This is a genomic window from Streptomyces sp. NPDC046261 (genome assembly GCF_040646235.1).
Classification (GTDB): Bacteria; Actinomycetota; Actinomycetes; order Streptomycetales; family Streptomycetaceae; genus Streptomyces.
This window is the reverse complement of record NZ_JBEYZU010000002.1, coordinates 382,041-439,711: the sequence shown is the minus strand read 5'-3', so window position 1 is coordinate 439,711 and position 57,671 is coordinate 382,041. Positions and strand designations below refer to the sequence as shown.

Annotated in this window: 28 protein-coding genes, 1 tRNA gene and 2 pseudogenes (2 of these 31 cut by a window edge); 7 read left to right on the top strand and 24 right to left on the bottom strand. The window is 72.4% G+C overall.

Features of this window, described 5'->3' with window-relative positions:
- A protein-coding gene (locus ABZ956_RS06130) for a DUF4177 domain-containing protein (protein ID WP_071963877.1) crosses the window boundary here: on the bottom strand, positions 1-127 show its 5' portion. It extends 32 nt beyond the left edge of the window; only the first 127 of its 159 coding nucleotides appear in the window; the start codon lies at positions 125-127; its stop codon lies beyond the left edge, outside the window.
- 71 nt (positions 128-198) lie between these two features.
- Here ABZ956_RS06130 and ABZ956_RS06125 point away from each other — a divergent pair, with 71 nt between their 5' ends.
- Both ABZ956_RS06125 and ABZ956_RS06120 read left to right on the top strand, forming a co-directional pair.
- On the top strand, positions 199-1,191 hold the full coding sequence (locus tag ABZ956_RS06125; RefSeq protein WP_361887636.1) for an ArsA-related P-loop ATPase: 993 nt from the start codon (positions 199-201) through the stop codon (positions 1,189-1,191).
- Positions 1,188-2,636: an ArsA-related P-loop ATPase gene (locus tag ABZ956_RS06120; RefSeq protein WP_361887633.1), complete on the top strand. Its 1,449-nt coding sequence runs from the start codon at positions 1,188-1,190 to the stop codon at positions 2,634-2,636. Before ABZ956_RS06125 ends, ABZ956_RS06120 begins: the two co-directional genes overlap by 4 nt.
- 183 nt (positions 2,637-2,819) lie before the next feature.
- On the opposite strand, the gene ABZ956_RS06115 is transcribed toward ABZ956_RS06120, so the two are convergent.
- Positions 2,820-3,155 carry a WhiB family transcriptional regulator gene (locus ABZ956_RS06115; RefSeq protein ID WP_177338024.1) on the bottom strand — a complete coding sequence of 112 codons (336 nt, stop codon included), beginning with the start codon at positions 3,153-3,155 and terminating at the stop codon, positions 2,820-2,822.
- A 385-nt stretch (positions 3,156-3,540) separates the two neighbouring features.
- Between ABZ956_RS06115 and ABZ956_RS06110 the strand changes: the two genes are divergently transcribed.
- On the top strand, positions 3,541-5,805 hold the full coding sequence (locus ABZ956_RS06110) for a transglycosylase domain-containing protein (RefSeq protein ID WP_361887631.1): 2,265 nt from the start codon (positions 3,541-3,543) through the stop codon (positions 5,803-5,805).
- 116 nt (positions 5,806-5,921) lie between these two features.
- On the opposite strand, the gene ABZ956_RS06105 is transcribed toward ABZ956_RS06110, so the two are convergent.
- Positions 5,922-6,386 (bottom strand): GatB/YqeY domain-containing protein, encoded by a 465-nt coding sequence (locus tag ABZ956_RS06105; RefSeq protein WP_361887628.1) that lies wholly within the window; start codon positions 6,384-6,386, stop codon positions 5,922-5,924.
- A gap of 152 nt (positions 6,387-6,538) precedes the next feature.
- Between ABZ956_RS06105 and ABZ956_RS06100 the strand changes: the two genes are divergently transcribed.
- Positions 6,539-7,465 carry a metallophosphoesterase gene (locus ABZ956_RS06100; RefSeq protein ID WP_361887625.1) on the top strand — a complete coding sequence of 309 codons (927 nt, stop codon included), beginning with the start codon at positions 6,539-6,541 and terminating at the stop codon, positions 7,463-7,465.
- 136 nt (positions 7,466-7,601) lie between these two features.
- Positions 7,602-7,675, top strand: a tRNA-Pro gene (locus ABZ956_RS06095).
- A 142-nt stretch (positions 7,676-7,817) separates the two neighbouring features.
- Here the strand turns inward: ABZ956_RS06095 and ABZ956_RS06090 are convergent.
- Together ABZ956_RS06090 and ABZ956_RS06085 are read right to left on the bottom strand one after the other, a co-directional pair.
- Positions 7,818-8,130 (bottom strand): annotated as a pseudogene (locus tag ABZ956_RS06090) (hypothetical protein); the annotation flags it as partial.
- A gap of 348 nt (positions 8,131-8,478) precedes the next feature.
- Complete coding sequence (locus tag ABZ956_RS06085; RefSeq protein WP_361887622.1) at positions 8,479-8,691, bottom strand: hypothetical protein; 213 nt, start codon at positions 8,689-8,691, stop codon at positions 8,479-8,481.
- 282 nt (positions 8,692-8,973) lie between these two features.
- Here ABZ956_RS06085 and ABZ956_RS06080 point away from each other — a divergent pair, with 282 nt between their 5' ends.
- Complete coding sequence (locus ABZ956_RS06080; protein WP_361887619.1) at positions 8,974-9,996, top strand: LuxR C-terminal-related transcriptional regulator; 1,023 nt, start codon at positions 8,974-8,976, stop codon at positions 9,994-9,996.
- A 106-nt stretch (positions 9,997-10,102) separates the two neighbouring features.
- Here the strand turns inward: ABZ956_RS06080 and ABZ956_RS06075 are convergent.
- The 14 genes and pseudogenes from ABZ956_RS06075 to sbnA form a co-directional block, all read right to left on the bottom strand.
- Positions 10,103-11,053, bottom strand: a pseudogene (locus tag ABZ956_RS06075) (hydroxyacid dehydrogenase); the annotation flags it as partial.
- Positions 11,054-11,101: 48 nt separating this feature from the next.
- The gene (locus ABZ956_RS06070) at positions 11,102-13,048 is read right to left on the bottom strand and encodes an ABC transporter permease (RefSeq protein WP_361887616.1); all 1,947 of its coding nucleotides are present in this window, start codon (positions 13,046-13,048) and stop codon (positions 11,102-11,104) included.
- Between the two features lie 23 nt (positions 13,049-13,071).
- Positions 13,072-13,845 (bottom strand): ABC transporter ATP-binding protein, encoded by a 774-nt coding sequence (locus tag ABZ956_RS06065; RefSeq protein WP_361887613.1) that lies wholly within the window; start codon positions 13,843-13,845, stop codon positions 13,072-13,074.
- Between the two features lie 65 nt (positions 13,846-13,910).
- Positions 13,911-23,066 (bottom strand): amino acid adenylation domain-containing protein, encoded by a 9,156-nt coding sequence (locus ABZ956_RS06060; RefSeq protein ID WP_361887610.1) that lies wholly within the window; start codon positions 23,064-23,066, stop codon positions 13,911-13,913.
- On the bottom strand, positions 23,059-23,301 hold the full coding sequence (locus ABZ956_RS06055) for an MbtH family protein (RefSeq protein ID WP_361887607.1): 243 nt from the start codon (positions 23,299-23,301) through the stop codon (positions 23,059-23,061). Before ABZ956_RS06055 ends, ABZ956_RS06060 begins: the two co-directional genes overlap by 8 nt.
- Positions 23,302-23,330: 29 nt before the next feature.
- Positions 23,331-24,095: an alpha/beta fold hydrolase gene (locus ABZ956_RS06050; RefSeq protein ID WP_361887604.1), complete on the bottom strand. Its 765-nt coding sequence runs from the start codon at positions 24,093-24,095 to the stop codon at positions 23,331-23,333.
- 221 nt (positions 24,096-24,316) lie between these two features.
- Positions 24,317-35,008 (bottom strand): amino acid adenylation domain-containing protein, encoded by a 10,692-nt coding sequence (locus tag ABZ956_RS06045; RefSeq protein WP_361887601.1) that lies wholly within the window; start codon positions 35,006-35,008, stop codon positions 24,317-24,319.
- Entirely contained in the window at positions 35,005-40,035 is a 5,031-nt protein-coding gene (locus ABZ956_RS06040; RefSeq protein ID WP_361887598.1) for an amino acid adenylation domain-containing protein, read from the bottom strand. Before ABZ956_RS06040 ends, ABZ956_RS06045 begins: the two co-directional genes overlap by 4 nt.
- 57 nt (positions 40,036-40,092) lie before the next feature.
- Positions 40,093-40,308: an MbtH family NRPS accessory protein gene (locus ABZ956_RS06035; RefSeq protein ID WP_361887595.1), complete on the bottom strand. Its 216-nt coding sequence runs from the start codon at positions 40,306-40,308 to the stop codon at positions 40,093-40,095.
- 66 nt (positions 40,309-40,374) lie between these two features.
- Positions 40,375-41,325 (bottom strand): TauD/TfdA family dioxygenase, encoded by a 951-nt coding sequence (locus ABZ956_RS06030; RefSeq protein ID WP_361887592.1) that lies wholly within the window; start codon positions 41,323-41,325, stop codon positions 40,375-40,377.
- Between the two features lie 83 nt (positions 41,326-41,408).
- Complete coding sequence (locus ABZ956_RS06025; RefSeq protein ID WP_361887589.1) at positions 41,409-42,668, bottom strand: MFS transporter; 1,260 nt, start codon at positions 42,666-42,668, stop codon at positions 41,409-41,411.
- Positions 42,665-43,621 carry an ornithine carbamoyltransferase gene (locus ABZ956_RS06020; RefSeq protein WP_361887586.1) on the bottom strand — a complete coding sequence of 319 codons (957 nt, stop codon included), beginning with the start codon at positions 43,619-43,621 and terminating at the stop codon, positions 42,665-42,667. The genes ABZ956_RS06025 and ABZ956_RS06020 overlap by 4 nt, the downstream gene beginning before the upstream one ends.
- Positions 43,558-44,433, bottom strand: a complete 876-nt coding sequence (locus tag ABZ956_RS06015; RefSeq protein ID WP_361887583.1) for a hypothetical protein — start codon at positions 44,431-44,433, stop codon at positions 43,558-43,560. The genes ABZ956_RS06020 and ABZ956_RS06015 overlap by 64 nt, the downstream gene beginning before the upstream one ends.
- Before the next feature lie 30 nt (positions 44,434-44,463).
- A complete protein-coding gene (sbnA, locus tag ABZ956_RS06010; RefSeq protein WP_361887580.1) occupies positions 44,464-45,486 on the bottom strand; it encodes a 2,3-diaminopropionate biosynthesis protein SbnA in 1,023 nt (340 codons plus the stop codon).
- 140 nt (positions 45,487-45,626) lie between these two features.
- Between sbnA and sbnB the strand changes: the two genes are divergently transcribed.
- A complete protein-coding gene (sbnB, locus tag ABZ956_RS06005) occupies positions 45,627-46,625 on the top strand; it encodes a 2,3-diaminopropionate biosynthesis protein SbnB (RefSeq protein WP_361887577.1) in 999 nt (332 codons plus the stop codon).
- A gap of 70 nt (positions 46,626-46,695) precedes the next feature.
- On the opposite strand, the gene ABZ956_RS06000 is transcribed toward sbnB, so the two are convergent.
- From ABZ956_RS06000 to ABZ956_RS05980, 5 genes are all read right to left on the bottom strand, one after another.
- Positions 46,696-47,352 (bottom strand): hypothetical protein, encoded by a 657-nt coding sequence (locus tag ABZ956_RS06000; protein ID WP_361887574.1) that lies wholly within the window; start codon positions 47,350-47,352, stop codon positions 46,696-46,698.
- A 100-nt stretch (positions 47,353-47,452) separates the two neighbouring features.
- Positions 47,453-49,321 (bottom strand): BTAD domain-containing putative transcriptional regulator, encoded by a 1,869-nt coding sequence (locus tag ABZ956_RS05995; RefSeq protein ID WP_361887571.1) that lies wholly within the window; start codon positions 49,319-49,321, stop codon positions 47,453-47,455.
- 121 nt (positions 49,322-49,442) lie between these two features.
- A complete protein-coding gene (locus tag ABZ956_RS05990; RefSeq protein ID WP_361887568.1) occupies positions 49,443-50,258 on the bottom strand; it encodes a rhomboid-like protein in 816 nt (271 codons plus the stop codon).
- A gap of 237 nt (positions 50,259-50,495) precedes the next feature.
- Positions 50,496-52,250: a condensation domain-containing protein gene (locus tag ABZ956_RS05985; protein WP_361887565.1), complete on the bottom strand. Its 1,755-nt coding sequence runs from the start codon at positions 52,248-52,250 to the stop codon at positions 50,496-50,498.
- Positions 52,238-57,671: the 3' portion of an amino acid adenylation domain-containing protein gene (locus tag ABZ956_RS05980; RefSeq protein WP_361887562.1), read on the bottom strand. It continues 5,024 nt past the right edge of the window; only the last 5,434 of its 10,458 coding nucleotides appear in the window; its start codon lies off the right edge, out of view; the stop codon is at positions 52,238-52,240. Before ABZ956_RS05980 ends, ABZ956_RS05985 begins: the two co-directional genes overlap by 13 nt.

The following is a 57,671-nucleotide window of genomic DNA, read 5'->3' as shown; positions in this document are numbered from 1 at the left end:
GCTGCGAGGGGTCGTTGGGGCCCGGCACGACCTGGACGAGCTCCCAGCCGTCCTCGCCCCAGGTGTCCAGAATCTGCTTGGTCGCGTGCACCAGAAGCGGCACGGTCGCGTATTCCCACTTGGTCATGGCCCGACTGTAATGCCTCACACCGACAGCCTCGTGCGTAGCCCGCACGGCGACTGGTTAGGCTCCGATCCATGAGCAGGCTCCATGTCGTCAGCGGCAAGGGCGGTACCGGTAAGACCACGGTCGCCGCGGCCCTCGCGCTTGCCCTCGCCGCCGAGGGAAAGCGCGCTCTGCTGGTCGAGGTCGAAGGCCGGCAGGGCATCGCGCAGCTCTTCGAGACGGAGGCGTTGCCCTATGAGGAACGGAAGATCGCCGTCGCTCCGGGCGGGGGCGAGGTGTTCGCGCTCGCCATCGACGCCGAGCAGGCCCTTCTCGACTACCTCCACATGTTCTACAAGCTCGGCAGCGCCGGGCGGGCGCTGAAGAAGCTCGGCGCGATCGACTTCGCGACGACCATCGCACCGGGGTTGCGGGACGTCCTGCTGACGGGCAAGGCGTGCGAGGCGGTGCGCCGGAAGGACCGTACGGGCCGGTTCGCCTACGACTACGTCGTCATGGACGCGCCTCCCACCGGACGGCTCACCCGCTTCCTCAATGTCAACGACGAGGTGGCGGGGCTGGCCCGGATCGGCCCGATCCACAATCAGGCGCAGGCGGTGATGCGGGTGCTCAAGTCGCCGGAGACGGCGGTGCACTTCGTCACACTGCTGGAGGAGATGCCCGTCCAGGAGACCGCCGACGGCATCGCGGACCTGCGGGCCGCCGGGCTGCCGGTGGGCGGCGTCGTCATCAACATGGTGCGGCCCACGATCCTCGACGCGGCGGCCGTGGAGGCCGCCGCGAACGGCGGGCGCGAGGAGGTGGCGCGCGCGCTCGCGTACGCCCTGGAGCGCACCGGCTCCGGCAGCGCACGGCGCACGGGGCTCGCGGAGCCGCTCGTCGAACCCCTGCTGCAGGAGGCGCGCGAGCATACCGAGCGGCTCGCGCTCGAGCACCGCGGCCGTGCCGACGTGGCCCGGCTCGGCCTGCCCACGTACGAACTCGGGCTGCTCGGCGACGGCGTCGACCTGGCGGGTCTCTACCGCATGGCGCGCGAACTGCGGAAGCAAGGAGTGGCAGGGTGAGCCTGGATTCGGCGGAACCGCTCGAGATAGACCCCGTCCTGGACAATCCGCGCACCCGCATCGTCGTGTGCTGCGGATCGGGAGGCGTCGGCAAGACCACGACCGCGGCCGCCCTGGGCGTACGGGCCGCCGAGCGCGGCCGCCGGGTCGTCGTCCTGACCATCGACCCGGCACGTCGGCTCGCCCAGTCGATGGGCATCGAGGAGCTCGACAACGTCCCGCGCCGTGTCCATGGCATCGACGAGTCGGCCGGCGGCGAACTGCACGCCATGATGCTCGACATGAAGCGCACCTTCGACGAGATAGTCGAAGCGCACGCCGACCAGGACCGCGCCCGCGCGATCCTGGAGAACCCCTTCTACCAGTCCCTGTCGGCCGGTTTCGCGGGCACGCAGGAGTACATGGCCATGGAGAAGCTCGGCCAGCTCCGCGCGCGCGACGACTGGGACCTCATCGTCGTGGACACCCCGCCGAGCCGGTCGGCGCTGGACTTCCTGGACGCGCCGGGCCGCCTGGGGTCCTTCCTCGACGGGAAGTTCATCAAGCTGCTCATGGCGCCGGCGAAGCTCGGCGGCCGGGCGGGGATGAAGTTCCTGGGCGTGGGCATGTCCGTGATGAGCGGTCCCCTGAACAAACTGATGGGGGCACAGCTCCTGCGGGACGTACAGACGTTCGTCGCCGCGATGGACACCATGTTCGGCGGCTTCCGTACCCGCGCCGATGCGACCTACCGGCTGCTCCAGGCGCCGGGAACGGCCTTCCTCGTCGTCGCGGCGCCCGAGCGGGACGCCCTGCGGGAGGCCGCCTACTTCGTGGAACGGCTGGCAGCGGAGCGAATGCCGCTGGCCGGTCTCGTACTGAACCGGGTGCACGGCAGTGGGGCGGCGCGGCTCTCCGCGGAGCGGGCTCTGGCCGCCGCCGAAGCTCTCACGAGCGGAACATCCGAATACGCAGAAAATCTTGACGGTGCCCGCATTGTGGATCGTGACAGCGGGCAGGCTGGCTCACGTACCGCTGACGACCCTGGCACCGTCACTCCCACGGACACGTCCTCTCCCGAGAGCGGCTTCCCCCAGCCCGCGTCCTCAGGAGCGACGGCCTCGGACGCCTCGGCGGAACACCCCGTGCCCACGGAAGAACCCTCTGCGCGGCTCGGGGAATCCTCTGCACAGCTCGCCGCCGGGCTGCTGCGGCTGCACGCCGAGCGCATGCAGGTGCTCGCGCGCGAGCAGCGCACACGTGACCGCTTCACCGCTCTGCACCCCGAGGTACCGGTGGCGGAGGTGGCCGCACTGCCCGGCGATGTGCACGACCTGGCGGGGCTGCGGGCGATCGCCGAGCGTCTCGCCGACCAGTCGGCTCACCGGGACCGGGCCCGCCGAACGGACCGTACAGCCGTGCCCGCGCCCGCGAAGGGCACCGAGGACGCCTCCGTGGAGACGTGACCGGCCTCGCCGCTGGGAGCCGCGCAGAGCCCGTACACACGGGCGCCGGACAGCCGGGACGCGGCCGTGGAGAGCCGTACCCGTACGGACGGTGTCCGTCGTGGCGTCGGGACTAGGTCGTAGCGCCGTGGCGTCGTGGCTGTGGTCGTGGCGTCGCGGCTACCGGGAGCCTGGAGCGGTGGCCTAGCCCACGGCCGCGTACTCGTCGTACTCCGGGTCGCCCAGGGGCAGGATGCCGGCGCCGCGCTCGTATTCCGTACGCGCCGTCTCCAGGAGCCTGCGCCACGAGGTGACCGTCGGCCTGCGCCGGAGCAGGGCCCGCCGCTCGCGCTCGGTCATTCCGCCCCACACGCCGAACTCGACGCGGTTGTCCAGCGCGTCGGCCAGACACTCGGTCCGTACCGGGCAGCCTGTGCAGACCGCCTTCGCCCTGTTCTGCGCTGCGCCCTGAACGAATAGTTCATCCGGATCGGTAGTGCGGCAGGCGGCCTGCGCACTCCAGTCGGTTACCCAGCCCATGCTGGCGCCGTCCTCTCCCGAATCGAGGCTCCCCCACGGCGGCAGCGGCATATTCACCGTTGCCAGTTGAGGACGTTACGGAAGGCAGGCAGGGGGCAACACCCCCTTCGGGCCCAATCTTGGATGGCCCGAACGGACTATGCGTACGCGGCAGATCACCCAACGGAGTGAGCTGGCGACATTACGGACTTTTCTGTCCACATCGCGTGGATTCGCCCGCGTCGTGACGGGCAGCCGGTGACACAGGCGGCAATACGGGCACGTCTCATCACTCACAAGAGTGAGGTCAGAGGTGATGCTGAATGGCATCGCTGTGACTGGCGTGAAACAGCGTAGGCGAACACACCTGCGTCTGTCCGCCGAATGAGAACGTAGGCTTCGCTCCATGGCTATGAAGCGCTCGGGCGAGGGTCCCAAGGTGACCCGGCAGGCCGCGAAATTCCTCGGCGTCAGCGTGCTCTCCGGAGTCGTCCTGGCGGGTCTGGCCCTACCGGGCATCGGCGCATTCGGCCTAGTGGCCAAGGGCTCGGTCGAGGGCTTCGACGAGATCCCCGCCAACCTCAAGACTCCCCCGCTCAGCCAGCGCACCACCATCCTCGACTCCGAGGGCGGCGAGATCGCGAAGGTCTACTCCCGCGACCGCACCGTGGTGCCGCTGAACGAGATCTCCCCCTACCTGCGCACGGCGATCGTCGACATCGAGGACTCGCGCTTCTACGAGCACGGCGCGATCGACCTCAAGGGCGTGCTGCGCGCGGTCAACAAGAACGCCCAGTCCGGCGGCGTCTCGGAAGGCGCCTCCACGCTCACCCAGCAGTACGTCAAGAACGTCTTCGTCGAGGAGGCCGGCGACGACCCCGACAAGGTCGCCGTGGCCACTCAGCAGACCATCGGCCGCAAGGTCAAGGAGCTGAAGTACGCCATCCAGGTCGAGAAGGAACTCGGCAAGGAGCGGATCCTCAACAACTATCTGAACATCACTTTCTTCGGGCAGCAGGCCTACGGCGTCGAAGCCGCCTCCCAGCGCTACTTCAGCAAGCGCGCCAAGGACCTCACCCTCGGCGAGTCCGCCCTGATGGCCGGCCTCGTCCAGTCCCCCAGCCGCTACGACCCGGTCAACGCTCCCAAGGAGGCCACCAAGCGGCGCAACACCGTGCTGCAGCGCATGGCCGAGCTGAAGCACATCACGCCGGCCCAGGCCGCCGCCGAGCAGGCCAAGCCGCTCAAGCTGAACGTCAGCAGGCCCAAGAGCGGCTGCATCACCGCCGTCAACGGCGCGGGCTTCTTCTGCGACTACGTCCGCGAGACCTTCCTCAACGACCCGGTCTTCGGCAAGACGAAGGAAGCCCGGGCCAAGCGGTGGAACGAGGGCGGCATGACCATCCGCACCACCCTCGACCCGCAGACCCAGAAGTCCGTCCAGAAGTCGATCACCGATCACGTCTACCAGGACGACAAGGTGGCCACCGCCATCTCGATCGTCCAGCCGGGCAGCGGCAAGGTGCTCGGCATGGGCCAGTCCCGCCCGTACGGCTTCGGTCAGTACCAGACGCAGATCAACCTCTCCGCCGACAAGAACATGGGCGGCTCGAACTACGGCTTCCAGGTCGGCTCGACCTTCAAGCCGATCGTCGCCGCGGCCGCCCTGGAGCAGGGCGTCTCGCCGTACAAGAGCTACTCCTCCCCCTACCGGATGCCGTATCCGGAGGAGGTGGAGACCTGCGGCAAGCCGTGGAAGAACAGCGTCGGCAACACCGTCCAGAACGAGAACCGCAGCGAGGTCGGCCCGTACGGCATGCGGGAGGCGACCGCGAAGTCGGTCAACACCTACTTCGTCCAGCTGGTCGAGGACATCGGCCTGTGCCCGGTGGTCAAGATGGCGGAGAAGATGGGCCTGGACCCGGCGTCCGGCGGCAAGCTCAAGCAGCTTCCGGCGCTCACCCTCGGCGGCTCGGACGGCATGTCCCCGCTGACCATGGCCGCCGCCTACGCGACGTTCGCCAACAAGGGCACGTACTGCACCCCCGTCATCGTCGAGTCGGCCGTCGGGCCCAACGGCGAGAAGCTGCGGGTGCCCAAGTCGAAGTGCTCGCGGGCGATGTCCGAGCAGACCGCCGACACCGTCAACGCGCTGCTGCAGGGCGTCGTCGAGGACGGCACGGGCAAGGAGGCCGGACTGAGCGGCCGCGACAGCGCGGGTAAGACGGGTACGACGGACGAGCGGCGGGCCGCCTGGTTCGTCGGCTACACCCCGAACCTCGCCGGCGCGGTCTGGGTCGGCGGCCCCGGCGACAAGGTCGAGATGGAGAACATCACCATCGGCGGCGTCTACCACGACAAGGTCTACGGCGCCGACACCCCGGGCCCCATCTGGCGCGACGCCATGTCCGGCGCCCTCGAGGGCCGGGACGCGCCGACCTTCGGCGGCTCGCCCATCGTGGACGCCGACAAGGGCTCGGGCAACAAGGGCGACAAGCCCCGCGGCCCCCGCAAGCCCGGCACGAACAAGCCGGGGAACACCAAGCCGGGCAACACCAAGCCCAAGCCCAAGCCGAACGACGCCAAGCCCGACCCGGTGGTGCCGGGCGGCATCATCCCGCCCGGATTCATCGGCGGGGCGGAAGGCGCCCCCACGGAAGACGAGCAGTAAGAGCTCGGAAGCCGGAGCCCGCGCGGCTCCCGCACATCGCGCGCAAAGGGGCGCCCGGACCGCTACGGTCCGGGCGCCCCTTTCGCATACGTACCTACTTACGCACGTACGCGCGCTCAGCCCGCGAGCAGGCGCTTGACCTGGGCGGCGACGCGGCCGCCCTCGGCGCGGCCGGCCACCTTCGGGTTCACGATCTTCATGACGGCGCCCATGGCGCGGGGGCCCTCGGCGCCACCCGCCTTCGCCTCGGCCACGGCCTCCGCGACGATCGCGGCCAGCTCCTCGTCCGACAGCTGCTTCGGCAGGTACTCGGCGAGCACCTCACCCTCGGCGAGCTCACGCTGCGCCGAGTCGGCCCGGCCCCCCTTGTCGAAGGCGTCCGCGGCCTCGCGGCGCTTCTTCGCCTCGCGCGTGATCACCTTCAGCACCTCCTCGTCGGAGAGCTCACGGGCGGCCTTGCCGGCGGTCTCCTCGTAACCAATGGCGGAGAGGGTGAGGCGAAGGGTGGAGGAGCGCAGTTCGTCGCGCGCCTTGATGGCGGCCGTGAGGTCGTCCTGGAGCTTGGACTTCAGCGTGGTCATGCCGCAATCTTCGCATCCCACCCCGGCGCGCGCCCCGGATTAACCGCCGGGCGCCGCCGGCGACGCCCCCGCGACGGCCGACTCGTCAGTAACTCCCTTACGGCCCCCGGCCCGTGACCGCGCACCCCTCGGGGTCTGCGACGATGGGCACCATGCGTGCGCGATACGGAGTACCCCTGGGAATCACAGCGGTCGGCGCGGCGGGCCTCGCCTATGCCGCCGGCTTCGAAGTCCGTTCCTTCCGGCTGCGGCGGGTCACCGTACCCGTGCTGCCGCAGGGCATGCGGCCGCTGCGGGTGCTCCAGGTCTCCGACATCCACATGGTCGGCGGACAGCGCAAGAAGCAGCGCTGGCTCCAGTCGCTCGCGGGCCTGCGCCCCGACTTCGTGATCAACACCGGTGACAACCTCTCCGACCCGGAGGGCGTGCCCGAGACGCTCGACGCGCTCGGCCCGCTGATGCGCTTCCCCGGCGCCTACGTCTTCGGCTCCAACGACTACTACGGCCCCAAGCTGCGCAACCCCGCCCGCTACCTCCTGGAGAAGGCCAGCGGACGGCACGGCCTGAACGGCAATGCCCCGGTCGTCGGCGCGATCCACAACCCCTGGGAGGAGCTGCGCGACGGCTTCGACGCGGCGGGCTGGGTCAACCTCACCAACACGCGCGGCTCGCTCAAGATCGACGGCATGGAGATCGCCCTCACCGGCCTCGACGACCCGCACATCAAGCGCGACCGGTACGAGCAGGTCACCGGCGGCCCCCAGGAAGGCGCCGACTTCTCCCTCGGCGTCGTCCACGCCCCGTACCTGCGGGTCCTCGACGCCTTCACCGCCGACCGCTACCCCCTGATCCTCGCCGGGCACACGCACGGCGGCCAGCTCTGCATCCCCTTCTACGGGGCACTGGTCACCAACTGCGACATCGACACCCGGCGCGTGAAGGGCCTCTCCACCCACCAGGCCGGCGGCCACCAGTCCTACCTCCACGTCTCCGCAGGCTGCGGCACCAACCGCTACACCCCGGTCCGCTTCGCCTGCCCCCCCGAGGCCACGCTGCTCACCCTCGTCGCCCGCGGCTGAGCCCTCCAGCGCCCGTGGAGAGGCCGGGGAGGCGCAGGTGAGGGGCGGCGGGGCCCCCGTGGCCCCTCACCTGCGCCTCCCCGGGAAGCGGATTTCGCCTCCCGGCTCCGGTCCGCTAAAGTAGAGCTCGTTGCAGCGGGGTGTAGCGCAGCTTGGCAGCGCGCTTCGTTCGGGACGAAGAGGTCGTGGGTTCAAATCCCGCCACCCCGACTGGTGTAACACCAGCTCAGGCCCGGTCTTCCTTCATGGGAGACCGGGCCTGAGCCGTTCCTGGAGCGCCCGGACCCTCGCGAGGAGCGAACGAGGAGCGAACGGGGAGTCGATCTTGAAAAGCGGAATCTCGGGGCGTTGCCTACTGCCGAGCTTGCAGCAACGCATCGAGAGCGCAGACAGGTGATGTAGGACACATTGCCCGCCGTGCAGCCAGCGCCGCTTCCCAGACCTCGGTCAGCCCCGCCATCAGCTGCCGACGCATCTCGGGGCTGATGTGGTCGTACCGCGCCTGCACCGATCCGTCCAGGTGGCCGAGGCGCTCATCCGGTGGCAGCCGGCTGGTACAACCAGGTGGCGAATCCCGATCTACGCCAGTGAGCCGCGTGCTCCCCCGGCACATCACCTTGCGCGTAGCCGCGCTCCGCGATGGCTGCCTCCACCCTCAGCCGCGTTTCCCCCTTCACTGTTCCTTGACGGTACCCAGCACGCCAGGGCTGACCCAGTAGCGGCCGCGGTAGCCGCCGCTACTGCGTTCGGGACGAAGAGGTCGTGGGTTCAAATCCCGCCACCCCGACTTGGTTGCACCAGCTCAGGGCCCTGATCCTTTCGGGGATCAGGGCCCTGAGGCGTTTCCGGACCGTTCGGGAGTTCCGCTTGGCAGACGTCCCGATTCGCGAGGGCGGCGCGAGCGCCGGCGCGGGCGGGCGGGGAACGCCGGAGCCGGAACGCCCAGGGTGCCGGGTACCGCCTCACCCCGGACCGGCTGGGGGAATCGGGGGGCCGGTCCGGGGTGAGTGCTCTCAGTTGCCCCAGGTGTTTCCGGAGCCCACGGAGGCCAGGGGAGCCATGGCGCGGGGGAACGGGGAATTGCCCCAGGTGTTGTCCGCCTGAACGTACGCCGGCCGGGCCTGCTGCGCGGAGGCCTCGGCGCAGCTGATCAGTCCGGTCGCTGCGACACCGACCATGACGGCGGCCCGACGGGCGAGGGCGGACGTAACGGTGGACTGACGCATGACAAGGTCTCCCGGGGGATCGTGGTGGAGTGGCCGTCGGCGGCGCTGCACGCTTGCTGTCGGCATCACGAGTCTTGTCGCTGTCCGCGCCCCCGTCAGCATCATGGGCTGTCAGGGTCCTGCGGTGGCACCAGGCTGCCACTAGGTGGCCAGCGCAACTATTTGGCCATACCCATGAACAAGACACTTTGCCTTCCTCCTTACCCGTCGGGAACAATCGCAGGGCCGCAGGGGGCCTGAACTGACATTTCATGATCTGCGGCGCGCTGAGGGGGAGGGTTCGTGCTCAAGGAATTGGGTCTCGACTCCGACGGGGAGTCGGTCTACCGGGTGATGCTCAGAAGACCCCGGATACCGGCCGAGGAGGTCGCCGCCGCACTGGGGTGGCCCGTCGGCCGGGTGGCGGTGGCCGTCGCTGAGTTGGAGCGGCTGGAGCTCATCCGGCCATCCACCGAGGATCCTCGCCAGATGCGGCTGGTCAACCCGGAGCTGGGCCTGGAAGCCCTGCTGCTGCGCCAGGAACGCGAATTGCTGAAGCGTCAGGAAGCCATGGCGGCCACCCGGCTGTCGATCAGCCGGATGCTGGCCGACTACGGCGAGGACGACGCCGGTTCCGAGCCGCCCGGGGCGCGGCAGTTCATGGGGATGGACGCCATCGGCGCGCAGATCGAGCGGTACGCCCACCACTGCACCGACGAGGTGCTGGTCTTCGCACCGCGCGGCGCCCAGACCGAGGAGTCCCTGGAGGCCGCCCGGCCACTGGACCAGGCGGCCCTCTCACGCGGCGTCCGGCTGCGCTACGTCTATCTGGAGAGCCTGCACAACGACCCGACCACTCTCTCGTACGCCCACTGGCTGGACGAGAACGGCGGCCAGGTCCGCACCGTGCCCCAGTTGCCCCTCCGGTTGATCATCTATGACCGGCACACGGCGATCGTGCCGATCGATCCGGAGGCGGCGGCCAAGGGCGTGCTGATCCTCAACGGCACCGGCGTGGTGACCGCCCTGTGCACGCTCTTCGATCAGGTGTGGCAGCAGGCCGAGCCGCTGCGCCCCCGCATCAGGCGCCCCCGTTCCGGCGAGGACGCCCTGACCAATCAGGAACGAGCCGTCCTGGAACTGCTCGGGGCCGGGCACACCGATGAGACGGTGGCCCGCAAGCTCGGCATCTCGGTGCGCACGGGCCGCCGCATCACGGCGGAGCTCATGACCCGGCTCCACGCTCGCAGCCGGTTCCAGGCCGGAGCCCTGGCGACGGCCCGGGGGTGGCTGGTGCCGCTCGCGGAGCAGCTGGCCGACTTCTAGGGCAGGGCACTCGCCCTGCCGACTGAAGTGTCGCGTACCTACGAGATCAAGACAACTTCGGGCAAAGGCCGCCCTAGGCGGCCGGCATCATTGCTCCGGCCGGGGCGTTGACCGCGTCCGGCACCGGTTCGCCCGCGAGAGCGCGGCGGACGGAGGCCGCCACGGCGGTGCCTGCCTTCTCCTGTGCCTCATGGGTGCTGGCTCCGAGGTGCGGGGTGGCGACGACGCCGTCGAGCTCGAGCAGGGGCGAGCCGGTGCAGGGTTCGTCCGCGAACACATCCAGCCCGGCACCGGCCACCCGGCCCCGTACGAGTGCCGCGAGGAGCGCGGCCTCGTCGACGATGCCGCCCCTGGCCGCGTTGACGATCCGCACGCCCGGCTTCATCCGGCCGAACGCCTCGGGCCCGAGGAGCCCGAGGGTCTGCGGGGTCCTCGGCAGGTGCACGGAGATGAAGTCCGAGCGCCGCAGCAGCTCGTCCAGGCCGACCGGTTCCGCCCCCACCCGGGCGGCCGCCACCGTGTCGACGTACGGGTCGTAGCAGATGACCCGCATGTCGAAGGCGGTCATCCTGCGGGCGACGAGGGAGCCGATCCGGCCCAGTCCGACCACGCCCAGCACCTTGCCGGACAGTTCCACCCCGGTGAAGCGCGACCGCTGCCACTGACCGGCGCGCAGCGAGGCGTCCGCCGCGGCGACGTTGCGGGCGACCGCCAGCAGCAGCGCCACGGCGTGCTCGGCGGCACTGACGGCATTGGACGCCGGCGCGTTGACGACGAGCACGGAGGCGGCGGTGGCCGCGGCCACGTCGACGTTGTCCAGCCCGATGCCGGCCCGGGCGATCACCTTCAGCCGCCGGCCGGCCGCTATGGCCTCGGCGTCCATGGCGGTGGCGCTCCGGATCAGCACCGCGTCGGCCTCGACGAGCGCGGCCAGCAGCGCGGGGCGGTCGGTGCCGTCGCACCGGCGGATGTCGACGTCCGGGCCCAGGGCTTCGACCACAGCCGGGGAAAGCTCCTCGGCGAGCAGTACGACGGGGCGAACCGGTTGTCCGGTCATGGTGGTCCTTCTTTCGGTGGGGCGGGCGGGTGCCTGGCCTCGGCGGCGTTACTGCCTGGTGCCCGCCAGGTCCAGGGCCCGGGCGCGCAGGGCGAGCCGGGCCGGCAGGATGCTGGAGACCAGTGCGAGGGCGAGCCCGACGGCGGCACTGCCGGCGATGACGCCCCAGGGGAGCCGGAAGGGCAAGGTGGTTCCGTCGGTCAGGATCCGGTGGTCGATGAGCGACAGGGTGCTGAGCTGGGTCCCCACGGTGACCAGCAGGGCGAGCGCAGTCGCGGTGGCCACGGTCAGCAGGGCCTCCACGCCGACCATGGACAGCACCTGGCGGTCGTTGCCGCCGGTGAGCCGCAGCGTGGCGAAGTCCTGCAGCCGGTCGCCGGTGGACATCATCATGGTGTTGACGATCGCGATCAGGGCGTAGAGCACGGCCGGGCCAAGGATGGCGAGCAGGGCGATCCAGTCGTAGCGGGCCCGCGGGTCGTCGCCTGCGGCTCCCCGGCTCTCCGCAGCTGTGACCGTGACCCGGTCGGCAGCCGGGAGGACGGGGGCGGGGGCACCCGGCTCCGTGGTGATGTAGGCCGTGGCGGGGGCGCGGTCGGCGAGATGGGCGGCCACCGCGTCGTACGGCAGCAGGACTTCGGACAGGCTGAGCAGGGGGGTGACCACGGCGACCAGACGCAGGGTGACCGAGGCGCCGTCGGGCAGTCCGGCGGACAGCCGGTCGCCGGTCTGCCAGCCATTGGCCTGGGCGAGATCTGCCGAGACGGCGACGGAGGCGCCCTTGAGGTCCGCGAGCGAACCGGCCTCCGTCTTCACCCTCCAGGCCGCCGTGAGATCCCCGTCGACGACCGTGGCGGACGTCGTGGCCGCCTCGGCACCGCCGGAGACCACGCCGCCGCCCAGGTCGGAGACCAGGGTGGAGCCCAGGGCAGTGACGCGGGCTCCGGGCAGCTCCTTCACGTGCCGCAGTGCCGACGCCGACAGGGCACCGGAGCCCTCGGGCTCCACCACGTACTGGGCGCGCAGCGCGGCCCGGGTCTGGGCCGCCCGGGCGTCGCCGAATGCCGCGGTCGAACCGACGACGCTTCCGGTCAGCCCGACCGCCAGGAACACCGGGGTGGCGGTGGAGACCGTACGGCGCACCGCGGCGAGGGCGTTCTGCCGGGCCAGCAGGCCCACAGCGCCGGGGGCCAGCGGGACAGGCAGGGTCAGCAGCCGTACCAGCGGGGGGACGAGGAGGGGGGCGAAGAGCGCGACGGCCGGGATCGCGAGGATGTCGATGAGCAGCGACCAGACGGGCATGTTCCGCGGGTCGCGCAGTTGAGGGTCCTGCCGCAGCGCAGCCGGCATGGTGATGAGGAGCAGCAGGACCGTGACGAAGAGGGCGAGGAAGGCGAGGGCGAAGAGCCAGCGGCCGACCGTCATGACCTTGCGGTCCACCACGGCGTCGTTCAGCGCCTCGACGGGCCGCACCCGTCCGGCGCGGCGGGCGGCGGCGTACGCGCCCAGGAGCGCCACCACCACGCCGATGCCCGCGGCGATCAGCAGCGGGCCCGGCGCCGGGTGGATGCCGAAGCCCTCGGGGGCCACCCCGCGCGAGACCAGCCAGCGGGCCATGAGGGGGGCGATGGCCAGGCCGAGGAGGCTGCCGCAGGCAGCGGCGGCAACCGCGACGACCAGCGCCTCGCCGAGGATCAGCACCCTGACCTGCTGGGGCGTGGCGCCGACGGCCCTCAGCACGGCGGACTCCCGGCGCCGGCCGGCCACGGCGAAGGCGAAGGTGGAGGCGACGACGAAGACCGAGACGAAACCTGCCATGCCCGCCATGAAGCTGAGCAGCTTCTTCACCGAGGGCGCCGCCGGATCCGGATTGTCCAGGCCCGTCGTCGTCCCGATCAGCAGCCCGCAGGCGGATATCAGGGCAACGCCCAGAGCGAGGGCGACGAAGGAGCCGGCCAGGCCGGGCCACCGCTTGCGCAGGGTGGCCGTGGCCATGGGCAGCAGGGTGAGGGTCCCCTTCACAGGGCACCGCCGACCGTGCGCGCCGCCTGCGCGGCGCCGGCCTCCAGGCGGGTCATGCGCTCGGCGATCCGCTGGGCGCCGGGCCGGTGCAGCTCGTCCATCAGTCGCCCGTCGGCGAGGAACACCACCCGGTCCGCGTAGGAGGCGGCCACCGGGTCATGGGTGACCATGATCGTGGTCTGGCCCTGTTCGTCGACCAGCGCGCGCAGCAGTTCCAGGACGGTCCGGCTGCTGCTGCTGTCGAGGGCGCCGGTGGGCTCGTCGGCGAAGAGCACCTGGGGGCGGCTGATCAGGGCACGGGCGATGGCCACCCGCTGCTGCTGGCCGCCGGACATCTGCGAGGGCAGGTGCCTGCCGCGCTCACCCAGGCCGACCCGGGCGAGCGCGGCGCGCACGGCGCCGGGGTCCGGGCGGGATCCGGCCAGGCGCAGTGGCAGACCGACGTTCTGCTCGGCGGTCAGCGCGCCGAGGAGATTGAAGGACTGGAAGACGAATCCGATGCGCTCGCGGCGCAGTTCGGTGAGCGCCTTCTCGCTCAGCGGGCCGAGTTCGACCCCGTCCACGACCACCCGTCCGGAGTCGGGGCGGTCAAGTCCGGCCGCGCACTGCAGCAGAGTGCTCTTACCGGAACCCGAAGGGCCCATGACGGCGGTGAAAGTGGCGCGTTCGAAGTCGATGGAGACTCCGTCGAGGGCGTGCACGGCCGTTGAGGTGCCCGATGCGTAGGTCCTGATGATCTGTTCGAGCTGCACTGCTCGGTCGTTTTGCATGTGTCAACGCCTATCAGACGGTGTGGTGCCGGAGGGGGGCAAACTGACCCGTACATGCCACGACATCAGTACCCACCCCACTGAGCGAGCAGGGCCTGCTGGCCCTCGTCCGCCGACAGCAGACCGAGGTCACCCACCGGCAGGTGCGGGTCGTCCGCCAGGACCTCCAGCAGTCGCACCATCTGGTCCAGCAAGCGCTGCGCCTCGGCGTGTTCGTAGACGTCCGGGCGGTAGCCCAGGCGCAGGCCGAGGGTGGAGGCGTCCAGGCCGGGGACGGCCTGCATGCGCAGCGGATAGTGGGTGTCGTCCTTGCTGTCGCCGCCGGTCAGCCGCAACCCGTCGGCGCCACCGAGGAGAGCGTCGGCGTCCAGGGGGGCGTTCTGCACGACCGTGGTGGTGTCGAAGAGCACACCGCCGCCCGCCACTTGCTGCACGTCGCTCAGGCTCACATGGTGATGGGGTGTCAACTGTGCCTGCTCGTGCTGGATGCGCTCCAGCAGCTCCAGGAACGTCTCACCGGCGCGCACGCGCACCCGCACCGGCAGAGTGTTGAGGAAGTTGCCGATCAGGCGCTCGACGCCGGGGAGCTCCGGGGGGCGCCCCGAGACGGTCGACCCGAAGACCACGTCGTCCCTTCCCGTCAGCCGGGACAGCAGCACGCCCCAGGCGGCCTGGACCGCCGTACCGAGGGTGATCCCGTGCCGGCGCAGCCGGGCCCCCAGGCGTGCGGTCAGGTCCGGCGGCAGGTCGGTGCGCACCGCGTCCTGGGCGGCGGACTCGGCCTGCGAGACCTGCGGAGCCACCACGGTGGGCGTCGCCGGCCCGGAGAGGGCCGCCGCCCACACCCGCAGCGCCTCGTCCTGGTCCTGCCCGGCCAGCCAGGTCAGATACGAGCGCAAGGGGGGCGAGGGGGGCAGCGCGTCCTCGCCTCGCGCGTAGAGGGTGAACAGCTCCTCCATCAGCAACGGTACCGACCAGCCGTCCCACAGAATGTGATGTCCCGTCAGAACGAGTCGGTGCCGGTCGCCCGGCAGCGAGACCAGCATCAGCCGCAGCAGGGGCGGATCCGTCAGGTCGAACGGCAGCGCCCGCTGCTCCTCGACGAGCCCGGCCGTCGCGGCGGACAGCTCCGCCTCCGCGACCGCGGAGACGTCCACGTGCCGCCAGGGCAACCGCACCTCGCGGTGCACCACCTGGACCGGGCGTTCGGTCACGTCGTGCCGGAACGCCACCCGCAGGGAGGGGTGCCGGGCCAGCAGCCGATCGGCCGCGGTGCGCAGGGCTTCGGCGTCCAGCTCCCCTTCCAGGTCCAGCACCAGCTGGGTCGTATAGACGTCCCTGTCACCCGCCGTCAGCAGCGCATGGAAGAGGAATCCTTCCTGCAGAGGGGTCAGCGGCAGCACGTCCATCAGCCCCGGCTCCGCGCCCAGCAGCAGCCGCGTCTCCTCCTCGAGCCCCGGGAAGGGCCCGTCGGCAACAGCCGCGGGGCCGTCGGCCACCACCTCGGCGACCGAGGCAAGGGCGGCCGCCGTACGGTACTGGAAGACCTCCCGGACGGTGAAGGCCAGCCCGGCGTCACGCGCCCGGGAGACCAGCCGGATCGCCAGGATGCTGTCACCGCCGAGGTCGAAGAAGGAGTCGTCGGCTCCCACCCGCCCGACCTCGAGGACAGCGGCGAGCAGCTCGCACAGCAGCGCCTCACGGGCCGTCGCGGGCTCCGAGCCCCCGTCGCCGACGCCGAGAACGGGCATGGGCAGCGCCTTGCGGTCCACCTTGCCGTTGGCGGTCAGAGGCAGGGCGTCGAGCGTGACGAACGCGGCCGGGACCATGTAGTCCGGCAGCGACGCGGCCAGGAACGGCCGCAGCACCGCCGCGTCGGCCGTTCCCACGACGTATGCCACCAGCCGCCTGGCCGCGGGCCGGTCCTCCCGGACCATGACCAGCGCCTGGGCGACCTCCGGGTGCGCCGCCAGGGCCGACTCGACCTCGCCGGGCTCGATGCGGAAGCCGCGGACCTTCACCTGGTGGTCGGCGCGGCCCAGGTACTCGAGGTCTCCGTCGGGCCGCCACCGTGCGAGGTCGCCGGTGCGGTACATCCGTGCGCCGGGTTCCCCGAAGGGATCGGCGACGAAGCTGCCGGCCGACAGGCCGGGACGGCCCAGGTAGCCGCGGGCCAGTCCCGCACCGGCCAGATACAGCTCGCCCGGCACGCCGACGGGCACCGGCTGAAGGTGCGCGTCGAGAACGTACAGCCGGGTGCCGGTGATCGGCCGGCCGATGGGGGCCACCACGGCGCCGGACAACGGCGCGCTCATGCTGGCACAGACCGTGGACTCCGTCGGGCCGTAGGCGTTGACCATCCGGCGCCCTTCCGACCAGGTGCGGACCAGGTCCGGCGCGGTCGCCTCGCCTGCCACCACCAGCGTGCTGCCGGGCGGCAGGCTCCCTTCGGGCATCACGGGCAGGGCCGAGGGCGGCAGGGTCAGGTGCGTGACGCCGTGCTCGGCGATCACCGCGGCCAGCGACGGACCGGGCAGCAGCCGGTCCTTGTCCGCCAGGACCGCGCAGGAGCCGGTCAGCAGCGCCATGCACAGCTCCCACACCGCCGCGTCGAAACTCGGGGACGCGAAGAGCAGCACCCGGCTGCCGGGCGTCACGGCCAGGCCCTCGACCTGGCCGGCGACCATGCTGGAGATGCCGGTGTGCGTGACCACGACGCCCTTGGGGCGCCCGGTCGATCCGGACGTGTAGATGACGTAGGCGGGGTGTGCGGCCCGGCGGGGCGCGGCGCGTTCGGCGTCCGTGAGATCCGTCCCCGCGAAGGCGGAGGTGTCGGTCCTGTCCAGCAGCAGCCGGGGGATGTCCGCCTGCGGCAGCCCCCCGGCGACCGCACTGCTGGTGATGAGCAGCGCGGGGCCGGCATCGGCCAGCATGTAGGCGAGCCGACCGGCCGGATAGCCGGGGTCCAGCGGTACGAACGCGGCCCCCGCCTTGACCACGGCCAGCTGGGCGACCACGAGGTCCACCGACCGCTCCAGGGCGATCGCGACGAACCGCTCGGGTCCGGCGCCGCGCTCGCTCAGCAACCGGGCCAGCCGGTTGGCGCGGGCGTTGAGCTCCCGGTACGTCAGCGTCGTGGTGCCGTGCACCAGCGCCGTGGCGTCCGGCTCCTTCGCCACCCGGGCCTCGAAGAGATCCGCGAGAGTCGTCTCCCCGCAGGGCGCGCTCGCTTCACCGGCGCCCAGGTCGGTCAGCAGCCACGCCCGCTCCGCGGGGCTGAGGACGTCGAGGCGGCCGACCGGCAGGCCGGGCCGGTCGACGACCGTCGTGAGCACGTTCAGCAGTCGGCCGGCGATCGCCCGCACCCGCTCGCGGTCGAGCAGGTCCGGCTGGTAGTCCAGGCGGAACTCCAGTCCGTCGCCGGGCTGGGCGACCAGGCCCAGCGTGTAGTGGACCGCGTCATGGCCCCGCAGCCCGGCGAGCCGCAGGCCCGTGCCCGAAGCGCTGTCGCCCAGGGCCTCCAGGTCGAGGGGGTAGTTCTCGAAGACCATCGCGGTGTCGAACAGCTCACCCAGCCCGGCCAGGTGCTGGAGCTCCGCGAGGCCGAGGTGCTGGTGGCCCAGCAGCGCCGACTGCTCCGTCTGCATCCGGGCGAACAGGCCGGCCACCGGCTCGGCAGGGTCCAGCCGCACGCGTACCGGCACGGTGTTGATGAACAGCCCCACCATCTCCTCGATGCCCGCCAGCTCCGGCGGACGACCGGAAACGGTGGCTCCGAAGACGACATCGTCCTTGCCCGTCAGCCGGGCCAGGACCAGGGCCCACGCGCCCTGGAGCACGGTGTTCACCGTCAGCCCGGCGGCCTTCGCCCAGGCCGTCAGCGCGGCGGCCTCCGGCTCGGGCAGGGTGAACTCCAGCCGCTCGGGCACCATCGGCGTACGGCCCGGCGCACCGTCCCCGACCCGCGTGGGCTCCTCCAGTCCCGCCAGGGCGTCCGCCCACGCGGCACGCGCGGCCTGCCGGTCGGTGCCGGCCAGGTGCTCCAGGAAGTCCCGGTACGGGCGGGCCCGGGGCAGCGCGCCGGGGGCGGCGGCAGCCGCGTACAGCGTGAGCAGCTCCCGGATCAGCACGGGCGTCGACCAGCCGTCGAGCAGCAGGTGGTGGTTGGTGAACACCAGCCGGTGGCGGCCGGGCTCCAGGCGCAGGAGCATGCAGCGCAGCAGCGGCGCGCGGTCGGGCACGAAGCCGCGGGCACGCTCGGCCGCGGCGAGCGCATCGGCCCGGTCCTCCCGGTCCTCGGCGGCCAGGTGGCCCAGGTCCTCCTCCGTCCACGGCAGTTCGACGTACGCGGGGACGATCTGCACCGGGTGCGTCAGGCCGGTGTGGTGGAACTCGGCACGCAGACCCGGGTGCCGGTCCAGCAGGGCCTGGGCGGCCGCGCGCAGCACGGCGGTGTCCAGCGGGCCCTCCAGGTCGAGCTGGACCTGCGCGGTGTAGACGTCCGCCGCGTGGCCGTCGTAGAGGCCGTGGAAGAGCAGGCCGTGCTGGAGCGGGGAGAGCGGAAGGATGTCGGCCAGACCGGGCCTGCGCTCCTCCAGCAGCTCGATCTCCTGCTGGGCGAGCCCGGCCAGGGGGACGTCCGAAGGGGTGCGTCCGCCCGCGCCCGGCCGGGCGCCCTGGGCGGCGATGGTGCGCAGTGCCGCGAACCACGCGGTGGCCAGTGCCTCGACGTCCGCGCCGTCGAGCAGGCCGGTGGCCCAGGTCCAGCTCGCCACGAGTTCCGGTCCCTGCGGGCCGTCCTGGGTGAGGGCGTTGAGCTCCAGGGTGTGACCGAGCGGCATCCGGGGTCCACCGCCGGGGATGCCGTTCTCGATCCGGGGGACGACCGCCCAGTCGGCGTCCTCGCCGACCGGGGCCGCGAAACGGCCGAGGTAGTTGAAGCCGATCTGCGGGGGCGTGAGACCGGCGAGCCGTGCCGCGCCCTCCGCGTCGAGGTGGCGCAGCAGGCCGTAGCCGATGCCCTTGCCGGGCACGGCCCGCAGCTGCTCCTTGACCCGCTTGAGCGCTCCGTCGACCAGCGCCCCGTCGGCAAGCGCCCCACCGCCCGCGGCGAGCCGTACCGGGTACATGCTGGTGAACCAGCCGACCGTACGGGAGAGGTCACTGCCGGGCACGGCCTCCTCCTCGCGGCCGTGGCCCTCGAGGTCGAGGAGGACCGGGCCGCCGCGCCACTGCTCGTGGGCGAGGGCGAAGGCGGCCAGCAGGACGTCATTGACCTCGGCGTGGTACGCGGCCGGGACACGGGTCAGCAGCGCCTCGGTCACCTCAGCGGGCAGCCGCAGTGTCAGCTGTCCGGCCGTCTCCACCACGTCACGGGCCGGGTCCAGGGCGCGCGGGCCCAGCAGCGGTCCGGGCTCGGACAGCACGCCCTCCCAGTAGGGAAGTTCGGCGATCCGTTCCGGGGACGCGGCCGCCTCGGCGAGGCGCCGGGCCCAGGTTCGCAGCGACGTACCCACCGGTTCGAGACCGGGGGTACGGCCCTCGGCCACCGCTTCCCATGCCCGGGCGAGGTCGGGGGCGAGCACGCGCCAGGAAACGCCGTCGATCACCAGGTGGTGGACGACCAGCAGCAGCAGGCCGGGGCGTCCAGGTCCGCGGTCGCACCACACGGCCTGGAGGACGGTCCCGTCGCGCGGCGCCAGCCGGGCGAGCGCAGCCCGGCCCTCCCGGCCGAGGAGCGCGTCCAGTTCGTGGTCGCCGAGCCCGCCGGCATCCACCCGGCGCACGAGGCCGGCGGCGTCCACCGAGCCGACCGGGCCGGTCTCCAGGGCGTCGTCGATCAGCCGGGCCCGCAGGGCATCATGGTGGTCGAGCAGTGCCTGCACCGCCGTGACGAGGTGCGGTTCGGTCAGCGCGTCCGGCACGCGCAGCACCATCGACTGGTTGTAGCCGTCGAGCGGTCCGCCCAGCTCCAGAGCCCAGCGCATGATCGGGGTGAGCGGCAGGACGCCGGTGCCCTCGCCCGCGGGCTCGGCCCGGCGCCGCCCCGCGTCGAGAGCGGTGGCGCTCTCGGCCAGCGCGGCGGGCGTCCTGAGCCGGAAGACGTCGCGCGGGGTGATGCCCAGGCTCGCCCCGCGTGCCGCCGAGACGAGCTGGATGGACATGATGCTGTCGCCGCCCAGGTCGAAGAAGGAGTCCTCGACACCGACGTTCCCGGCGCCGAGCACCTGTGCGAAGAGCCCGCACAGCACGTCCTCGCGCTCCGTGCGCGGGGCGCGGCCGGCGCCGGCGGAACCGGTGATCTCCGGTGCCGGGAGCGCCCTGGTGTCGAGCTTGCCGTTGGCGGTCAGCGGCAGGCCGGCGAGGGTGACGAAGGCGGACGGGACCATGTAGCCGGGCAGGGCCGCACCGAGGCCGGTGCGCAGGGTGTCGACGTCGGGCACGGCTCCGGCCGCGGGGACCACGTAGGCCACCAGGCGCTTGTCGCCGGGACGGTCCTCACGGACGACGACGGCGCCACCGGCGACCTCGGGCAGGCCGAGCAGGACGCTCTCGATCTCGCCGAGTTCGATGCGGAACCCGCGGATCTTCACCTGGTGGTCGGCGCGGCCCAGGTACTCCAGACCGCCGTCGGGATGCCGGCGGGCCAGGTCGCCGGTGCGGTACATCCGGGTGCCGGGCCCGCCGTACGGGTCGGCGACGAACCGGTCCGCGGAGAGGCCGGGGCGGCCGAGGTAGCCTCGGGCCAGGCCGGCCCCGGCGACGTACATCTCGCCGCGCTCGCCCACGGGTACGGGCCGCAGGCTCGCGTCGAGGACGTAGATCCTCAGGTCGGGAATGGCGCGGCCGATCAGGCTGCGGGTCTGGCCCTGGGTTGCGGCCGGGTCGAGGGCGAGGTGGCTGACGTGCACGGTGGTCTCGGTGATCCCGTACATGTTCACCAGCACGCCCTCGGGGTGGCGCGCGTACCAGGGTGCGAGGCGGCCGAGGTCGAGCGCCTCGCCGCCGAAGACGACGTAGCGCAGGGCGAGTTCGCCGGACGGGCGCTCCTCGTCCGCCCGCATCAGCTGGTAGAAGGCCGACGGCGTCTGGTTCAGGACCGTGACGCGCTCCCGCGCGAGCAGGGTGAGGAAGTCCTCCGGCGAACGGCTGACCGCGTGCGGCACCACGACCAGGCGGCCGCCGTACAGCAGCGGCCCCCACAGCTCCCACACGGAGAAGTCGAAGGCATAGGAGTGGAAGAGCGTCCACACGTCGTCCGGCCCGAAGCCGAACCAGTGCTCCGTGGCGGTGAACAGGCGCACGACGTTGCGGTGCGGCACGACGACGCCCTTGGGGCGGCCGGTGGAGCCTGAGGTGTAGATGACGTACGCGGGGTGGTCCGGTGACAGCGGCGCGGAGCGCTCGGCGTCGGTGAGGGGGGCCGGGTCGGCCTCCGCGAGCTCGGCGGCGGTCCGCGGCGCGTCGAGGACGAGCACGGGGACGTCGGTGGCCGGGACCTGTGCCGCGGTCGCGACGTCGGTCACGACGAGTTCGGGCCGGGCGTCCGCCAGCATGTACGCGAGCCGGTCGGCAGGGTAGTGCGGGTCCAGGGGCACATAGGCGGCGCCCGCCTTGACCACCGCGAGCAGGGTCGTGACCAGGTTGTCCGACCGCTCCATGGCGACGGCCACATAGCGTTCGGGGCCGGCTCCGCGGGCGGCCAGCAGCCGGGCGAGGCGGTTGGCGCGCGCCTCCAGCTCGGCGTAGGTCAGCGCCCGTGTGCCGTCGGTGACGGCGATCGCGCCGGGGCGCAGCGCCGCCTGCTCCTCGAAGCGCGCGGCGAGGGTACGGCCGTCGGCGGGGACATCGGCGGGGGTCGTCCAGTCGGCGAGGAGCGCCTGCTTCTCCTCCTCCGACACCAGGTCCAGGCGGCCGACGGGCCGCTGGAGGTCGTCCAGCGCGTCGGAGACGAACCGCAGGAAGCGGTCCTGGTGGGCGGCGACCGCGTCGAGGTCGCAGCTGCCGGGCGCGGCGTCGAAGGTGATGCGCAGCCCTTGCTCGGCGCCGAGGTCGTAGACACCGATGGACAGGTCGTCCACGGGCCCGTTGCTCAGGTTGTGCTGGATCGTGTACTGGCCGCAGAAGCGCAGGCCCGGGTCGAAGGCCATGATGTTGACCATCGGGGAGGCGATCCGTCGCGCCGGGCCGTCGCTGCCGGGCTCCCGGCAGAGGTCCTCGTATCGCGTCAGCTGGTGCTTGAGCGCTCCGCGTACTTCCGCGACGACCGAGGCGACGACCTCGCCCAGGGATGTCCCCGGACGGACGCGCACGCGCAGCGGCACGATGTTGGAGGCCATGGCGGGCGTACGGCGGGACGAGGCCGTGGGACGGCCGGTCACCGGCAGGCCGAGCACCAGCTCGTCATGTCCGGTGGCCCGGTGCAGATAGCCCGCGATCAGTGCGAGGAGCAGCATCGACCAGCGGGTGCCGGCACCGCGGGCCGTCGTCCGCAGCCGGGCGGCTTCGGCGGCGGGCAGCATCACGCTGCGCCGGACGAACAGCTCGCTGTCCGCCGTCGTCCCCTCCGGCTGGTCCCGCTCGGCCAGGCGCGGTGTCCCGGGCAGTGCGGCCAGGTGCCCGGCCCAGTACGCCCGGTCGTCGGCGGCGGCCGGGGACACGCGGTAGGCCGCGTCCTCGGCGAGCACCTCGCGCAGGGTGCCGAACGTGCCCTGCTGCCATGGAAGGCCGACGGCCGCCTGCTCGTACAGCTCGGTGATCCGGGCGTCCAGCAGGGCGAGGCCGAAGCCGTCGATGACGATGTGGTGGTAACGCTGGTAGTAGAAGAAGTGGTCGTCGGCCAGCTTCAGGAGGGCGAAGCGGCTCAGCCCGCCCGCGGTGAGGTCCATCGGGGTCCGCATGTCGGCGGCCATCCAGGCGCGCCCTGCGGCAGCGGGTTCGCTCTCGCCGGAGACGTCGACCAATTCCAGCCGCCGCTCGCCCGGTTCGGCGTCCAGGACCTGCCACAGTCCGTCCTCGTCGCGCTCGATGCGGCTGATGCGCAGCACATCGGTCTCCTGCGCGAGCCGGTACCAGGCGGCGGCCATCCGCTCGGGGTCGACGGGGCCGAGGATCTCCTTGTACTCGCCGATGGTGTAGCGGCGGCCGGTGGGGTCGAGGTCATGGGCGAACCAGATACCGGTCTGGGCCGCCGAGAGGGGAAGCCTGGTGCTCTCAGACATCGCCGTGCACCTCCGTCGCCCGGAGCGGGGCGGCCGGCTCGCGCAGGGTGCGTGGGCGCATGTCCGTCCACCGGCTGCCGACGAAGTCCACGCAGGCGTCGCGCGTGGTCTCTGCCAGCGCCACCGTCCATCCCCCGGGCACCTCGGCGAACGCGGGCCAAAGGGAGTACTGCTCCTCGTCGTTGACCAGGACGAGGAACCTGCCCTCCTGGTCGTCGAAGGGGTTGTTCGCCATGGGGCGCTCCTAGGGAAGTGCGGCGGGTCTTACGGTCGGCCGGCGGGAGCGAGCCGCCCGGTCACGACCTCGAGCAGCTCATCGGTCGCGGTCTCGGTGTAGAAGTGACCGCCGGGCAGGACGTGCAGGCCGAAGCCGGCGGTGGTGAAGCGGGCCCACTCCTGCGCGTCGGCCGGGGTGTTGTACGTGTCGTCCGATCCGACGAGCGCGGTGACGGGGCACATCAGCGGGGCGCCGGGCCGGTGCCGGTAGGTGTCGATCAGGGCGAAGTCGGCCCGCAGGGCGGGCAGGGCGACGGCCAGCAGCTCGGGGTGGTCGAGCAGCGCGGCTCCGGTGCCGCCGAGATCGCGGACGTAGCGCAGGACGCCCTCGTCGCCCCGGAACTCGGGGCCCGGCGGCCGGCACCGGTCGGGCGCCCGGCGTGCGGAGGCGAACAGGTGGACCAGGGCCGGACGCAGCTCGCGGGGCAGGGCGCGGGCGACCTCGTAGGCGACCGTGGCGCCCATGCTGTGGCCGAAGAAGGCCACGGGGCGGTCGAGGAGTGGGCCGATCGACCCGGTGATCGCGGCCACGAGAGCGGTCATGTCGGAGGCCGGGGCCTCCTCGTAACGGTCCTGCCGCCCGGGGTACTGGACGGCGGTGACCTCGACCGAGGCAGGCAGCCCCGCGGCCCAGCCGCGGAAGGCGCTGGCCGCGCCCCCCGCGTGCGGGAAGCACAGGAGGCGGGTCGTCGCCGCCGGGCGGGGGGTGAAGGTCCGGAACCAGGCGGTACGGGACGGGACGGCGGTGCTCACTCGACCGGCACCCCGGCGCGCAGGTGGTCCATGGAACCGGCGGGGACGGCCCCGCCGTCGGGATGCGCTGCGGTCATCGGATCTGCCTTCCTCGGGCCGGCGTCGCGGGAGTTCGCCCGGGGCTCGGGCCTTCCGCCGCGCGACGCGGAAAAGGGAAAGCCCCCGGCCGGATCACTCTCCGGCCGAGGGCTATATTTCCTCCATACGGTGCGGGGTGGGGCTCAGCGGTCGATACCGACCGCCTTCAACACCCGGGTACTGAACTCCCCGTTGGTGAGCAGGACCACGCCGCTGCCGCGGTGCAGCGACGACATGGACACCGCCTGGTAGCCGCCCGGCGAACCGCCGTGCCCGTACTCGACGTCCTGCCCGCCCGCGTCCACGATCGTGCCCAGGCCGTAGAAACTGTCACTGTGCGGCGTCAGCAACTGGCCGGCGCTCTCCTTGGACAGCAGCGCCAGCGGGCGGCCCAGGGCGCTGCGGCGGATCTCCAGCTCCAGCCGGGCCATGTCGGCAGCCGTGCTCCACAGCCCCGCCGCGGCCTGTTCCGGGTGGATCAGCCAGCCTCCCTCGAGGGTGTGACCGGCCTCGTCGTGGCCCAGGGCGACCGGGCGCCCGCAGGTCCCGGGGAAGGACTGGTCGAAGCTGCTGCCGTCCATGCCCAGCGGGTCGAACACGAGGCGTCGCATCAGGCCCTCGAAGGACTCACCGGTCAGGTCCGTCAGGAGCTGTTCCAGCACCGAGTAGTGCGCGTTGGACTTGTGGAAGCGCTCGCCCGGCGCGCTCTCGCGCACCGCGGACTCCCGCAGCAGGTCCAGCAGGCGGGGCACCGGAGCCCCCCGCCGGACGCCCTGGCGCGGCGTCTCCGCGAGCCCGGCGAGGTGGCTGAGCAACTGCCGCACCGTCACCGGTCCGGCGGCGGCCTCCGGCACCCGCCAGGACCTCAGGTACGCGTCGGCGTCCGCGTCCAGGTCGATCAGGCCCTGGTCCACCAGTCGCAGCACCGCGACGGCCGTGACGTGCTTGCCCCAGGAGCCGGCCTGGAAGACGGTCCGCTCGGTGATCTTCTCCGCGGAGCCGGCGTGCAGCGTGCCGATGCCCTCCAGGGCGACCAGTTCACCGCCCTCGATCACCGCAAGGCTCGCGCCGGGGACACCGCACTCGGCCAGGGCGCCGAGAACGGCGCGAACGTCCACCGCGCCCGCCACCGGTGCCCTCGGTGCGGACGGCGCCGCGGCGGCGATCTCCGCGTCGACGGCGGCCGCCACCTCGGCGAGCGTCTCGTGCTGGTAGAGCAGGAAGAGCGACAGCGGCAGGCCGGCCCGCCGTGCGGCTGCGATCACCTGGATCACGAGGATCGAGTCGCCGCCGAGCCGGAAGAAACCGTCCTCGCGGCCGATCCGGTCGACCCCCAGCACCTTGGCCCAGAGGCCGGCGACAGCCTCCTCGGTGGGCGTGGCGGGGGCGGTGAACGGACGGTCCTCGTCGTATCCGTCACCGGGTTCGGGCAGTGCCTTCCGGTCGACCTTGCCGTTGGCGGTCAGCGGCAGTGCCTCGAGCGGCACGTACACGGCCGGGATCATCGCATCGGGCAGCGATCGGGCCAGCAGCGTGCGCAGCGCGGCGGTGTCGGGCTGCGCTCCGCCGACCGGAACCACGTATCCCACCAGGCTCTCCCGGCCCGACGGCCCGCTGCGGACGGCCACGGCCGCGTCCGCGATCCCGTCGAGGGCGGTCAGGGCCGCCTCGATCTCGCCGAGCTCGATACGGACACCGCGCACCTTGACCTGGTGGTCGACGCGACCGAGGAACTCGATGCTGCCGTCCTCGTTCCACGCGGTGACGTCGCCGGTGCGGTAGAGCCGGGCGCCGGCCGGGCCGAAGGGGTCGGGCAGGAACCGTTCGGCGGTCAGCGCCGGGCGCCCGCCGTATCCGCGCGAGACGCCGGAGCCTCCGACGTACAACTCGCCGGGGACGCCCACCAGGACGGGGGCCATGTTCTCGTCGAGGATGTGCAGGCGGGTGTTGCGGACCGTGCGCCCGATGGTCACCCGCGCCTCGCCGACGGGGTCCCCGGCGTGGATCACCGCATGTGTGACGTCGTCCGAGCACTCGGTCGGCCCATAGGCGTTGACCATCGGTATGTGCGGGAAGCGGGCGAACCACCGGCGGCACAGGTCGGGCGGCAGCGCCTCGCCCGTCACCACCAGTCGCCGCAGATCCGGCAGTTCACACGTCAGCGTGCCCGCGTCCCAGGCGTCGAGGGACGCCCGGAGCAGCGAGGGGACGACTTCCAGGACGGTCAGCCGCTCCCGGGCGACGCGGCCGAAGAGCTCGGCCGGATCGACCGCCGCCTCGGCGGGGACCACCCGGGTCCGGCCGCCGACGGCCAGGGCGGAGAGCATCTGCCAGACGGAGATGTCGAAGGACAGAGAAGCGTTCTGCACCACCGAGTCGGACTCGGTGATCCTCAGATCCTCGATCTTGGCGAGCAGGTGGTTGCCCATGCCCCGGCGGTTGACCAGGACGCCCTTGGGGCGGCCGGTGGAGCCGGAGGTGTAGATGACGTAGGCGAGGTTCTCCGGCGCCGCGTCCGGTACCGGATCCGTGGCCGGCCGGTCGGCCCACGTCTCGGGCTGGTCGAGCAGCACGGTCTCCGTGCGCAGGGCCGGGGCCACGTCCAGCAGCGGTTCCCACAGCAGCTGTTCGGTCAGCAGCACGGTGACGCCCGCGTCCTGGATCATGTACGCCAGACGGTCGGCCGGGTGCGCCGGGTCGAGCGGCAGATAGGCGCCGCCCGCCTTGAGGACGGCCAGCACCGCCACGACGGTGGCCGACGAGCGGTCGGCGCAGATGCCGACCACCGAGTCGGGGCCGACACCCAGCGCCCGCAGATGGTGCGCGAGCCGGTTGGCGTCCTCGTTGGTCCGGCCGTAGCTCTGTTCCACGCCGTCGTCGCCGAGCGCCGTACGGCCGGGGTGCTGCGCGGCGTACCGCTCGAAGACCTTCTCCACGGCGATGGTCTCGGGTTCCCGCGACGTCCTGGTCCAGCCCGCCATGAGCTTCCGGTCGTGCTCCGGCAGGTAGGCGAGCGCGGGGCCGCCCTGGTCGGCGGCCATCGCGGTGAGCACCGCCCGGTACATGCCGGCCAGCCGCCGGGTGCGCGCGCGGCTGAGCACGCGGGAGTCCGCGGTGAGGTTGAGGCCCTCACCGCCGGTGGCGACGCTCAGCGCGAACTCCGTGGTGGTCCTGCCGAGGCTCGACGCCACATCGATGCGCTCGCTCTCGAAGACGCGCAGGTCGTGATAGTTGAACAGCACGTCGATCTGGCGTCGTGCGCTGCCCGCGTCGCGCTGGACGGCCGCCATCGGATAGCGGCGGTGCGGCCACAGCCCGGTCTCCCGGGCGAAGACCTGCTGCACCAGCTCGTCCCAGGTGCGGGCGGAGCGGTCGTGCGGGAACGGCAGGGTGTTGAGGTACATGCCCAGCACCCGGTCCGCGCCCAGCGCTTCGGGGCGTGCGTCGCAGACCAGTCCGGTGTGGAAGGACTCCTCCTCGGTGAGCTGGCTCATCACCTTCATGTGTGCGGCCAGCAGCACGCTCTTGAGCGAGACACGGTTGCGGGAGGCGAAGGCACGCAGCCGCTCCTCCAGGTCGGTGAGCCGGACCGTCACCACGTGGCTGCCCGGTCCGTCCTCCTCGCCCCAGCCCGTGGGGAGCGACAGCGGCGCGTACCGCTGGGTGACGGACCGCCAGTAGGCCCGGTCCTCGCCCTCCTCGAGCGACCGGAGCTCGCCGGCCACGAAGTCGGCGTAGCGCACCGGCGGCGCCTGGTACGGCTCCGGCTCCGCGCCCTCCCGCACCCGCCGATAGCAGTCGACCAGCTCGGTCGCCAGGGCGAACTGTCCCCAGCCCTGAGTGATCGCGTGCGGCTGGCTGAAGGTGATCCGCCAGGCCGTGTCGTTCTCCAGGTGCGCCGCCACCCGCAACAGCGGGGCGGTGGACGGATCGAACCGCTCCGTGCGCTCGGCGGCGAGGTGCGCGTCCAGTGCCGCAGCCTGCTCCGCCGGGTCCAGGCCGCGCAGGTCGGTGACTCGCACCGGCACGTCGACGCCGCTGTGCACCAGCTGCATCGGCACCGAGCAGCTCGTCAGGTCGAAGGAGGTCCGCAGCACGTCGTGACGGGCGGTGACCACGCCGACGGCCTCGCGCAACGCCGCCTCGCAGAACGGCGCGTCGTCCCGGACCCGGATGGATACGGCCTGGTGGTAGTTGCCGCCGCCGCTGTCGGCGAGCATCTCCACCAGCATCCCGAGTTGCAGCTGCGAGGCGGGGTAGGCGTCGGCCAGGCCGGCGGGCAGCGCGGCCCGGTCCTCCGCGGTGACGAGGGCGAAGGGCTCCACGGCCGGGACGCTGCCGCTCAGCGCGGGGCGCCCCGCGGCCGTCCTGGTGAGCCCGGCCACGGTGCGCTGCTCGAAGACATCGCTGACGGCGACGTCGTAGCCGGCCGCCCGCAGCGTGCCGACCAGGTTCACGGCCCGCAGCGAGTCCCCGGCGAGGTCGAAGAAGGAGTCCTCGACACCGATCCGGTCCACGCCCAGCACCTCGGCCCAGATCGCGGCCACGTGCTCCTCCGCCGACGTACGGGGGGCGAGGTAGCCGGCTGTGGCCAGCGCTTCCTGAGCGGGGGCGGGCAGGGCGCGGCGGTCGACCTTGCCCGCGGTGTTCAACGGCAGCGCGTCGAGGACGACGAATGCGGAGGGCAGCATGACCTCGGGCAGGGTCCCTGCCAGCGCGGCGCGCAGCGTACGGGGCTGGGGGGCGCTGCCGGCGGCCGGTACGACGTACGCCACCAGCCGCTTGTCGCCGGGGACGTCCTCGCGGACGGTCACGGCGCTCTGGACGACCTGCTCCAGAGCGGTCAGGGCGGCCTCGATCTCGCCGGGCTCGATGCGTACGCCACGGACCTTGACCTGATCGTCGGCACGGCCGGTGTAGAGATGGCTGCCGTCGGGACGGACGGAGACGATGTCGCCGGTCCGGTAGAGGCGGGAGCCGGGGACGGTGCCGAACGGGTCGGGGACGAAGTGCGCGGCGGTCCGCTCCGGCAAGCCGCGATAGCCGCGGGCCACGCCCGTCCCGCCGATGTAGAGCTCGCCGGGGACACCCACGGGCACCGGGCGCATCCGGTCGTCCAGGACGTAGGTGGTGGTGTTCGCGATCGGACGGCCGATGGAGACGGCCCCGGGCTCCTCGGGCACCTCCCACAGCATCGACCAGATCGTGGTCTCGGTGGGCCCGTAGACATTGACCAGCCTCCCGACGGCAGGCCGCAGGCGCCGGGCCAGTTCGGCCGGCAGCGCCTCGCCACCGGTCAGGGCGGTCAGCCGGGCCGCCTCGCCGAAGCCCGAGCGCAGCAGCAGGTTCCAGCCGGAGGGCGTGGCCTGGACGTGAGTGACGCCGTGTTCGGCGACGACCCCGGCCAGCACCGCCCCGTCCTTCGTCCCCAGGCCGTCCGCCAGCACCAGTCGGCCACCGGTGACCAGCGGCAGGAACAGCTCCAGCCCGGAGATGTCGAAGGAGACGGAGGTCAGGGAGAGCCAGGCGTCGGACGCGGTGGAGCCGAGCTCCTCGCTCATCGACAGCAGCAGGTTGGCCAGCGCCCGGTGCTCCACGCCGACGCCCTTCGGCCGGCCGGTGGAACCGGAGGTGTAGAGGGTGTAGGCCAGGTCACCGGCACGGTCGGCGCCGGCCCGGTCCGGCCGGCCGCCCCCGGCCGGCGGCCACGGCAGGTCCGCCACGAGCCGCTGTCCTTCGTAGCCGCCCTCCAGGGCGGCGGCGTGCGCGGCGTCGGTGACGACCAGGGAAGCCTGCGCGTCCGCGAGGATGTGGCCGACGCGCTCCGCCGGGAAGGACGGGTCCAGGGGGACGTACGAGCCGCCCGCCTTCCACACGCCGAGCATGGCCGCGACCAGCTCGGGCGTGCGGTCGAGCAGCAGGCCGACCACGGACTCCGGGCCGGTGCCCATGGCGGCCAGCTGTGCCGCATAGGCGTCGGAGCGCTCCTTCAGCCATGCGTAGCTCAGCGTTCGCCCGTCGTGGACGAGTGCGGTCGCGTCCGGGGTGGCCGCGGCACGTGCCTCGAACAGCGTGTGCACCGGGACGGGGGCGCGGTCCACCGCCGTGTCGTTCCACGCGCCGAGCAGCAGGGCTCGTTCGTCGTCGGCCAGCAGGTCGGCCGTGGCGTCGCCGTCGGGGTCGGCGGCCATCGACTCCAGGACCGCGCGGTACATCGCCACCAGGCGCTCGGCGTTGGCGCGGCTGACGTGGTGGGAGTCGGCGGTCACGATGATGTGGCCGACGCGGGAGGACACGGTGAGGGGGAACTCCGAGGGGCTGTCGTCGATGCCGCCCTCATGGTCCACGAGATCGGCATCGACCTGCCGGAAGTCCTGGTAATTGAAGTAGACGTCGAGCAGCCGCCGCGCACCGCCCCACTCGCGCTGGATCGCGGCCATCGGGTACCGGCGGTGCGGCCACAGGCCCACCTCGCGGGCGAAGACCTGCTGCACCAGCTCGTGCCAGGTGCGGGCGGACCGGTCGTGGGCGAAGGGCAGCGTGTTGAGGTACATGCCCAGCACCCGGTCGGCGCCCAGTGCCTCGGGGCGGGCGTCGCACACCAGGCCGGTGTGGAAGGCCCGTTCACCGGTGAGCCGGCCCATGACGGCCAGGTGGGTGGCGACCATGACGCTCTTCAGCGAGGCCTTGGCACGGGTGGCCAGCGCCCGCAGCCCCTCCTCCAGATCGGTCCACGGAACAGCCGCCTGAACCGTCTCGCGGGGGCTCCCCGGGTCGTCCCCCCAGCTCTCCGGGAGCCGCAGCGGGGCGTGCTCCTCGACGACGCCCTGCCAGTAGGCGCGGTCCCCGGCCGAGTCGAGCGCCTCCAGCTCACCGGCGATGAAGTCGGCGAAGCGCACGTCAGGGGCGTCGAAGGGCTCCGGCGCACGGCCGTCGCGCAGCGCCTGGTAACAGGTCACCAGCTCCATCAGCAGCGAGTGGTGGCCCCAGCCCTCCAGGATCGGGTGGCATTCGGTGACCGAGATCCACCAGCCGTCGGTGTCGTCCGTCAGATGGGCGAAGAAGCGCATGAGGCCGGGCACGGACAGGTCGAAGACGTCCGCGCGCTCGCGGACGGTGAACTCGCGCAGCACGGCGTCCACGCCCGCCGCGTCGAGGCCGGTCAGGTCCTGCCAGCCCAACGGCATGTCCGCGGTGTCGTGCACCAGTTGCAGGGGACGCGAGTAACCGGTCAGCCGCAGGGAGGTGCGCAGGACCTCGTGCCGGGCGGTGACGAGCCGGCCGGCCGCGAGGAACGCCTCGGGGGCGAACGGCCGGTCGTCCCGGATCCGGAAGGTGGAGACGTTGTGGTAGAGGTTGCGGCTGGTGTCGGAGAGCATCTCGACGACCATGCCCAGCTGCATCTGTGACAGCGGGTAGGCGTCCACGACCCCGGCGGGCAGCGCAGCCCGGTCCTCCTCGCCGATCAGGGCGAAGGGCTCGACCGTGCCCCGGTCCGTGGCAGGGGCCGGGCGGCCGGTGACCGACTCGGCGAGCCGGGCGACGGTACGGAAGTCGAAGACGTCGCGGACCGCCACGTCGTAGCCCGCGGTCCGCATCTCGCCCACCAGGGCAATGGCGCGGATGGAGTCGCCGCCGAGGTCGAAGAAGGAGTCCTCGACACCGACCCGCTCGACACCGAGCACCTCGCTCCACACGCCCGCGATCCGCTCCTCGTCGGGGGTGCGGGGCGCGGTGTACGCACCGTCGCCGCGCAGCGCCCGGAGGTCGGGGGCGGGCAGGGCCCGGTGGTCGAGCTTGCCGTTGACGGTCAGCGGGATGCTCTCGAGGGTGACGAAGGCGGCCGGCAGCATGTACTCCGGCAGCCCCAGGCGCAGCATGGCGCGCAACTCGCCCGCCTGTGGCACGGTGTGCCCCGGCGCGGCGACCAGGTAGCCGACGAGCTGCTTGTCGCCGGGGCCGTCCTCACGCACCCGCACGACCGCTTCGGCGACGGCGGGGTGCGCGAGCAGGGCGTTCGCGATCTCGCCGAGTTCGATGCGGTAGCCGCGGATCTTGACCTGGTTGTCGATGCGCCCGATGAACTCCAGGCTGCCGTCCGGCCGGCGCCGGGCCGCGTCGCCGCTGCGGTACAGGCGCGAGCCGTCCCGGGCGAAGGGGTCGGGCACGAACCGATCGGCGGTCAGGCCGGGACGGTTCAGGTAGCCACGGGCGACTCCGGGCCCACCCACGTGGATCTCCCCGGGCACTCCGACGGGTACGGGGTTGCCCGCCTCGTCCAGGAGGTACACGCAAAGGTCGCCGAGCGGATACCCCACCCGGTTGCCCGCGAGCGGCGCGAAGTCCTCCTCCTCGATGCGGTGGTAGGTGGTGTGCACGGTGGTCTCGGTGATCCCGTACATGTTGACCAGGTCGGGACCGTCCTGCCCGACCCGGTCCAGCCAGGGGCGCAGCTCGGGCACCTCCAGCTTCTCGCCCGCGAAGACCACGGCACGCAGCGCGAGCCGGTCGATGCGGGGGTCGCCGGAGCCCGCCGCCGCCACCAGGGAGCGGAAGGCGGTGGGCGTCTGGGAGAGGACGGTCACCCGTTCCTCGACGAGCAGGTCGAGGAAGTCCGACGGGGAGCGGGTGACATCCTGCCCGACGACCACGAGCCTGCCGCCGTGCAGCAGGGCGCCCCACATCTCGAAGACGGAGACGTCGAAGGCGTAGGAGTGGAACATCGTCCACACGTCGTCGGGGCCGAAGTCGTAGTGCCGGTCCGCGGTGGTCATCAGGCGCAGCACGTTGGTGTGCGAGAGGACGACGCCCTTGGGACGGCCGGTCGAGCCCGAGGTGTAGATGACGTAGACGGTCGCCTCGGGCCCGGCGAGCGGGACCGGGTCGCAGGCCGGCCGCGCGGCGATCCGCGCGGCGTCCGCCTCCCCGTCCAGCAGGACGAGTTCTCCGTCGTGGACGCCCTCCAGCGTGGCGGCGGTGGCGCGGGAGGCCAGGACGATCCGGGCCCCGGCGTCGGCGATGACGTAGCCGAGCCGGTCGGCCGGGTTGGCCGGGTCCAGCGGGAGGTAGCCGGCGCCGGACTTGAGGATGCCGAGCAGCGCGGGCAGCAGCTCGATGCCGCGTTCCAGGCAGAGGCCGACGAGGGCTTCCGGGCCCGCGCCCAGGTCGCGCAGGTGGTGGGCGATGCGGTTGGCGCGCTCGTTGACCTCCCGGTAGGTGAGGCAGGAGCCGCCCGCCGTCACGGCGACGGCGTCGGGGGCGGCGGCGGCCCGTTCCTCGAACACCTGGTGGACGCAGCGGTCCACGGGGGCGCCGGGGCGGTGGCCGTCCAGGGCGCCGGTGACGACGGCGTACTCGGCGTCGTCCATCAGTGGCAGCCGGGAGACCTGCAGGGCGGGCGTGGCCGTGGCGCCGTCCAGGAGCCGCAGCAGATGGCCCACCATGCGTTGGACGGTCTCGTGGTCGAAGAGTGCGGTGGCGTAGTTGAGCGCGCCGCCGAAGGAGCCGTCGGCGGCCTCCTCGATCTGAAGGGTGAGGTCGTACTTGGCGATGTTGTCCTTGCGCGGGTACTGCTCCACGGTCAGGCCCGGCAGCGCGAAGGCGTCCAGGCGCTGCTCGTGCATGGTGAGGGCGACCTGGTGCAGCGGCGTCCGGGACATGTCCCGCTCGGGCTGCAGTGCGTCCACCAGGCGGGCGAAGGGCACCTCCTGGTGGTCGAAGGCGTCCAGCACGGTGGCCTTCGTGCGCTCCAACAGGTCGGCGAAGCCCAGGTCGCCTTCCCATGCGCCCCGCAGCACCAGTGTGTTGATGCCGTAGCCGACGAGCTGTTGGAGTTCGGGGCGGTTGCGGCCGGAGACGACCGTGCCGACCGAGACGTCGGGGCTGCCCGTGTAGCGGGAGATCAGTACCTGGAAGGCGGTCAGCAGCACGGCGAACGGGGTGGTGCCATGGGCGGCGGCCAGCTCGCGGACCCGGCTCGAAAGCCCCTCGGGGAACCGGAAGGGCACGTCGGAGCCGGCGACGTCACGGACGGCCAGGCGCGGCCGGTCGGTGGGCAGCTCGGTGGGCAGGGCACCGGCCAGCGCCTCGCGCCAGTGGGCCAGTTGCGCCTCGGCGGCCGGTCCGGCCAGCCGCTGCTGCTGCCAGGCGGCGAAGTCCGCGTACTGCACCGGCAGCGGGGGCAGCCCGTCGGGGGTGCCCTCGACGAAGGCGGTGTAGACCCTGCTGAGCTCGTCGGCGAAGATCCGGGTGGACCACGCGTCGCAGGCGATGTGGTGGAAGACCACGGACAGGACGTGGTCGTCCGCCGCCAGCCTGACCAGCCGGGCGCGGACCGGCCATTCGGCGGCCAGGTCGAAGGGGGTGGTGACCTCGCGCTCGACCAGCTCGGCGGCCAGCTGCTCCCGCTCCGGCTGCGGGGCGCCGGTGAGGTCGTCGAGGACGATGGGCAGGTCGGTCCCGTCGGGCCGGTCCACGATCTGCACCGGCTCGTGGCCGTGCAACGCGTACCGGGTACGGAGAATCTCGTGCCGGTCGAGCACGCGGCGCCAGGCCGCCTCGAGGGCGGCCGTGTCGAGGGCGCCGCGCAGCCGCAGCACCATCGGTACCAGGTACTCGCAGCTCTCGGGCTCCAGGCGGTTGAGGAACCACATCTGCTGCTGGCCGGCGGACAGGCGCAGAGGCGCGGACCGGTCGGCGAGGGGGACGCCGTCGGTGCGGGCGTCCTGCCGCGCACCACGACGGCCCGCGAGGCGACGGCGCAGGAGCTCGGCGCGGAGCTCGTCGCCGCTCGGTGCTCCGGGCCGCGTGGCCGGAGTGGTCTCCTGAATGCTCATGCGCTCTGTTCCTCCAGCAGTTCGGACTCCGACATCTGCTCGATCTCGGCTCGGATTCGGGATTCGACGGCGTCGGCGAGACCCGCGACGGTGGGACGGGCGAAGACCTCGCGGACCGGCAGCGCGATCCCGTACTCGGCCTGGATCCCCGCGATCAGCCGGATCGCGAGGATCGAATTGCCGCCGGCCTCGAAGAAGTCGTCGTGGACGGTGACCCGGGTGCCGAGCAGTTCGGCCCAGAGCGCGGCGATGTTCTCCTGGAGCACGCCCTCGGGTTCACCGCCCGCTTCCGCGGTGGCGGCCTCCGGCGCCGGCAGCGCGGCCCGGTCGACCTTGCCGTTGGCGTTCAGCGGGATGGCGTCCAGGGCCGTGAACGTGGCGGGCACGAGGTAGTCCGGCAGCCGTTCCGCGCAGTATGCGGCCAGATCGGACGCGGGCACCGCGGCACCGGAGGGCACGAAGTAGCCGGCCAGGCGCACGGCCCCGGGAGCGTCCGTACGGGCGACCACCACGGCCTCCCGGACGCCGGGGTGCGCGAGCAGCACGGCCTGGGCCTCGCCGGGCTCGACACGGTAGCCACGGATCTTCACCTGGTGGTCCGTGCGGCCCAGGAACTCCACGGCCCCTCCGGCGTTGCGGCGCGCCAGGTCACCGGAACGGTAGAGACGTGCGCCGGGCGCGGTGGAGAACGGGTCGGGCACGAAGCGCTCCGCGGTGAGCTCCGGGCGGTCCGCGTAGCCGCGGGCCACACCGGTGCCCCCCACGTACAGCTCGCCGACGGCCCCCGGCGGCACCGGCCGCAGACGCTCGTCGAGCACGTACATGGCCATGCCCGGCAACGGTCGCCCGATGGGCACCACCGCGGCCGGCTCGGCGGCCGTCACCGGGTGGGTGCAGGTGCCGACCGACGCCTCGGTGGGCCCGTACTCGTTGACCAGCCGGCCGTCGCCCAGCCAGGCCGCCCACTGCCGGGCGAGCGGGCCGGGCAGGGCCTCGCCCGCCACCACGATCACGCCGGCGAGCGCCGCGGCCTGCTCGGGCGTGATCTGCCGGGTGAGGATGTCCAGGTGGCCGGGGGTGAGCTTGAGGAAGCTGTACGGGCCGGCTGCGGTCAGCCGCCCTCCCAGCTCGGACAGGTCCGTCTCCTGGGGCAGGACCACCACCCGCTGCCCGGCCATGAGCGGCGCCCACACGTTGGGCACCGCCAGGTCGAAGGCGACGGAGGAGAAGAGCGCGCTGCCCCCGTTGCCGCGCGAGGCCAGCTCGGAGACGGCCCACTGCAGATGGTTGGCCAGACCCCGGTGCGGCACGGCGACGCCCTTGGGCCGGCCGGTGGACCCCGAGGTGTAGATGACGTAGGCGAGCCGGTCCAGGTCGGCGGGGACCGCGGGCGCCGTGGCGGGGCGGGCGGCGATCACCGCCGCGTCGGCGTCGGTCACGACGAGCGTGCCGTCGTAGCCCGCCGCGAACCGCCCGGCGTACGCCGCCGACGTCACCACGACCGACGCGGCACCGTCGGCGGCCATGCCGGCCACCCGCTCGGCCGGCCAGGCCGGATCCATCGGGATGTAGGCCCCGCCCGCCTTCCACACCGCCAGCAGCGTGGCGAACAGCTCCGCCCCGCGGTCCAGCAGCACCCCGACCCGGCTCTCCGGACCGACACCCAGTGCCCTCAGGTGGTGCGCGAGCCGGTTGGCACGCTCCTCCAGCCCGGCGTATGTCGTCCGTCCGCCGTCCTCGGCGACCGCCACGGCGTCGGGAGTGGCCTGCGCCCGGCGCGCGAACACCTCGTGCACCGCCGCCGTGACCGGCTCGGCCGAAGCGACCGCGTCGTCGAGGACCAGCTGCCGCTCCTGCGAGGAGAGCAGCTCCACCTCCTCCAGCAGGGTCCCCGGCTCGGCGGCGACGGCCGCCAGCAGACGCTGGAAGCGGCCCGCCAGCGCCTCGACGGTGGCGGCGTCGAACAGCGCGGTCGCGTATTCCAGGCTGCCGAGCATCGTGCCGTCGTCGTGGCGGCGCATGTAGAGCGTCAGGTCCGTGTGGGCCAGCCCCCACATCTCCTGGAGCATGCGGACGTCCTCCGGCTGCTCGAGCGCGCCGTTGAAGGACTCGTCGTGGAGATCGAACGCCACCTGGTACAGCGGCGTACGCGACAGGTCGCGTTCCGGGGCCAGCTCCTCCACCAGCCTCTCGAAGGGCAGCGCCTGGTGGGCGAAGGCCTGGCGGGTGGTCTCCTTCACCCGGTCCAGCGCCTGCCCGAAGGACAGCTTCCCGTCCAGCCGGCAGCGCATCACCAGGCTGTTGAGGAAGAAGCCGACGATGTTCTCGGTCTCGGCCCGGTCCCGTCCGGCCACCGGCGTGCCCACCGGCACGTCCCACCGGCCGCCGTGCGCGGCGACCAGCGTCGCGAAGGCCGTCAGCAGGGTGGTGAACGGGGTGGCTCCGTGCTGCCTTCCGAGGTCCGTCAGGGCTCGGACGACCGGCTCGGGCACGGAGAAGTGCACGACCGAGCCCCGTCCGTCGCGCGCGGCCGCACGCGGCCGGTCCGCCGGCAGCTCCAGGGGCTCGCTGCCGGCCAGGACGTCGCGCCAGTGGGCGAGTTCGGCGCCCAGCGCCTCCTCGGTCAGCTGCGCGCGCTGCCAGACCGCGTAGTCGGCGTAGTCCAGTGCCACCTCCGGCAGGCCGTCGTTCACCCGGCCGTCCCGGTAGGCGTCGAGCAGGGCGTAGAACTCGCGCTCCAGGATGGCCGACGACCAGCCGTCGGTGGCGATGTGGTGCAGGGCGACGGCCACGATCTGGTCGCCACCGTGGAGACGGACGAACACGGCGCGCACCAGCGGGCCGTTCTCCAGGTCGAAGCCGCGCTCGAACTCGTCCTTCAGCAGCGCCGTGAACTCCTCGCGGTCCGCGTGCAGATGCCGCAGCTCCACGCGGTGCGGCTCGGCGACGAACTGCTCGGACTCGCCGTCGATGAGCGCGTAGCGGGTACGCAGCGCCTCGTGCCGGGCGACGAGGGTGTCGAGGGCGCGCTGGACGTATTCGGTCCGCGTGCCGTCCGGCACCTTGAGGAACATGCCCGCCACCCACTCGGCGCTCTGCGGGTTCATCCGGTCCAGGAACCACAGCCGGCGCTGGCCGAACGACAGGGGCAGGGGCTTCCCGTCGCGCCGCACGCGCACCACGGGTGCCTCCGCCGCGCCTTCGGCCGGCTCCCCGGGGGCGAGCAGCCGGGCCTGGGCCTCGACGGTGGACGCGGTGAACAGGCCGCGCAGCGGAACCTGGCGCCCCGAGGCGGCGTGCAGCCGGTGGGCCATGCGCGTCAGCTGCAGGGAGGTGCCGCCGAGCTGGAAGAAGTCGTCGTCCAGGCCGACGTCCTCGGCGTCCAGCAGGTCCTGCCACACTGCGGCGACCAGCTTCTCGGCGTCGGTGCGCGGGGCGCGGTGGGCGGGGCGGGGGAGGCCGCCCGCGGCCTCGGGCGAGGGCAGTGCGGCGCGGTCGACCTTGCCGTTGACCGTGAGGGGGAAGGCGTCCAGGTGCAGGAGGACGGCGGGGACGTGGGTGTCGGGCAGCCGCTCGCACAGGAAGGAGCGCAGCTCTCCGAGCACCTCGTCGGAGTCGGCGGTGACGTAGCCCGCCAGCCGCTTCCCGCCGTCCGGACCGGTGTAGGCGGTGACGACGGCGCCGCTGACGCGCGGGTGCGCGGACAGCGCGCTCTCCACCTCGCCCGGCTCGATGCGCACACCGTTGACCTTCACCTGGTGGTCGATGCGGCCCAGGTACTCCAGCACGCCGTCGCGGCGCCAGCGCACCGTGTCGCCCGTGCGGTAGAGCCGCGAACCGTCCTTGGCGAACGGGTCGGGCACGAACCGCTCCGCGGTCTGCTCCGGACTGCCGAGGTAGCCGCGGGCCACGCCCACGCCACCCGCGTACAGCTCTCCGGGCACGCCGACCGCGACCGGGTTGCCCGAGGCGTCGGCGACCAGCGCCCGCATGCCCGGGATCGGCCGGCCGATCGGGACCGGCCCGGAGGTCTGCGCCGGGTCGAACCGGTGGGCGGTGACGTCGATGGAGCACTCGGTGGGCCCGTAGGTGTTCCAGATCTCCAGCTCGGGGCGGCCGGGAGCGGCCCCCTCGCGGACCCGGCGCAGCACCCGGTGGGCCAGTTCGGCCTGGAGGGGCTCACCGGCGGAGAAGAGCAGCCGCAGCCGGTCGCAGCGCTGCCAGCCGTCCTCCTCGGCCAGCACGCGCAGCACGGACGGCACCACCTGAAGAACGGTGACCTGCTGCTCGGCGACCGTGCGCAGCATGAGCGCGGCGTCGCGCTCGGCACCCGCCGGGGCGAGCACGACGGTGGCGCCGCAGACGAGCGGGGCGAAGACCTCCCAGACGTGGGCGTCGAAGGTGACCGCCGTCTTCTGCAGGACACGGTCCCCGGCGCCCAGGTGGTGGGTGCCCGTGGCCCAGGCGATGCGGTTGCCGATGCCCTCGTGGCTGATCATCACGCCCTTGGGCCTGCCGGTGGAGCCCGAGGTGAAGATGACGTACGCGGTGTCCTGCGGACCCGCGCCGCCGACGGGCTCCTGTGTGGGGAGCGCGGTCGGCTCGTCCTCCAGCGCGGCCGGTACGAGCACGCGGACGCGGGAGCCGTCGGCCACCGCGGCCGACCCGTCGTCCGTGATCACGATGCCGGCGCCCGCCGCGTCCAGCATCCACGTGGAGCGCTGCCGGGGCTGGGCGGGATCGAGCGGCAGATAGCCGGCCCCGGACCGCCAGACCGCCAGCAGCGCGGTGACGAGCTCGACGGTGCGGGGCAGACAGACGCCGACCACGGCACCCGGACCGGCGCCCAGGTCCCGCAGATGGCGGGCGAGGCGGTCGGCACGGTCGTCGAGCTCGGCGTAGGTGATCTCCTGCCGGCCGTCGACGACGGCGACAGCCCCCGGAGTCATCGCGGCGCGCCGCGCGACGAGTTCGTGGGCCAGGTGGGGCTCGTGGGTCGAGGCGCCCGTTCGCGACTCGGGAATCATGTGGCTGGTGCTCCTCGTTGACGGTCGGCGGCGATCGTTGCGTGTGCGTCCGCGGGATCAGTCCGCGACGGCGTCCATGCGGCGGCGCAGGCTCAGCGGCCGCATGTCCGTCCACACCTCCCCGATGTGGGCCAGGCACTCCTCGCGGGTGCCCTCGGTGCCCTCGGCCCGCCAGCCGGCGGGCAGGTCACGGTCGGTCCACCAGACCGAGTACTGCTCCTCGTGGTTGAGCACGACGCGATGGGTGGGCGCGGTGTTGGCGGCAGCGGACATGAAGCTCTCCTGACGTGGGTGAAGGGTGTGCTGCGGTGGTGACGGGGAGGGGCGGGGTGAGGCGGCTCAGTCCGACATCGCCACGAGGACGCGCCGCGGACCGGTGAAGGGCCGCCGTCCATGGCCCACCAGGACGTTGTCGATGAGCAGCAGGTCACCGGCGTGCCAGTCGACGTCCACGGCGTTGGCCAGGCCGCGGTCGCGGACCTGGATCGCGTAGGCGTCCGGGATGGGCGAGCCGTCGGCGAAGCTGACGGACTGGGGCAGTTCCTCGGCCGGCATGATCGCGGCGAGCGCCGCGGCGGTGTCGTCGCCCAAGGCCGCGGGGTGCCACTGGTCGGCCTGGTTGAACCAGACCTCGTCGCCGGTGACCGGATGCCGGACGATGGCGGGCCGCACCTGGGAGACGCGCAGCCCGCCGTCCGGCGACCACTGCCAGGTCGCGCCCGACTCGCCCAGGAACGCCTCGACGTGGGCCCGGTCCTCGGTCTCGAAGGTCGACTGCCAGCTCTTGCCCAGGCCCAGGCCGCCGTGCAGGTTCTGGGTGTACCGCACGCCGTCCCGGAATGCCGCGCGCACCTCGGGGTCGAGGCAGGAGAGCCAGCGGGTGCCGTCGATGACGGGGGTGGCACCGCCGCTGAGCGGAGCGGTCTCGCAGAAGAACAGCAGCCGGGCCGGCCACTGGTGGGCGTAGCTCATCTCGTTGTGCATCGAGATGGCGTACTCGGCCGGGTACTCGGTCGAGGTGTAGACGTTGGCTCCCACCTTGGTGCGGGGGGAGTTGCCGTGCACGTAGGCCAGCCGGTGGGGCAGCAGCAGGTCCATCACCTCGTCGAGCCCGGCCGGCTCGACACCGAACCCCCGGAAGACCAGGGCCTTCTCGCGGGTCAGCAGGGAGCCGAGGTCGGGCAGGGAGCCGAGGTACTCCACCAGCCCGCGGGCGCTCGCCTCGGCGCCGGCCGCCGCCGGGGTGATCTCGACGGGGGCCCACAGGGCGCTGTCGGCGTCGTTCTCCATGGGTGATCTCTCCTTCCACAAAGGCCGGTTGACCCTGAGTCGTCACTCTGGTCGGCGGTCCTATATTTCTTCGCTAAATCGGGCTATGGCCGACCGTCGGTGGCCGCGGCATCGTGCCGCAGTGCCGGGACGGCGAAGGCGGCCAGCGTCAGCAGTCCCATCGCCACCGCCAGGCCCAGGGCCGTGGAGCGGGAGCCGAAGGCTGCGAGCAGCAGTCCCCCCGCGAGCGCTCCCGTGGATCCCATGCCGGAGCCGAGCAGCGCGAAGACGCTGGTGACCCGGCCTTGCAGGCTGTCGGGGGTGACGCGTACCTGGTGCACGCCGGTCACCACGTTCATCAGTGCACCGGCGAAGCTCATTCCCGCCAGCAGCGCGCTGAGGGCGACGGGGTCGCTCGTGAAGACGACCGGCACCATCAGCACCGTCCACACCACCAGGGACCCGGCGAGCACGGTGAACGGCCGCACCCGCCCCGCCGCCCGCGAGCCCGCCAGGGCCCCGGCCACTCCGCCGAGCCCGGACACCAGCCCGATGAGGCCCACGGACCACACCGATCCGCCGTGCTCCTTGACGATGAGGGCGAGCGTCAGCACCAGGACCTGGAAGAGCAGGTTGCTCCCGGCGATCAGCGCGGCCGCGGCCCGCATGAATCGCTGCCGCCACACCCACCGCACTCCCTCGGCCACCTCGGTACGAACGGTGCGGGTGCCTACGGAACGCCAGCCCTGGAGGTCCTCGCGGATGAACAGGAGGGTGGTGAGGGCCAGGAGGTGGGTCAGGGCTGTGAAGCCGAACGGCACCCAGGGTCCGAGCGTGAACAGGCCGCTGCCCGCGGGCTGGCCGAGGAGTCCGGCCGCCTGCCCGCGGGCCTCGTTCTGCCCCAGGGCCCGGGAGAGCTGGGAGGCCGGGACGACATGACTGACGGCCGCCCGCTCGGCCAGCCGGTAGCACAGCCCCGCCGTGCCGTCGACGAACGCCGCCGCCATCAGCGCCGGCAGCCACAGCCGGCCCGTGGCCAGCATCGCCACCACGGCGCCCATCGCCATCAGCCCCGCGATGTCGCAGCCGATCAGCAGACGTCGCCGGTCCCACCGGTCGACCAGGGCGCCGGCGGGCAGTTGCACCACGAGTTGGGGCAGCAGGACCGCGAACCCGACCATTCCCGCTCCTGCGGGACTGTCCCCGTACCAGAGCATGAGCAGGGGGTAGGCGGCCGTACTCGCGCGCAGGCCGAGGAGCGAGATCCCGGAGCCGGTCCACAGCAGAAAGAAGTCGCGATTGCGCCGCAAGGGGCCGGGGTCCGCCTGCCCGGCGTCCGCGGCGCGCCCGGTGAGCAGCCTCACCCGGCGCCGCCGGCGGCGTCCGCGACGATGCCGACCCGGCACCACTCCAGCACCGCCATGGCGCTGTACATCTTGTTCCCGGCCTGCTCGAAGGCGATGCTGCGGGGGCCGTCCAGCACCCCTGCCGTGACCTCCTCACCGCGGTGGGCGGGCAGGTCGTGCAGGAAGACGGCGCCGGGGCTGGCCTCCCACAGCGCCTCGGTGACCTGGAACGGCGCGAACACCCGGCGCCAGTCAGGGTCGGGCTTGCTGGTGCCGGTGGTCTGCCAGCGGGAGGTGTAGACCGCGTCGACACCGGCCGGCAGGTCCCTCATGTCGTGCCGCTCGCTGATCACCGACCCATGGGCGGCGGCCAGCGACAGGGCCCGCGCGCGCACGTCCTCGGCGAGCCCGTAACCCTCCGGCGTCCGCAGTTCCAGCTCGGTGCCGGGGAACCGGGTCAGCCCCAGGGCGAGCGCGGCGGCCGTGTTGTTGCCCTCGCCGATGTAGAGGACGCGCAGTCCCTCGATCCGACCGAAGTGCCGCAGCAGTGTGGTGAGATCGGTCAGGGCCTGGGTGGGATGCTCGTCCGCGCTCATCGCGTTCACCACCGACATGCGGTCCTGGGCTGCTGCCCACGCCCGCAGCTCCTGCGGGTCGCCGGCGGTTCTGGCCACCAGCGTGTCGAGCATCCGTGAGAAGACCCGGCCCGTGTCCTGGCTGCTCTCCCCGGTATTGGTCTGGAGGTCACCGCCGTTGTAGGCGATGATCTGCGCGCCGAGCCGCAGGGCGCCGGAGGAGAAGGCGGTACGGGTCCGGGTCGAGGTCTTGCGGAAGTAGATCCCGGCGACCGTGCCCTCCAGCGTCCGCTCGGGGGCCGGCCGGCCGGAGGAGAAACCGGCGCCCCTGGTCACGATGGACCGCAGGTCGGCGTCGGTGAGGTCGTCGAGGGAAATGAGGTGGCGGACTGCCATGGCGTGCTCCTTGTCTCCAGCGTGTGCGTCCGTACCGCCGGGCCCTGTCCGTGCGCCGGAAGGCCGACGGCCGGATGTGCGTTCCCGATCAGCCGCAGCGGACCCGTGGCGGCCGTCTCACGAGCGACGGCCGCGTACCGGCCGGGCCTGATGGCGATGTCGTCGACGAGCCACGACTGTGGCCCCGTGGCTGCGGCGTGCCGCACGACGAGCCGGTCGTCGGGCGGCGCGTCGTACACGTCGACGTCGCGCGGATCGCACGTCGGACCGGCGCCGCAGGCTCCCAGCACCGCTTCCTTACGGGTCCAGTAGCGCAGGAAGACCTCCAGCCGTTCCTCGGGCGTCCGCTGTGCGCGCAGCCGGCCGAGTTCGCGCACGGACAGCACCGTCGCCGCCACCGCGCTCACGTCCAGGGGTGACGTCTCGTCGAGGCCGGTCCCTACCCGGCGGCGGCCGCCCGTGACACCGAGCAGCCAGTGCGGGCCCGACCGGGAGAGGCTGTAGTTCAGCTCGGTGGGCGGCCACACCACGCTCGGCGCACCGTGGTCGTCGCCCGCGCACTGCGGGCAGGGCAGCCTGCCGAACCGGATCAGCGCGGGATCCACGCCGAGGTACCGGGCGAGGATGCGGCGCACCGCGACCCGGACGCCTGTGTAGTGCGCTCCCGCCCGGGCGTCCATGGCGTACCCCCGCTCCCGTTCGGCCGCGGGCAGCATGGCCGTCTCGCTCAGGGCGAGCGGGCCGCTGACAGTTCCCCACCACACGTGCGTGGCCCCATGGGTGAAGACATCCGCCAAGTCATCGGCATTCACACCTGCCGCCTCTCCGGCCGGCCGACCGGGTCAGCCGGCGGTGACAAGAGCGGACGGAACGCCCGACGGGCCGCCTTTCCAGAGATGCGCGACCTCTCCGAAGTGCTCGCCGACCCAGTCGTCCGAGTAGATCGTGTCGACGTACCGGTCTCCTCCGTCGGGAAAGACGAGGACGCAGTTCGAGCCGTCGGGAATCCGTTCCGCGATCTTCCACAGCGCGGCGACGGCCGCACCGGAGGAGCCGCCGGCAAGGATTCCCTCGCACTGCACCAGCCTCCGGCAGGCGACGACGCACTCCAGGTCGTCGACGTGCACGACCTCGTCCGCGCAGGCGGGGTCCAGCAGGGCGGGGGGAACGGAGGCGCCGTGCCCGGGAAGGAGACGGCGCGTGGGCTGCTGGCCGAAGATGGCGCTGCCGACGGCGTCCACGGCGACGACGGTGGTGTCCATCGCGTGCTGGGCGATGTATTCGGCGCAGCCGCGCAGGGTGCCGAAGGTGCTCACCGGGGAGAAGAGGTAGTCGACCCGGCCGTCCAGGGCCTCGGCGATCTCGCGCATCGTCTCCCGGTGCGCACGGGGGTTGAGCGGATTCCCGTACTGGTTGGGCCAGTACGCGCCGGGAAGCGTCGCGACCAGCTCGCGGACCCGGTCGAGCCGGGCGTCGAGGAACTCGCCCGACGCCGGGTGCGGCGTGCGCACGACCTCCACACGGGCCCCGTAGGCGGAGAGCAGGGCGAGGTTCTGCCGGGTGGTCTTGGCATCCACGACACAGACGAAGTCGATCCCGAAGTAACGGCAGATCTGGGCGATCCCGATGGCCAGGTTGCCGGAGCTGGACTCGACGACCACCGAGCGGCCCGGGACGAGGCGGCCGTCGCGGATCCGCTCCAGCAACATGCCGAGCGCCGACCGGTCCTTGACGCTGCCGCCCGGGTTGAACTTCTCCATCTTGACGAATACCCGGGACCCGAACTCCGTCATGACATGGCACAGTTCGACGAGCGGGGTGTTCCCGATGGCGTCCAGAATCCCTGTGAGCACGGGACGGCTCATGCGGATGCCCTTCGCTAGAGATCGACGTTGCGACCTTCAGCGTCGGGGGCGCCTCTATGGGCCTTCTATATAGAGATTCCCTATAGGCGGCCGTCCCAGGGTCACCGCAGGAATGCTTCTATCGAGAGGAACGAACCGAGATGCTGATCCTTCGGCGGTCGGACGTGGCGGAGATCCTGGCGGGCCGGGAAGCGGAAATCATCGATCTGGTCGCCGAGGCGTACCGGCTGCACGACGAAGGCCGGACGGCACTGCCGCACTCGACCTTCCTGCGCTTTCCGGAGGAGGAGCACCGACGCGACCGCATCATCGGCCTGCCCGCCTACCGGGGCGGGACGTCACCCGTCGCCGGGATGAAGTGGATCGCTTCGTTCCCCGGCAACGTCGCCGCCGGCATCGAGCGCGCCACCGCCACCGTGGTCCTCAACTCCCTGGAGACCGGCCGTCCCTCGGCCTTCCTGGAGGGCTCGGTCATCTCGGCCAAGCGGACGGCGGCCAGTGCCGCCCTGGCCGCGCGCGTCCTGGCCGGGCAGGCCCCGCCCACGGGAGTGACGCTCGTCGGCTGCGGGGTGATCAATCTCGAGGTCCTGCGCTTCCTGAAGGCCGCACTCCCCGGTCTGTGCGAGGCGACGCTCCACGACATGGACCCGGCACGCGCAGAAGCCTTCACCCGCACCTGCGCCGAGGCCGTGCCCGGAGTGCGGGTCACGGTGGCCGTCGACCTGGGCGAGGCCCTCGCCGCGCACCCGCTCCTCTCGCTGGCCACCACGGCGGCCGAGCCACACCTGGACCTGTCGGCCTGCGCCCCGGGCACGACCGTCCTGCACGTCTCCCTGCGGGACCTGACTGTCGAAACGATCCTGGGCGCCGTCAACGTCGTGGACGACGCCGACCACGTGTGCCGCGAGCAGACCTCGTTGCACCTGGCCGAACAGCGCACCGGCAACCGCGACTTCGTCGCCGCACCGATCGGCGCCCTGCTGCGCGACACCGAGCACATCGAGCGCGAGCCGGGGCAGCACGTGGTCTACTCCCCGTTCGGCCTGGGCGTCCTCGACATCGCGCTCGCCGAGTACGTGCGGGAGCGGGCGGAGCGCGACGGGCTGGGCGTGCGGGTGGAGGAATTCCTGCACTCCTGACCCCGGGGTGCGCAGACGGGCCGGCCCACCGCAGGCGCGGTGGCCCGGCCCGTCTGCGCGCCCCGGGACATCAGCCTGCGGTGATCACGGATATGCGGCCTCCGTCGGTGCGGGCCTTGATCTTGTGATGGGAGGCGGGGTCCGTCTTCACGTCCACCTTCTGGCCCCCGCCGTCGGTCGAGGCGTCGACCGCGTACGTGCCGTCGGGCACCCGCAGCGTGACGTTGCCGCCCGAGGAGTTGACGTCCATCAGGTCCGGCGCCGCGGAGAAGCCGCCCACGGTGACGCCGCCGCCGTCCGAGCGCACCGCGAGCCGCCCGGTCGCCCCGCCCGAGACGGTGATGTCACCGCCGTCGCTCATCAGGCTGGCCTCCAGCGCCTTCGGGACTTCCACGCGATAGCTGACCTCACAGGTACTGCCCCCGATGCCGCCCCCTCCCCCGCAGCTGTCGGGCGCGGTCAGCGTGAGCACCCCGCCCTGTGTGCTGTGCCGGGTCTTGGGCTTGTCGTTGTTGTAGCGGAGTTTCTCGGTCACCTTGATCCCGCTGCCACTGCCGCTGACGAGTTCGATGCCGCCGCCCGCGCTCTTGACCTTGAGGGAGGCGATCTGTTCGTCGACCGTGTACGAGACGGTGTCCTCGCTGGTCTTGCCGCAGCCCGAGAGCAGCGCGCCACCGACGACGACGGCGAGCCCGAGGGCGGCCCTGGTCCGGAAACTGGTGGTCATTTCTTCTCCTGTTCGTTCGGGAACTCGGATTGCGCAGGTCTCGGGCCGGCCCACAGCTCGGACAACGTCGCCGTGACTCCCGGCCGTGCAAGGGCACGGGTCAGGCGGAGATGCTGTGGCGCGGCACCACCTGCGGGGTGCGGACGGGGATCCGGGCCACCGTCCGTGCCCGCGGCGTCGGCAGAGGGTCCGCCGCCCGCAGCGACGCCGCGAACAGCCGGACCAACGCGTGGCAGCGGTAGAGCGGGTACCCCTGGGCATCCAGGTCCGGCAGCTCCAGCAGCCGCGCGTCGACCAGCTCTTCGAGCGCCTCCTCGGCGTCCGCTTCGCGTCGGCCGAGCAGCGCCGCGGCCTCGTCCGCCCGGAAGGGGCCCTCGCCGAGCAGCGGCAGCACGTACAGGGCGTCCCGGCCTTCGGTGGTGAGCCACTCCAGGGACGGCCGCAGGCTTTCCGACACGGAGAGCTCACCGAAGGACAACTCCCGCAAACGGTCCGTCGGTTCGCCCAGGCGCCGGGCCAGGCGCCGCACCGGCCAGTGCGGCCGGGCGGCCAGCCTCGTCCCAGCGATCCGCAGGGCGAGGGGGAGTCCGGCGCAATGGTGCGCGACGTCGCGCGCGGCTTCCGGTTCGGCCGCGATGCGCTCGGGTCCGGCCACGGCCGCGAGCAGCGCCAGCGACTCGTCCTCGGACATCGGCCCCAGGAAGGATGTGCGGACTCCCCGGCTGGTGACGAGGTGGGAACGGCTGGTGACGATCACCGCCGACTCCTCCCCCGCGGGCAGCAGCTTTTCGATCCGGAGATCGCATCCCGCGTTGTCCAGCACCACCAGCAGCCGCTTGCCCGCCGTGAGGGTCCGGTAGCGCCGCACGAGATCGTCCGGCCCCCCACCCTGCGGTTCCGTACTGCCCAGCGCCCGCAGGAAGAGCGACAGGACCGTGTCGGGGCTCTTCGGCGAGCCGTCCCGGTGCCTGAGGTCGGCATAGAGCTGCCCGTCGGGGAAATGGGGCCTGGCGCAGTGCGCGGCCCGCAGGGCAAGCGCGGACTTGCCGACACCGGCCATCCCCGTGACCTGTGACAGCAGCGGCCGGCCCGGCCCTTGGGGCCGGAGCGCGTCGAGCAGGGCGCCCAGCTCCCGCTGCCGTCCGGTGAAGTCGTGGCTGTCGGACGGCAGCATGCCCGGCACCGGTGCCCGGAGGGGCGACGAGCCGGCGACCACCGGCTCCGCCACCACAGGGAGCTCCAACTCGCCGTTGAGCACGGCGAGGTACGTGCTGTGCAGCATGGACCCCGGGTCCACGCCCAGCTCGTCCGACAGGACCTTGCGGCCGCAGTGGTAGACGGCCAGCGCGTCGCCCTGCCGGTCGCAGCGGAAGAGCGCGGTCATCAGCTGCGCCCGCAGCCGCTCCCGGACCGGATGGCTGTTGACCAGGCCGGTCAGCTCGGGAACCAGCTGCCGGTGACGCCCGAGGGCCAGGTCGGTCTCGATGCGGTCCTCCAGGGCACCGGCCCGGGCCTCCTCCAGCCGCGGCCTTTGCTCGTCGGCCAGGAACTCCGTGACGTTCCCGAGCGCGGGCCCCCGCCACAATGCCAGGGCCGCTCGCAGGTCCCGGTCGGCGTCGGCGTACCGGCGCTCCCCGAGCGCCTCGCCGCCCCTTCTCGCCAACCGCTCGAAGTCCACCACATCGATCACCGGACCGGAGGTCCGCAGCGTGTACCCGGCCTGTCCGCGCGTCAGGTCCGCCTCGTCCCCGAGCAGGCCCCGCAGCCGTGAGATGTACGTATAGATCTGGGCACTCATCGTCGCCGGCGGGTTCGTCCCCCATAACGACCTGCTCAGCCGGCTGTCCGAGACCGCCCGGCCATGGGACAGGACCAACGTGGCGAGAACGGTGTGGATCTTCGCTCCGGCGAGCGCGACCCGGCCTCTCGTGTTGCTGACGACCACGTTTCCGAGCAGCTGGAATTCCATGACTCCCCCAGGACATCGAATTGCCGGAATCACCCCGGCCCATCCAATGTCAGCACGGAAGAGCATCGAACACGCGGGCAGATGGAGTCAGGAACGTGCCGCCGCAGGAGGTTGCCAGCACCTACGCGGACCCCGCGTGTTCATCCGGCCGGTTCCCGTATTCCTCCGGCGGACGGGAGCTCGCCTTACGCGCCGCGTCCCGTGCCATGGCCGGCCGGGCGAGCGGGTGGAAGAGGAAGCCGAGGACCACCGCAGTGTTGTGACCGAACCCGGTGTAGTCCTCGAAGAAGGCGCCCGAAGCGACCACCCCGGCCATCAGGGCGGCCATGGTCAGGAGGCGCAGGGGAAGGCTGCGCACGCGATACGTGAGGAGCCCCGCCACGCAGAGACTGCCGTAGCTGACGCCGACGTCGACCACGCTGCCGAACCCGCGATCCACGTAGCGCTCGGTCTCCACCCTGAGCAGGGTCGTCAGCACGCCTGCGGTGATCAGCGTCGCCAGCACATGCCCGAGGAAGAACACGACGACGGTCCGGAACGTTCCCAGCCATCGCTCCGTGGGTGCGAGGACGGCGACGGCCAGCAGGGCGACCATCGGCAGATCCGGTATCTCGATCCACAGGGCGGAGCCGATCAGCGCGGAGACGGGGTGTTCGGCGAGCTGGGTGAGATTGGTGCTGTGGGTGCGCAGGACCTCGGTCCGCGCGTCGGAGGTCAGCTCCCCCAAGGTGATCGAGTGGAGCGCGAGAAAGACCCACAGCGCCGCGGTGGCGGGGGCCGCCAGGGCCCACTCCTTGACCCGGGACGCGCCGCGCCGGATGAGGGCCTCCCCGCCCCAGCCCCGCTTGACGGCGAGCACGGCGAAGAACAGCGACAGCACGAGCGCCATCTCCGCGAACGGCCATAAGACGGCTGCCTGGGGTGCCGCGGATGCCACGGCGTCTTGAACGGCCCCTCGGGGCCCCGAGTGTTGCGACATCAACCGATCATCCGTCATCCACACTCCGCATCGCCCCGGGACGTCCACACGCCCTGAATCCTGTCGTCCGCTGTCCGGGCCCTCACTCTTTCCGGACGTCAGGCTCCTGCGATGGCAGCAGCTTGCCAGGCACACGTATGCCCCGTACGGCCTGGGAACGGGGGCCGCCCCCCGTCCCCAGGCCGTACGGGCCCCTCACACGAGGAGGCACTCCGTGTCCTCGACCTTGGTCAGGTGCCGGGTGGCCTCGGTGGCGATCAGCAGGTGCGGGCGGGCGTCGGCGAGCATGTACGCGACGCGGTCGGAGGGGTAGTCGGGGTCTATCGGCAGGTAGGCCGCGCCGGTCTTGAGCACCGCGAGCATGGACGTCACCATTTCCACGGAGCGGGGGACGGCCAACGCCACGATTCCTTCGGGACCGATGCCCCGGGCACGCAGCGTGTGGGCCAGCGCGTCCGCCCTGTCGTTCAACTCGGCGTACGAGATCTCCTCGCCCTCGAAGACCACCGCGGTGGACTCGGGCGAACGCGTCGCCTGTGCCTCGAACAGCTCGGCCACTCCGGCGGCGGGCACCGGACGTGCGGTGTCGTTCCATCCCTCCAGGGCCTGGTGCCGCTCCTCGGGGGTGAGGACGGTGACGTCGTGGGTGAGCAGCTGCAGGGTGGCCTCGGCGAAGGTGGTGAAGAGCCGGACGCAGCGCTGGACGAGGAGATCGACGTCGGAGTCGGTGAAGAGGTCGGGGCGGTAGCCGAAGTCCAGCGTCAGCTCGTCGCCGGGAAGGATCATCAGGGCGAGCGGGTAGTGGACGTCGTTGTGGGAGTGCAGACCGGCGACGCGCAGTCCGTGCGCCTCCGAGAGGCCGTCCGCATCCAGGGGGTAGTTCTCGAAGACGGTGAGGGTGTCGAAGAGTTCGCCGCCGACGTCGGTCAGCCGCTGGATGTCGGCCATGCCCAGGTGCTGGTGCGGGGCGAGTTCGGCCTGCTCCCGCTGCAGCCGGGCCGCAAGGCCCAGCAGGGGCTCGGACGGGTTCAGCCGGACCCGCACCGGCACGGTGTTGATGAAGAGGCCCACCATGGACTCGATGCCGGGGACCTCCGGAGGCCGGCCCGCGACGGTGGTGCCGAAGACGATGTCCTCCCGCCCGGTCAGGCGGGCCAGCAGCAGGCCCCACGTCGTCTGCACCGCGGTGCTCAGCGTCACCTCATGGCGGCGCGCCTGCCGGGTCAGGGCCTCGGTCAGTTCCCGCGACAGGCGCACGACGCGGTGCCGGGGGGTGACCGATCGGTGGCTGTCGGCCTGGGGGGACAGCCGGGTGGGTTCGTCCAGACCCGACAGGGCCTCCCGCCACGCGTTCCGGGCGGTGGCGGTGTCCTGTGCGGCGAGCCACCGGAAGTAGTTCTCGTAGGGGACGACCGGCGGCAGAACGCGCGCGTCGCCGCGGCTGCCGTAGAGCGTGAAGAGCTCCTGCATCACCAGGGGCATGGACCAGCCGTCCAGCAGCAGGTGATGCGTGGTGAACAGGAAGCGGTGCCGCTCGGCGCCCAGCCTGACGAGGGTGAAGCGCAGGAGCGGCGCCGTCGCCAGGTCGAAGCGGCGGGAGCGGTCCTCACGGGCGATCTCGTCCGCTTCCGCCTCGTCGGCGGCCTCGGCCAGGGTCCAGGGCAGCGTCACGTGGGACTGGACGACCTGGACGCTGTCGCCCTGGGCGCGTCGGCGCACGCTGATGCGCAGATTGCCGTGGCGCTGCAGGAGCGCTTCGGCGGCCAGCCGCAGCGCCTCGGCGTCCAGCGCGCCGTCGAGGTCGATGCCCAGCTGCACGTTGTACACGTCCGGGGACTGCTCGTCGTAGGCCGCGTGGAACACCAGCCCTTCCTGCAGCGCCGTCAACGGCAGGACGTTCTCGATCCTGGGCTTGTTCCGAACCGTCTTCCGCACCGTCAGATCTCCCACTCTTCGTCGAGCTCCTCTTGGAACTGGTCTATGTCGTCTTGGGTGAGGGTGACGAAGGGCAGGTCGGAGGGCGTGTGTCCGCCGGTGTCGGGGTTCTGTGCGTGGGTGGCCAGCACCTCCAGGGCCCTGAACCACGTGTCGGCCAGGTCCCGTACGTCGTCCTCGGTGAAGATCCCGTCCGCCCAGGACCAGTGCGCGACCAGCCGCGGCCCCTCGGGACCGTCCTCCGTCAGAGCGTTGAGCTCCAGGGAATGAGCCAACGGCAGACCGGGATCGGCCCCGCCGGAGAAACCACCGAACTCGTGGTCCGGCTCCCAGTCCCCCGCACCACCCGACGCCGCGAACCGGCCCAGATAGTTGAACCCGATCTGCGGCGTGGGGAACATGGCGAGCTCCGCCGCCGTGGCCGGGTTGAGATGACGCAGCAGGCCGTAGCCGATGCCGTGATCGGGGACGGCCCGCACCTGCTCCTTCACCCGCTTCAGCGCCGCCCCGACGACGGGGCCCGCTGCCCAGACCTCGTCCCAGTCCCACACCCCGGGCTCGATCCGGACGGGGAACAGGCTGGTGAACCAGCCGACCGTGCGGGACAGGTCCGTGCCCGGCACGATCTCCTCGCGGCCGTGGCCCTCCACATCGAGGACCACCGCACCGCCCTCAAGACCCCGGCGCCGCCGCCAGTCCTCCACGGCCAGACCCATCGCGGTCAGCAGCACGTCGTTGACCTCGGCGTGGAAGACCTTGGTCACCCCCGTCAGCACCTCCGCCGTCCACGCACCCGACAACACCGACGACACCGTGCGGCGCCGCGCGAACACGTCGCGGCCCGGGTCCAGGGCCCGCCGGCCCAGCAGCGGATCGGGGCCGTCGAGCATCGAGGACCACAGGCTCAGCTCGCCTGCCCGCTGAGGGCTCCGGGCGAGTTCCCGCAGCCGCAGGGACCACTGGCGCAGTGAGGTGCCGACCGGTTCCAGGTCCGGCTGCCGGTCGGCGGCGTGGGCCGCGTACGCCTGGGCGAGGTCCGGCAGCAGGACGCGCCAGGAGACGCCGTCGACGGCGAGGTGATGGATCACCAGCAGCAGATGACCGGACTCGTCCGGGCCGGCGTCGCACCACACGGCCTGGAGCACGACCCCCGCCTCCGGATCGAGCCGGTCCACCGCCCGAGCCGTCTCCTCGTCGAGCACGGCCTTGCGCGCGGCGGGGCCCAGCCCCGCCACGTCCACCCTGGCCACCAGGTGTCCGGCCGGCACCGTTCCCGGCGCGGCGATGTCGAGCGTCCACTCCCCGTCCGCGCGCAGCCGCATCCGCAGCGCGCCATGGTGATCGACGACCGACTGCAGCGCGCGGGTGAGCAGGGGTTCGCGCAGGCCGGCCGGGACCCGGGCCACCATCGACTGGTGGAAGCGGCGCACCGGACCGCCCAGACCCCGCAGGTGGTGCACGATCGGCGTCGGCTCCACGTCGCCCACCCCGTCCTCGGGGCGCTCGGCGGTCGCGAGGGCGGTGGCGTCGGCGACCTCGGCCAGCCCTGCCACGGTCCTGCGGTGGAAGACGTCCTTCGGGGTGATGACCAGTCCCGCCTTGCGGGCCCGGCTGACGAGCTGGATGGAGCTGATGCTGTCGCCGCCGAGGTCGAAGAAGCTGTCGTCGATGCCGACCGCGCTCAGGCCCAGCACCTCGGCGAACAGGCCGCACAGCACCTCTTCGCGAGCGGTGCGGGCCGCCCGCCCGGACGTTCCGGCCTGGAAGTCGGGTGCGGGCAGGGCCTTTCGGTCCAGCTTGCCGTTCGCGTTCACCGGCAGGGAATCCAGCACCACGACCGCAGACGGCGCCATGTAGTCCGGCAGCGTGGCGGTGATGTGACGGGTCAGCTCCTCCTGGGAGGGGCGGGTGCCCGAGGCCGTCGTGACGTAGGCGACGAGTTTGTGCTCGCCGGTGGGGGTGGTGTGGGTGGTGACGGTGGCGTGGGTGATGTCGGGATGGCGGGAGAGCACCGTCTCGATCTCACCGGGTTCGATGCGGAAGCCACGGACCTTCACCTGGTGGTCGGCCCGGCCCAGGTAGTGCAGCACGCCGTCGTCGTCCCAGCGGGCGAGGTCACCGGTGCGGTACATCCGGCTGCCGGCCGGACCGTACGGATCGGGCAGGAAGTGACAGGCGGTCAGCGCGGGACGGCCCAGGTAGCCGTCGGCGGTCTTGGGTCCGGCCAGGTACAGCTCGCCCGCCACCCCGGCCGGCACCGGCCGGAGCCGCCCGTCGAGCACATACGCCCGCGTACCGGGCAGGGGATGCCCGATCGGCGGAGCCAGCACCTCGCCCGGATCGCTCTCGTGCCAGCCGGTGGCGTAGACGGTGCCTTCGGTCGGCCCGTACAGGTTCGCCACCCGCACACCCGGCGCGTCCGTCCGCAGCCGGCGCATCAGCTGCTCCGGCAGTGCCTCGCCCGCGAGCACGATCCGCTCGCAGTCCAGCGGCGCACCGGCCTCCAGCAGTGCGGAGACCACCGACGGCACGCCACTGATCAGCGATCCGGACCAGTGCCGCTCGGCCAGCGCCAGCAGGTCGGGCACCACCTCGATGCGGCCCCCCGCCAGCAACGGCGCGAAGATCTCGAACACCGACACGTCGAAGGACAACGACGTGGCCGCCAGCACCTTCGACAGGCCGCCCCCGGTGCCGAAGCGCTCCACCGCCCAGGACAGGAACACCGACATCGCCCGGCGGGAGACCACCACGCCCTTGGGCGTCCCCGTCGACCCCGACGTATAGATCACATACGCCGGCGCGCCGTCGGGCACCGGCCCGCCCAGCTCGCCGGGCGTCAACGCGGCATCGCGCGCCCGCGCCTGCTCGTCCGCACATCGCGGGTCGTCCAGTACGAGGACCGCCATGCCGGTGCCGGGCAGGGCGCCGGCCACCGAGGCTGTGGTCACCACCAGGCGGGGTGAGGCGTCGGCCAGCATGAACGCGATCCGGTCCGCCGGATACCCCGGGTCGACGGGCACGTACCCGGCGCCCGCCTTCAGCACCGCCAGCACGGCCACGACCATGTCCGCCGACCGCGGCACCGCCACGGCCACGAGATCGCCACGCCCGACGCCCCGCGAACGCAGGACCCGCGCCAGGCGATTGGCCCGGGCGTCCAGCTCCGCGAACGAGAGCTCCGTCTCGCCGCACACCACGGCGGTGGCGTCCGGCGAACCCGCCGCCACCGCCTCGAAGGCCTCGACCACTCCCGTCACGGGCAGCGCCCGCACGGGCTCGTTCCACACCTCGAGCACACGCTCCCGCTCACCGTCCGAAAGGACGCCGACGTCGTGGGCCCGCAGCTGCGGGGTCGCGTCGGCGAAGGTCCGCAGGAGATGGAGGAAGCGCTCGGTGAGGCGCTCGACGTCCTCCGGGGAGAACAGGTCCGGACGGTAGCCGAAGTCCAGCGTCAGCTCGTCGCCGGGCAGGGCGATCAGGGCCAGCGGGTAGTGGACGTCGTTGTGGGTCCGCAGACCGGCGACGCGAAGCCCGTGCGCCCCGGAGAGGGCATCGGGGTCGAGGGGGTAGTTCTCGAAGACGGTGAGGGTGTCGAAGAGTTCGCCGTCGACGTCCGTCAGCCGCTGGATGTCGGCGATGCCCAGGTGCTGATGGGCGGAGAGTTCCGCCTGCTCCTGCTGCAGTCGGGCCGCGAGGGCCAGCAGCGGCTCGGAGGGTTCCAGCCGCACCCGTACCGGCAGGGTGTTGATGAACAGACCGACCATCGTCTCGATGCCCGGTACCTCCGGGGAGCGACCGGCCACCGTGGTGCCGAAGACGACGTCCTCCCGGCCCGTGAGCCGTGCCAGCAGCAGGCCCCACGTCGCCTGCACGACGGTGTTCAGGGTGATGCCGTGACGGCGTGCCTGACGCGTGACGGCATCGGTCAGCTCGCGCGGCACGCGCTCGATGCGGTGGTGGGGGGTGACGGACGCGTGACCGTCGGCCTGGGGGGCCAGCCGGGTGGGTTCGTCCAGACCCGACAGGGCCGTCCGCCACGCCTCCTTCGCCGCGTCGTCGTCCTGCGCGGTGAGCCACCGGAAGTAGTCCTCGTACGGCACCGCCGCCGGCAGGGCCCGGGTGTCGCCGCGGCTGCCGTAGAGCGTGAAGAGCTCCTGCATCACCAGGGGCATGGACCAGCCGTCCAGCAGCAGGTGGTGGGTGGTGAAGAGGAAGCGGTGCCGCTCGGCGCCGAGGCGCAGGAGGGTGAAGCGCAGGAGCGGCGACGTCGCCAGGTCGAAGCGGCGGGAGCGGTCCTCGCGGGCGATCCGGTCGGCCTCCGCCTCATCAGCGACGTCGATCACGGCCCAGGGCAGGGGGACGTGGGACTGGACGACCTGGACCGCGCCCGCCCGGTCGGTCTGCCGGACGCCGGTCCGCAGGTTTCCGTGGCGGCGCAGGAGCGCTTCGGCGGCCAGCCGCAGCGCCTCGGCGTCCAGCGCGCCGTCGAGGTCGATGCCCAGCTGCACGTTGTACACGTCCGGGGACTGCTCGTCGTAGGCCGCGTGGAACACCAGTCCCTGCTGCAGCGCCGTCAACGGCAGCACGTCGACGAGGCCGGGGGTGGCGCCCTCCAGCTGGTCGACCTCTTCCTGGGTGAGGGTCACGAAGGGCAGGTCGGAGGGCGTGTGTCCGCCGGTGTCGGGGTTCTGCGCGTGGGTGGCCAGCACCTCCAGGGCCCTGAACCACGTGCCGACCAGGTCCCGTACGTCGTCCTCGGTGAAGATCCCGTCCGCCCAGGACCAGTGCGCGACCAGCCGCGGCCCCTCGGGACCGTCCTCCGTCAACGCGTTCAGCTCCAGCGCATGAGCCAACGGCAGACCGGGATCGGCCCCACCCGAGAAACCACCGAGCTCATGGTCCGGCTCCCAGTCCCCCGCACCACCCGACGCCGCGAACCGGCCCAAGTAGTTGAACCCGATCTGCGGGCGGCCGGCCCCGGCAAGTGCCGTCGCCGTGGCCGGGTTGAGGTAGCGCAGCAAGCCGTAGCCGATCCCGTGATCGGGAATGGCCCGTATCTGCTCCTTCACCCGCTTCAGCGCCGCCCCGACGGCCGGGCCGGCGGCCCAGACCTCGTCCCAGTCGCTCACGCCCGGCTCGACGCGCACCGGGAACAGGCTGGTGAACCAGCCGACGGTACGGGACAGGTCGGTCCCTTCCACCACGTCCTCGCGGCCGTGGCCCTCCACATCGAGGACCACCGCACCGCCCTCAAGACCCCGGCGTCGCCGCCAGTCCTCCACGGCCAGCCCCATCGCGGTCAGCAGCACGTCGTTGACCTCGGCATGGAAGACCTTGGTCACCCCCGTCAGCACCTCCGCGGTCCATCCACCCGGCAACGCCGACGACAACGAGCGGCGACCGGCGACGAGATCCCGCTCCGGGTCCAGCGCC

Bases quoted from the DNA above. Each gene is read 5' to 3' on its own strand.
- ABZ956_RS06125 (WP_361887636.1), top strand. From the start codon at position 199: ATGAGCAGGCTCCATGTCGTCAGCGGCAAGGGCGGTACCGGTAAGACC.
- ABZ956_RS06115 (WP_177338024.1), bottom strand. From the start codon at position 3,155: ATGGGCTGGGTAACCGACTGGAGTGCGCAGGCCGCCTGCCGCACTACC.
- ABZ956_RS06110 (WP_361887631.1), top strand. From the start codon at position 3,541: ATGGCTATGAAGCGCTCGGGCGAGGGTCCCAAGGTGACCCGGCAGGCC.
- ABZ956_RS06105 (WP_361887628.1), bottom strand. From the start codon at position 6,386: ATGACCACGCTGAAGTCCAAGCTCCAGGACGACCTCACGGCCGCCATC.
- ABZ956_RS06100 (WP_361887625.1), top strand. From the start codon at position 6,539: ATGCGTGCGCGATACGGAGTACCCCTGGGAATCACAGCGGTCGGCGCG.
- ABZ956_RS06085 (WP_361887622.1), bottom strand. From the start codon at position 8,691: ATGCGTCAGTCCACCGTTACGTCCGCCCTCGCCCGTCGGGCCGCCGTC.
- ABZ956_RS06070 (WP_361887616.1), bottom strand. From the start codon at position 13,048: ATGGCCACGGCCACCCTGCGCAAGCGGTGGCCCGGCCTGGCCGGCTCC.
- ABZ956_RS06065 (WP_361887613.1), bottom strand. From the start codon at position 13,845: ATGCAAAACGACCGAGCAGTGCAGCTCGAACAGATCATCAGGACCTAC.
- ABZ956_RS06060 (WP_361887610.1), bottom strand. From the start codon at position 23,066: ATGTCTGAGAGCACCAGGCTTCCCCTCTCGGCGGCCCAGACCGGTATC.
- ABZ956_RS06055 (WP_361887607.1), bottom strand. From the start codon at position 23,301: ATGGCGAACAACCCCTTCGACGACCAGGAGGGCAGGTTCCTCGTCCTG.
- ABZ956_RS06045 (WP_361887601.1), bottom strand. From the start codon at position 35,008: ATGAGCATTCAGGAGACCACTCCGGCCACGCGGCCCGGAGCACCGAGC.
- ABZ956_RS06040 (WP_361887598.1), bottom strand. From the start codon at position 40,035: ATGATTCCCGAGTCGCGAACGGGCGCCTCGACCCACGAGCCCCACCTG.
- ABZ956_RS06035 (WP_361887595.1), bottom strand. From the start codon at position 40,308: ATGTCCGCTGCCGCCAACACCGCGCCCACCCATCGCGTCGTGCTCAAC.
- ABZ956_RS06030 (WP_361887592.1), bottom strand. From the start codon at position 41,325: ATGGAGAACGACGCCGACAGCGCCCTGTGGGCCCCCGTCGAGATCACC.
- ABZ956_RS06020 (WP_361887586.1), bottom strand. From the start codon at position 43,621: ATGGCAGTCCGCCACCTCATTTCCCTCGACGACCTCACCGACGCCGAC.
- sbnA (WP_361887580.1), bottom strand. From the start codon at position 45,486: ATGAGCCGTCCCGTGCTCACAGGGATTCTGGACGCCATCGGGAACACC.
- sbnB (WP_361887577.1), top strand. From the start codon at position 45,627: ATGCTGATCCTTCGGCGGTCGGACGTGGCGGAGATCCTGGCGGGCCGG.
- ABZ956_RS06000 (WP_361887574.1), bottom strand. From the start codon at position 47,352: ATGACCACCAGTTTCCGGACCAGGGCCGCCCTCGGGCTCGCCGTCGTC.
- ABZ956_RS05995 (WP_361887571.1), bottom strand. From the start codon at position 49,321: ATGGAATTCCAGCTGCTCGGAAACGTGGTCGTCAGCAACACGAGAGGC.